The following is a 57143-nucleotide window of genomic DNA, read 5'->3' as shown; positions in this document are numbered from 1 at the left end:
ACCTGGTGGCGCTGCCCCCGGTCACCACCCCCTGCCGGGTGGTCGCCCAGATGGTCAACTACCGCAGCCACGCCAAGGACTCGGGCTTCACGGGCGACATACCGCCCACCTTCTTCCGCAAGGCGTCCGGCTCGGTCAGCGGCCCGCACGACACGATCGTCCGCCCGGCACACGTGAACTTCCTCGACTACGAAGTCGAACTGGGCCTCGTCATGGGCGCGACGCTCCCGGTGGGCACGGTTGTGGAGGAGCAGGACCTTCCTTCGTACGTCGCCGGGCTCGTCCTCACCAACGACGTCAGCGCCCGCGACGTCCAGCTGACCAAGACCCAGTTCTACGAGAGCAAGTCCTACCCGACCTTCACGCCGACGGGTCCGTACCTGGCCCTGCTGGAGCCGGAGGACTTCGACTGTCTGATCGACCTGCGACTGCGGCTGTCGGTGAACGGTGTAACGCGTCAGGACCGCACCCTGGCCGACATGATCGTGCGGCCCGCGCAGGCGCTCACCCTGCTCGCCCGTTTCCAGACCCTCGACCCGGGCGACGTGCTGCTGACCGGTACGCCCGGCGGCACGGCCCTGAAGGCCCCGCCCAAGCCGGTCGAGAAGATCGCCGCGCTGCTGCCGCCCGCGCTGAAGTGGAAGGCGTTCTTCAACGGCCAGGCCAGGAACCCCCTGTACCTGCGCGACGGCGACCTCGTCACCGCCACGATCGCCACCCCCGACGGGCGGATCGACCTGGGCGAGCAGCGGACCGCTGTGGCGGACGCGACATGAGCGCCGCATCCCGGAGACCGGTAGTGATCATCGGCGCGGGACCCGTAGGAGTCACGGCCGCGCTCCTGCTCGCCCGGCACGGAGTGCCCAGCCTGCTCCTCGAACGCCACCGGGATATTTACCCCCTGCCGCGCGCCGTCGTCGTGGACGACGAGGTTCGCCGGATCCTGCAGAGCGTCGGCGTCCACGAGGAGTTCGCCAACCTCGCCAGGCCGGCGCCCGGGTTGCGGCTGCTGGACGCCCGGCGCCGCGTGATCGCCGAGTTCCCACGATCCCTGCACGGCCACCACGGCTTCCCGCAGACCAGCATGTTCGACCAGCCAGAGCTGGAACGGCTGCTGCGCGACGCCCTGGCCCGTCGCCCCGAGTGCGAGCTGCGGGGCGGGGTGGAGGTCGTGTCCGTCAGCCAGGACACCGACGGAACGGCTCCGGTCCGGGTCACCTTCCGCCGCGACGGCAGCAACGAGGACGAGCACGTGTGGGCCGATGCGGTCCTCGGCTGCGACGGCGCCGGCAGCCTCACCCGCGACGCCATCGGCGCCGTGTGGGAGGACCTGCACTTCGAGGAGAGCTGGCGGGTCATCGACGTACGCACCAGCCTCCCGGTGCGCACCTGGGAAGGCGCCGAGCAGATTTGCTGCCCCACCCGGCCGGCCACCTTCATGCGAGTCGGCGAGGACCGCTACCGCTGGGAGTTCCGGCTGACCGAGGGCGAGTCCACGGACGGCCCGGAGGGGCTGGAACAGCTGCACGAGCTGGTCGCCCCCTGGGTCGACCTGCCGTCCGCCGCCCACGGGGGCGACGACTTCGAGGTGATCCGGCAGGCGCGGTACACCTTCCGGGCCCGCCTGGCCAACCGGTGGCGCCGAGGACGCGTCTTCCTGCTGGGCGACGCCGCCCACCTCACCCCGCCTTTCATCGGGCAGGGCCTGTGCGCGGGCCTGCGCGACGCCCGCAACCTCACCTGGAAACTCGCCCGCGTCCTTCAGCAGGGCGCGGACGACCGTCTGCTGGACACCTACCAGCAGGAGCGCAAGCCGCACGCCCGCCATGTGATCCGTGTAGCGGTCGCCGTCGGGTGGGCCATGACCGGGGGACAGGACCGCGGTGCGGCCCTCCGCCGGGCCGTGGTGGGCGCGGCATGCCGCATCCCCGGCGTGACCGCGGCGGTGAGCCGCGACCTCAGCCCCGCACTGACCGCCAATCCGCTGGTACGACGCCGCCCCCGGCTGACCGGCCGCTCACTGGCCGGCACCTTCTGCCCACAACCCTGGGTGATCGTCGACGGCAGGCGAGAGCGCCTCGACGACATCCTCGGGGACTCCTTCGCCGTACTGACCGCCGTGCCGCCCGCAGCACGGATGACGGACGTGGCCACGGCCCTGGGTGCATCCGTGATCCATGTCGGCGACCTGGACGACGACGGCACGCTGGCCGCCTGGCTGGCACGCGGCCGGGCGGACGCCGCCCTGCTGCGCCCCGACCGCGTCGTACTGGACACCGTCCCCACTGGCACCGGCGAATTCACCGACGCCGCCGCCTGGGCTCCCCTGCTGCACACGGCCCGCCGCCCCGCCGAAGCCCCGCCCGCACCCTGACGAGGAACACCAGACCATGACCACCCCGCACGCCACGCCTTGTCCGGAGCCCTTCCTTCCGCCCGACCCCCAAGCGGCCGCCGACAGCCGCATCGCGGACTTCGCCCGCTGGGCCGCCCGTCACCAGGGCGCCGACGGCATCCAGGACCCCACCGACTACCAGGCCCTGCACCACTGGTCCGTCACCGACCTGGAAGGCTTCTGGGCCGCGGTGTGGGAGTACTTCGACATCGACGCCGCCACACCGTACGAGCGGGCGCTGGCCGAGGAGACCATGCCCGGCGCCCGCTGGTTCCCCGGCGCCACCCTCAACTACGCCCACCACGCCCTGCGCACCCTGCACCCGGACGCACCCGCGATCACCGCGCTGGACGAGACGGGAGCCGCCTACGAGATCACGGGACGACAGCTGCGCGCCCAGGTCGCCTCCGTCGCCGCCACCCTGCGCGACCTGGGCGTCGGACAGGGCGACAGGGTGGTCGGCTACCTGCCCAACACGCCCCACGCCGTCATCGCCTTCCTCGCCGCGGCCAGCCTGGGCGCGGTGTGGTCGGTGTGCGGCCAGGACTACGCGCCCAAGGCCGCCGCCGACCGCTTCGCCCAGCTCGAACCCACGGTGCTCATCACGGCGGACGGCTACCTCTTCAACGGCACCCGCCACGATCGCCGCGCCGCTTCCCTCGACCTGGCCGACGCCCTTCCCACGCTCAAGGCCACGGTTGTCGTGGATCACCTGGGCCTTGCGTGGTCCGAGACCCGGGCCGCGGGCCTGACGGTTCCCTGGGAGGACGCGGCCGGCCGCACCGAGTACCTCGGGATCACTCCGGTGCCGTTCGACCACCCGCTGTGGATCGTCTTCTCCTCCGGCACCACCGGCCTGCCCAAGGGCATTGTCCATGGCCACGGCGGCGTCCTGCTGGAGCACCTCAAGACCCTGGGCCTGCACAGCGACCTGGGCGTCGGCGACCGCCTGCTGTGGTACACCACCACCCACTGGATGATGTGGAACCTCGTCGTCTCCACCCTGCTGACCGGCGCCACCACCTGCACCTACGACGGGAGCCCCGCGCCGGTGGCGCGCCCGGACGTCCTGTGGGAGCTGGCAGCCCGCCACAGGGTCACCGTCTTCGGCACCAGCCCCCAGTACCTGCTGGCCATGGCCAAGCTGGGCATCGAACCCTCCGTGCACGACCTGGCGGCCGTCCGCGCCATCGGCAGCACCGGCTCCACCCTGCCCGCATCCGCCTACCACTGGGTCCGCGACCACGTCGGCGCAGGCATCCAGTTGGCCTCCACCAGCGGCGGTACCGACGTCGTCTCCGCCTTCGCCGGCAGCGCCCCCACCACCCCGGTGTGGGCGGGTGAGCTGTCGGCTCCCAACCTCGGCGTGGCGCTCGCGGCGTACGACGGCGCGGGACGGCCGGTCGTCGACCAGGTCGGCGAACTGGTCGTTACCCGCCCGATGCCCTCCATGCCGCTGTACTTCTGGAACGACCCTGACGGCAGCCGCTACCGCGACGCCTACTTCACCGCCTACCCGGGTGTGTGGCGGCACGGCGACTGGATCACGCTCACCGGTCACGGCTCGGTGATCGTCCACGGCCGCTCCGACGCCACCCTCAACCGCAACGGCGTACGCCTGGGCAGCGCCGACATCCACGACATCGTCGAACGCCTCCCCGAGATCACCGAGGCTCTCGTCATCGGCGCGGAGGAACCCGACGGCGGCTACTGGATGCCGCTCTTCCTCGTCCTCGCGGACGGGAACGTCCTGGACGATGCCCTGCACGAGAAGATCCGCGACGCGATTCGCACCGGCGCCTCACCCCGCCACGTTCCCGACGAGATCCTCGCCGTACCAGCCATCCCGCACACCAGAACCGGCAAGAAACTCGAGGTACCGGTCAAGCGCCTGCTGCAGGGCGCCCCCGCCGAGCAGGTCCTCAACCCTTCGGCGGTCGACGACCCGGACCTCGTCGCCTACTTCGCCGGCCTGGGAGCCGAACGCCGCCAGGCCCGTCACCCGCACACCGTCAAGGACGTTTCATGAGCCTCTCCGCCGCCCTGGCCTGTCTGATCGTGCTGATCTTCGCCCTGCTGGGCGTGGCCAAGATCATGGGCCTCGGCCCGATGCCCGAGCTGGCCGCCCACGCCGGCTTCACCACCTCGGCCTACCGGCTGATCGGTGCGCTGGAGCTGGCGGGCGCCATCGGCGTGGCGACCGGCCCGGTCCTGCCGCTGCTCGGAGAGCTGGCCGGCCTCGGCCTCCTTCTGCTCCTCGCCGGTGCCGTGACCACGCACGTGCGCAAAGGAGACGGGTCCCCGAAACTCGTCCCCGCCGTGGCGTGCGCGGCACTGGTCGCCTGGTATCTCGTGCTCCTTGCCGGTGGCGGCTCGTGACGTTGGATGGCCGTAGCAGCCACCCGTGACAGGCATGAGCGTCGTGCTAGCCGTCTGCTGCGCGCAGGCGGCACAGAACCCTGGCCCTGTTAGCGAGCCCACGTTGGCGCTGGCACACTGAATCTGTGGTTCCGCTGATGACCGCGACCGATCAGGCCGCGTCCTCATCACTCACAGGCGCCGGCGTGGTGTCGGTCTGCGCCCTGCTCTTCACCGTCGCGTCGTTCTGGTGGCTCAACGCCAGGCAAGGGCGACTGAAGACCTGGGAGCCTCACGCCTTCGCAGCGATCATTCACTCGTCCACGGCCCGTCTGCGGCTCCCGCTCGTCCTTCACAACACCGGCCCCAAGCCGATCGTCGTACAAGACCTCATCCTGACCTTCCCCGACGAGCCCCCTTCTCACCTGCCGCTGCTGTGGGTGTCCTCACCGTCCCGCCTTCAGCCGGGGCCGGACGAGGATGCGAAACTGCCGGCCGGCTTCGTAGTGCCCGGAAGAGAAGCGCAACAACTCTTCATCGAGTTCGAGGCACCCTTTTCCGGGTTCATGCCGGAAGCCCGTGACTACAAGGTCCAGCTGCAAGCAAGAGTCGGCCACCGCAAGGGGTGGCGCCGCCTGCTGACGTTCACCCTGCGGGCCGCCAACATCATCGATCCGGATCGCTACACCGTCTACAACAACGCACCGGTCGAGCTGACGAAGGAAGATCAGAGAAGAGCAGATGCCGCACTCCTTGAGTTGTTGCAAGAGCAAGGGGACGACTCCGCGCCGGGCGGCAGGAGACCGCGGCGTTCTTCCCATGACGACGGCGACGCCGACACGAGCCGCTGACGCATCACCTGCCGGCCGAGCACCGCTCCTGCTGCGATCAGGAGATCGCGGTTCCTGCGGTCACGCCGACAGGTCGGCCCGCGGGAGGAGCGCCCGGAACAACGCCCGACAGCCCTGCGACAGCTGGGACGGTTCGCGCAGCAGATTGAATGCCTCCGCTCAGTTCGGCGACAGCGTCCCTGCTTTGGGTGCTGCAGAGCATTCGCCAGCCACTGCTGGGAAGTGGCGAGGTCCTGCATCCGGGAGCCGATGGATGCACGGACCAGGTGGCACGGCCAAAGTCGCTACGTCGACCGCTCGGCACCGTGCACCACGAGGGACGGCGGGTCAGTCGTCACCCAGCGGCGGAGACTTGCCCTGATCAAGCCCGGCCGGCATCCACAATGCTTGTGACCTGCCGCACATGACCTTGCATGCCCATATATGTCCGTTTTAATTGATGGAACCATCAGAACCGACGATATGATCCAGATGGAGAGCACATGGCATTCACGTTGCGCGACCCTGCGTGTACGGCTCCAGGTTGCGTGCAGGAGCCACACCTGATGCATCACCGAGCTAGGCCGTCACTCGTTCACTCGCGCACCTTGCCGCAACCACGATCCGTGCTGACAGTCGCCTTGCTGTTCATTCTGGCGATCACGCTCATCGATCTGCAGGTGCCTGGCGCAGTGCATCTCGGCGACTTGCTGATCATGGTGCCTGTACTCACTTGCTGGTACGCGAGCTCCCGGGTGACCTCACTTGTCGCAATCATGGCTGTGTCGGCTTTGCTGGCCGTCTTCCTGGTCCGCCAATCGGTGAACCCGCCACAGGCGGCTGCCCTCATTGCGACCTCGGTGGCCGTCGTGATCGCCCGGTACCTGACGGAACACGGACAGCGAAAGCTGGTCCAGCTGCGCGCAGTCGCCGAGGCCGCGCAACGCGCCATACTGCCTCCCCTCCCCCACCGACTCGGCCCCCTTCGCCTGGCCTCGACGTACCTGGCGGCAGAGGATGAAGCACGCATCGGCGGAGATCTCTACGCCGCCGTGCGCACGCCCACTGGGACACGGTTGATCATCGGCGATGTTCGGGGCAAGGGCCTGGCGGCGGTCGGCATCGCCGCCCACACCATCAGCACGTTCCGCGACGCCGCCCGCCGGCTGACCACGCTGCCGGAACTCGCCGCCTACCTGGATTCAAGTGTCCGCAGCAACGCATCCGAAGCAGTGAGCCCCGAACAGACCGAAGAGGCGTTCGTCACCGCCACTCTCCTCGAAATCCCCGACGCCGAGCCCCTCGTGCGGAGCGTCACCTGCGGACACCCCCCACCGCTACTCCTACGAGCGCACGACGTCGTGACCCTGGAAGCCGGCCAACCCGCGCCCCCGCTGGGACTGGGCGCATTGGTGCAAACCACCTTTCACCTCGACACTTTCGCCCTACGCGCCGAAGACATCCTCCTCCTCTACACCGACGGTGCCATCGAAGCCCGCAATACCGACGGCGAGTTCTACCCGCTCGCCAAACGACTCACCCACCAGAACCACCGCCATCCCACGGCACTCCTCAACCACCTCCGCGGCGACCTTCTCAACCACGTCGGCGGCCGACTCGACGACGACGCCGCCTTGATCTCAATCAAACGTCAACCCGCTGACGGCACAGCGGCATCGGCTGACCAATCGACCTGTGATGAGTGAGGCGTCTCGATGTCCTTCGATATGCGGTCACGCAGCACTTCTGGCCTAGGGGAACGATCCAGTGCAGTACAGCAGTGAAGTACAACAACCACCACCACCGCCACCGACCGCCAACGATCCTTGACGAGCGCGCACGTCACCCACCGGACCCGGTCGGGGACTGGTGGAACAGAGCTTCCAGTACTGCCGCACCCTCGACGGGCGAAATGGTCTCGTTGTGCGGCAACCCACCTCGACCATCCAGACTGCGCCTGGCTCGCGCGCCGCGCCCGCGCATCGCGCGACGTCCCCGGACATGCCGCCTGATCTCCGCCGCGATCGGCGTCACCGTCCTGGTCGCGGTGGTCGGCTCCCACGTCGGTGCCACCTCACGTTGAGGATCGACCTGTTCCACCAGCATCGCGTCGACCCGGAGGTACCGGTCGAAGACGTCGCCGGCACGGTGGGAGAGCTGGTCCAAGAGGGCAAGGTGCGCTGCTTCGGGCTCTCGGAGGCCAGTGCGCAGACCATCCGCCGCGCCCACTCGGTGCACCCGGTGACCGCGGTGCAGAGCGAGTACTCGCTGTGGACCCGGGACCCCGAACCGGAGGTTCTGCCGACCTGCGCGGCACTCGGCATCGGGTTCGTGCCGTTCAGTCCGCTCGGCAAGGGTTTCCTGAACGGGACGGTGGACGCGTCCACGGCGTTCACGGACGGCGACGTCCGCACGTCCATCCCCCGGTTCACCGCGGAGAACCGGGCGGCGAACCAGGCTCTCGTGGAGCATGTCGCCGCACTTGCCCAGAACAAGGGCGCCACACCCGGACAGGTCGCCCTCGCCTGGCTCCTCGCCCAGCACCCGTCGATCGTGTCGATCCCCGGAACACGCCGCCTGTCCCGCATCGAGGAGAACACCGGCGCCACGCGACTGCCCCTCTCCGCCGACGACCTGGCCGACCTGAACGCACTCGCCGACCGGATCGGTGTTAAGGGCGACCGCTACAACGAGCACCACATTTCCCTGGTCGACAAGTAGGCATTCCAAGCCGAGGCCGTGTGGCGGTTCAGGCAGTGCTGTCCGATCCGCCACACGGCCTCGGCGAGCAGCAGCGTCACGCCGAAGCCCAGCACGTCCCGCAGCGCCGGCAGGGGCGGGGTTCGTGAAGAGTGTTACCGCCCGCTGGGTGCCCCGGGGCTACGACTTCGGGTCGTCGACCTTGAGCTTTGCTCCGGTGTTGGAGACGTAGACCACCAGGAGCCTGGCCCGTTCGGTCGGGCTGGTGTTCTCGGTGAGGACGTGGTGGGCGCCCGGCTGCTCGACCCAGTTCTCGCCCTGGTGGTAGGTGCTGACGGGCTTGCCGTCGAGCTGGCTGCGCAGGGTGCCTTCGAGGACGTAGGCGTAGACGAACGCCTGGCCGTGCCGGTGCGGCATCGCGCGTGCGTTGGGCGGGAAGTCGACGATCATCGAGGTGAACGTCTTGCCCTTCACATTCGGAAGTGCTTGCTGGAGCAGCGGCTCGAGGGTTTCGGTGGGGGGCGTCGATGCCATGGCCGCAGGCGATGCCGCGGCCGCGGTCGGCCTCTTGGCGCGGGCAGGCTGGTTCGAGGTCGAGCACGCCGTGGCCGCGGCCAGCGTGGCCACGGCCAGCAAGCCGCCGGCGATCCGCATTCCGATCATGATCGGTCTCCTGTTCGGTCTTCCGTGACGCGGACGATCGTCTTGCCCGGGGTGTGCTTGCCGGGGGCGAACGCGGAGGGTGCTTCGGCGAGCGGCCGCACGGCACCGACGACCGGCTTGAGCCGGCCGTCCCTCAGCCGCGCGGCGAGATCGGTGAGCCGGGCGCGGTCGGGTTCGACGACGAAGAAGACCGCCCGTCCGTCCTTGGGCTGGACCTTGGGCGGCATGGTGATGGTGACGAGCGTGCCACCGCGGCGGACCAGGGCGGCCGAGCGGTCGAGGATGTCGCCGCCGATCACGTCGAACACGACGTCGGCCTCGCCGGCGTCCTCCAGCTTCTCGGTCTGCAGGTCGATGAAGGTGTCGACGCCCAGGGCGAGCGCCCTGTCCCGGTCGGAGGCCCGGCCGGTGCCGATGACGCGGGCGCCGGCCTCGCGGGCGAGCTGCACCGCGATCGAGCCGACGCCGCCCGCGGCACCATGGATCAGGACGGTCTGACCCGTGGTCAGACGGCCGTGGTCGAACAGGCCCTGCCAGGCGGTGAGCCCGGAGATCGGCAGCGCGGCTGCCACGGTGTGGTCGATGTCGGCCGGCAGCGGGGCCAGGTTGCGGGCCTCCACCGCGGTGTACTCGGCGAGGCTGCCGTTGCGGGCCCAGTCGGCCAGGCCGAACACCCGCTGTCCGACGCTCAGGCCGGTGGTGCCGTACCCCAGCTCCACGACGACACCCGACAGCTCGTGCCCGGGCACGCTCGGCGTCCGGTCGTGGCCGGCGCGATCGGTCCACGTGGCTGGCCAGTCCAGCTCGCCACGGGTGAAGCCGGCGGCGTGCACCCGCACGATGACGTCGTTCTCGGCCGCATGGGGGTAGGGCATGTCCGTCAAGGACATCCCGCCAAGACCGGCGTCACGGTCTCGCACAGTGATGGCTTGCATACAGGTCCTTACTGGGAGGGGCGACTCGAGCGCGCAGCCCTCACACACAGGGCTGGCAGCGGCTCGTCATCGGGAAGACGCAGCAGGTACATGTATGCCGTTTCGCATGATCGACTTCACCTGCCCGCGCATTCATCCGTCGCCCGTCTGCGTATTCATCAGGGAGGCGAGGTAGCCCGTCCGGGTGTAGTGGCCCGTCCAGGTGTAGTGGCCCGTCCAGGTGTAGTGGCCCGTCCGGGTGTAGTGGCCCGTCCGGGTGTGGACGACGCCCGTCGCAAGGGCGACTCACGCGTTTCTCGCGTCGTCTTTTACGCCCTCTTGATCAACTCGGCCTTGAAGTCGCCCCGCGGATGGACGGCGGTGATCTCGTCCACCTGGCTGCGATCCAGCTCGTCCAGACCCAGACCCAGCACGTCGGTCAGGACGCCGAAATTCGTGATGGCGATCTCCGGGCCCATCCGCCCGGGAATTTCGGGGGTCGTGTGCAGCGCGATCGCCGTCCACACCACGTCGGCGGCCGTGCTGGGGAAACCGTGGTCGAGCATGAACTTACGTGCGTGGTCGGCTCCATCGACCTCGAAGCGCTGCTCCAGGCCGGAGAACGGCGTCATGAGGCCGGTGTCATGAAACATGGCGGACAGGTGGAGAAGCTCCGGGTCGGGCTCCGGACCGAGCCTGCGCGCATGAATGACACCGAAGACGAAAACGCGCCGGGAGTGGTGGTAGATGAGGTGCTGGTCATCTTCTGCACGAGGCGGGTGGCTTCGGCGACCGCCGCCGTTTCAGCGGGCACCGACTGATCCCAGGACGCCCTGTCAGCCCTCCCCCGGCGCCCCGAGTCCGGTCAGGGCGCCGACCGGGTCCGGGTCCGGGGTGCCCCGGGGCCACCAGTCGTCGCGGCCCGGTTCCGACTCGTACGCGTACCACAGGCCGTCCTGGCCGAGACGGAGCTGGACATGGCCGTCGGGGTGGGTGAGGCGGTTGTGCCACGGGCGGAAGGCGGGCAGGTCCGCGGCCAGGAGCAGGGGGCGGGCGCGGTCGAAACGGCCGGCCGGAGGGTCCCAGGGCTCCTCCAGTACGGCGAGGGCTTCCCTTCCGCCCTGCCGCCAGGCGGCGACCGCCCGCGCCAGGTCGGCCGGTGTCCGCCCGGTGGCGGCGGCCAGCGACGCGTACAGCGCCCGGCTTCCGGCGGTGAGCCCCGAGCCGGGGCGGGCGGCGGCGAGCCGTACCGCGTCCTGCCACAGCGTCAGTTCCCCGACCGGGTCGTGCCCGGTGGTCAGCAGGGCGTGCGCGCGGGCGGCGGCGTCCGTGGCGAGTTGATCCAGCGCGAACGAGTCGGGGCCGCCGGGGGCGTCCGGGTAGATCGGTGGCTGCTCGGGATGGGCGGGCGGGGGCAGGAGCGCGGGGAGCGGTGGCCGGGTGCGGCGGGCCAGGGCGTCCCGGGCGCGTATGCCGGGGGCGGGGGCGGGCTTGCGGTCCCGGTCGGCCCGGGCCGCGCGGGCCGCGTTGCGCCGCGACAGGGCGTCGAGCAGGTCGCGCTCGCCGCGGCCGCGCAGCAGGAGCAGGACGAAGGGGTCGCGGTCGAGCAGGTGGGCGGTCTGGTAGCAGACGGCGGCCGCGTGCTTGCAGGGGTGGCCGAAGTCGGGGCAGTTGCAGTGGGGTTCGAGGTCTCCGGCGCCGGGGAGCAGGCGGACTCCGCACTCGGCGAGGGACTGCGGCATCTGCTTGTCCAGCAGCGCGGCGATGTGCGCGGGCCGCTCGGCGGCGGCGTCCAGGAAGAGGTCCCACTCCTCGTCGGAGAACGTCCTGAGCCGCACCTGCACGCGGTACGGCCGGGGCCGGCTGCCTTGCACGTACGCCACCACGAGCCCCGGGGTGACGGTGATGGAGTCCACGTTCCCCCGCCCCGCGTACGCCCTCCCCCGCGCCAGGCGTGCCGCGTCGAGGGCCCCTTCCTCCAGCGCGGACACCCAGGCGTTGCCCCACCACGTCTCGGCGAAGCGGTCGCGGTCACGCACCGGACGGGCGGGGAGCGCCTCGAAGGTGCGCCGCAGCTCGCCGTCACGGCCGGGGGCGGCCATGGAGCGCGGGTAGCGGGGGTGACCGTGGGCTCGGCGGGCGGCGCACCGGGGGCCTCGCGGACGGTTCGGGTGTGCCCTGTCGCGGCCGTGTGGGCGGGTTGGGTGTCGCGCGCGGCGAGGGCGTCCCGCGCCGCTCGCCGGGCTCCCGCGCGGCGGACGCGCTCCCGCTCCGCGGTACCGCAGACGCCGGCAGTTCGAAGGCACCGGCGAGGAGCGCCCGTACGTCCCGCGCCTGGCTGCCGACCGCCGGAGGACGAGTGCTGCGGCGACGCCGAGCACCTGTCGTCCTCGATGCGGCGACGGCTCCTCGGCGGGCGGGGGTCTCCTCGGTGCCGGACGGCTCGGCGGCGCCCTTCTGGGAGCGGGCCGGCCCCGGGTTGCCGGATCGGCGCCCTACCTCGGCCGCCGTGGCGCGGCTCTCCGTGCGTTCCCGTTCCGCCTCCTTCCGTGCCGTCCGCAACGCCTCGCGTGCGATGTCGCCGGGCCGTGTGGCGGACGCGGTGTCCCGCCCGACGGCCGGTGGCGCTGTGGCCGGTAGTGCTGCGGCCTCCGGCGCTGCCGCCGGTTCTCCCTCCTTCGGCTCCTCCCCCGGCTCGTCCGCCCGCCGGGTACTACGACGCTCCGCGTTCGCCCGTCGCAGCGCCGCGCGCGCCGCATCGCCCGGCCGGGGGTCGCCGGCTTCGCCTCCGGCCCGGGGAGGGCGACGTCCGCTCCCCCGACGAAAGGCTCGGCCTCGACAGAAGGCGCGGCCCCAGGGGAAGGCGCGGCCCCGGGGGAAAGCTCGGCCCCGGCAGAAGCCTCCACGCCCTCCGCCTCACCGTCGAGCCGTTCGCGCTCCCGTGCCGCGCGCAGCGCACGGCGGGCCGCGTCGGCGGGACGCGTCGCGCGGTCGCCGCTCGGTTCCCCGCTCGCCCGGGGGCGTTCCTCCGCCGCCCCGTTCATGCCGTCCTCCTCAGGGACACCAGGTCCGCCAGCTCGCGGTCCGTCAGTTCCGTGAGGGCCGACTCGCCCGAGCCCAGGATGGCGTCCGCCAGCGCGCGCTTGGCCTGGAGCATCTCCGCGATGCGGTCCTCGACCGTGCCCTCCGTGATCAGACGGTGCACCTGGACCGGCTGGGTCTGGCCGATGCGGTAGGCGCGGTCCGTGGCCTGTTCCTCCACCGCCGGGTTCCACCAGCGGTCGAAGTGGACGACATGGCCCGCGCGGGTGAGGTTCAGGCCGGTGCCCGCCGCCTTGAGGGAGAGCACCAGGACCGGGGTCGCGCCGCTCTGGAAGCGGTCCACCATCCGCTCGCGGTCGGGCACCGGCGTGCCTCCGTGCAGCAGGTCGACGGGCACCGCGCGGGAGGCCAGGTGCGTGGTGATCAGGCGGGCCATGCCGACGTACTGCGTGAAGACCAGCGCCGAGCCGTCCTCGGACAGCAGGGTGTCCACCAGTTCGTCCAGCAGGGCGAGTTTGCCGGACCTGGCGATGAGGCCCGTGGCGGTCCCCGCGTCCTCCTTCAAGTAGAGGGCAGGGTGGTTGCAGATCTGCTTGAGCGCGCTCAGGAGCTTCAGGACCAGGCCCCGCCGTGCGATGCCCTCCGCGGTCTCGATCGCCAGCATCGACTCCCGTACGACCGCCTCGTAGAGCGCGGCCTGCTCGCGGGTGAGCGGGACGGGGTGGTCCGTCTCGGTCTTCGGCGGGAGCTCGGGAACGATGCCCGGGTCGGACTTCTTGCGCCGCAGCAGGAAGGGACGGACCAGGCGGGCCAGCCGCTCCACCGCCTGAGGGTCCTCACCGGTCTCCACCGCCCGCGCGTGCCGGGCGCGGAAGGACTTCAGGGGGCCGAGCAGTCCGGGGGTCGTCCAGTCCAGTAGGGCCCACAGTTCGGAGAGGTTGTTCTCCACGGGTGTGCCGGTGAGGGCGACGCGGGCCGGGGACGGGATGGTGCGCAGTGCCTTCGCCGTCGCGGAGTAGGGGTTCTTGACGTGCTGTGCCTCGTCGGCGACGACCAGGCCCCAGGTCTGTTCGGCCAGCCGGGGTGCCGCAGTCCGCATCGTGCCGTACGTGGTCAGGACGAATCCGCCGTCCATGTCGTCCAGGGTCCGCTCCGGGCCGTGGAAGCGGCGGACCGGGACTCCGGGCGCGAACCGGGTGATCTCCCGCTGCCAGTTGCCGAGCAGGGACGCCGGGCAGACCACCAGCGTGGGTTCGCGGCGCGCCCGGCGCAGATGCAGCGCGATGACGGTGACCGTCTTGCCGAGCCCCATGTCGTCGGCGAGGCAGCCGCCGAGGCCGAGGGAGGTCATGAGGTCCAGCCAGGCCAGGCCGCGCAGTTGGTAGTCCCGGAGCCGGGCGGTGAGGCCCGGGGGCGGATCCACCGGGCCGATGCCGGCCGTGAGCCGGTCCCGGAGTGCGGCCAGCGCGCCGGCCGGCACGGCCTGAACCGTCTCGCCGTCGACGTCCGCGGTGCCGGTGAGGGCGACGGCGAGCGCGTCCACCGGGTCGAGCAGACCCAACTCCCGCTTGCGGGCCTTGCGGACGAGCGCCGGGTCGACCAGCACCCACCGGTCGCGCAGCCGGACGACCGGACGGTGGGCCTCCGCGAGAGCGTCCATCTCGGCCTCGCTGAGCGGATCACCGCCGAGCGCCAACTGCCAGCGGAACCGCAGCAGTTCCTCGCTCTCCATGAAGCCGGTGCCGTCGGTCGCCGAGCCGGGCGCCGGGCGTACGACCGCCGTCGCGGTCAGGTCGTGTGCCAGGTCCCGGGGCCAGTGCACCGCGACGCCGGCCGCGCCCAGCCGGGTGGCGGCGACGCCCAGCAGGTCGCTCAACTCGTCCTCGGACAACGCCAGGACGCTCGGCACGTCCTGTTCGGCGAGCCGGTCCAGCGGGGCCAGACCCGGGCCGCGCGGCGGACCGCGAGGGCCGCGTCGACGCGCGCGCGGGGGCCGAAGGCCGCGTCCGCCTCACCGGCCCACAGTGCGGCGGCGTCCACGACCAGCGTCGGGTCGGCGAGGCTGTGCACCTGCACGACCGCCGCCCCGGCGCGGCCCGCTCCTCGCCGCCGTCGAACAGGTCGTACGCCGACAGGTCCAGGCGCAGCGAGATCCGCACGCCCGCGTCCATGCCCGCGGCGACCTCGGCGGCCCACTCGTGCGCATCGGGCAGCGGCTGCGGCTCCTGGGCGGCGAACGGCCTGCCCGCGGTGTGGGCGGCGGCCGGGGTGCGCGGCAGGGTGTCCGCGACCGCGTCCAGGAAGGACCGGACGAGGGCCTCGGGCTCGGGCAGCAGCAGGGGGCCCTTGGCGGGGAGCGGGACGGCATGGCCTTCGTACGGCAGGGCGGCGGCGATGGCCCTGAGGTGGGTGATGTCGTCCGGCTCCAGGGGCCCCGCCCGCCACGCGTCGTGTCCGTCCGGGGTGAGCCCGGGGAGCAGCCGCCCGCGAGCGACGAGCCGCAGGGCGTGCAGGGCGGCCGCGCCCCAGCAGGCGGTCGCGGGGTGGGCGGCGGGGGCGCGGCGGGCTCGCGCGAGCAGCGGCAGGGCCTCGGTGAGGGGCAGGGTCACGGCCGGCACGGTGCTTCTGCGTGCTCCGGATCCGTGCGGCCGGACGACCGTCAGGTCCTCGGTGCCGTCCGACGGCAGCGGGCCGCCGTCCGGGTCCCAGAATGCCACCCGGCTCCGGCGGGGCAGCGGCGCGGGCAGGAAGACCGCGGCCAGACTCTCCCATGCGGGCGCCCGTCCGGGCGCTGCCGCCTCGGCCACCTGCTCCGCCATACGTCCGGTCACCTCCCGCCGCTCGTTCGTATCAGTCGTCTTCGACTCTACGGGCGGGGTCTGACAATCGGGTCCGGCCGCCGGCCGGACCCTGCGGGGGCGGGCCCGTCAGGGGCCGTCGGTCCGGGACCGGTCGGGGATCATCCGTCAGGGGATGGTCCGCGACACCACGTACACCGTCGGGTGCTGCGGCTGGGACGTGTTCACGACGACGTCCAACGTGGGGGCCGGGTTCTTCTGCGCATGGGTCAGGCCGTACCAGGGGCCCTGTCCGGTGAAGGACCAGCTGACGACGTGCTGGTCGCGCGTGCTGATGGCGATGTCGTTCGCCTTCAGCGAGGACCGGGCGGCCTTGAGGGTCGACAGGAACCGGTTCAGTCCGTCGTCGCTGGTGGTGAACTGCACGTACAGCCGGCTGGTCTTCCAGTTGTTCGTCTCGTACGACGCGACCTTCGTCGCGTCCCGCGGGATCCACACCTGGTAGAGGCGGCGCTGCACCTGCGAGGGCCAGCCGGGGACGAGGCCGGTCGCCGCGTACTTCGCCTCCTTGTCCTTGCCGCTGTTGCGGGACTGGTTGGCGGAGATGATCAGGTACCCGGCGGGCACGCCGATGAGCAGCACGATGATCAGGAGGGTCAGCGCCCGGCGGCGGATCGTGCGCCGACGGTCCTCCGGCGGGCGCGGCGGCTCACCCGGGGGTGACGACTGGCGCGGCAGTGAGGCGGCGGCCGTCACAGCAGTCCCTTGGTGGTGCGGCGGGACTCCGCGTACCGCTCGTAGCGCTCGTACCGCTCCACCCGGCGCCGGTTGGCGCGCCGGAAGCGGCGGGCCACCAGCCGGGCGAGGTCCGCGGCGCCGACCATGCCGGCCTCGGGGCCCAGTTGCGCGCGGGCGATACGCGCCTCGGGGCGGTAGCCGCGGCCGGTGAGGTGGCGCTTGAAGGCGTCCCGGGCCGGGCCGATCAGCAGGTCGTCGGCTGCGCTGACGCCGCCGCCGATCACGAAGCAGGACGGGTCCAGGGCGGCCGCCAGGTTCGCGATGCCGACGCCGAGCCACTGGCCGATGTCCTGGAGCAGCTCGACGCACATGGCGTCGCCCTCGCGGGCCAGCTCGGTGATCATCGGGCCGGTGATGTCGGAGATGTTGCCCTTGACGTGCTCGATGATCCCGTACGCCACCGGGGAGTCGGCGGCGGCCAGCTCCCGGGCCTCGCGGACCAGGGCGTTGCCGGAGCTGTACTGCTCCCAGCAGCCGCGGTTGCCGCACGGGCAGCGGTGACCGCCGGGCACGACCTGCATATGGCCGAATTCGCCCGCGACCCCGTACTTGCCGCGCTTGACCTGGCCGTCCTCCAGGATGGCGCCGCCGATGCCGGTGCCGAGGGTGATCATGACGAGGTGGTCCTCGCCGCGGCCTGCGCCGAAGCGCCACTCGGCCCAGGCGGCGGCGTTCGCGTCGTTGTCGACCAGGACCGGGACGGCGAGCCGCTCGGCGAGACGGTCGCGCAGGGGCTCGTTGCGCCAGGACAGGTGCGGGGCGAACAGGACGCGGTTGCGGTCCGCGTCCACCCAGCCGGCCGCGCCGATGCCGACGGCGTGCACGTCGTGCCGGTCGGAGAGGTCCAGGACGAGCTCGACGATGGTGTCCTCGACGACCTTGGGACTCTTGGACTTGTCGGGCGTCTCGGTGCGGAGCTTCTCCAGGATGTTGCCGTCGGCGTCGACGACGCCGGCCATCACCTTCGTGCCGCCGATGTCGATGCCGACCGTGGGGACGCGCGGCGCCGACAGATGGGAACGGCGCTCGCGCGTGCCGACGGTCCGCAGGACGGTGGCCCGGGCGGAGCCGCGGTGGGTGAAGTCGCGGTAGGTGCTCACCGGCCCGATTCTGCCGCACGCACGCGTTGGCCTGCACCGTGGGCCCCTTCGCCGCGCTGGGGCCTTGGACGGTGTTCTGCGGGGGCGCCCCCTACCGGGCGCGTTCCAGTTCGTGGCGCAGATCGTCCAGCTCCTCACCGCCCGCCATCTGGCGTGTCAGCTCCTCCAGGGTGATCTCCTCGCGGACGTGATGCGCGATCATCGTGCCGCGCTTGAGGAGGAGGAACCAGCCGACCGCTGATCGACGTCGCAGGTCAGGGCTCGGTAGGGACCGGGGGCGGGCATGGGGACGGACGGGGAGGGATGGGGACGGGTGGCATGGCGGGCCACCGTGCGCCCCCGGCGGCTCAGGAGCGTACGAGCAGCTGGAACTCGAACGAGTAGCGCGAGGCGCGGTAGGTGTGGGTGCCGAACTCCACGGCGCGGCCCGTGTCGTCGAACGTGGTGCGCTGCATGGTGAGCAGCGGGGCGCCCTCCGGCTCGCCGAGTCGTTCGCCCTCGATTCGGTCGGCGATTCGGGCTCCGATGGACTGCCGGGCGCTGTGCAGGGTGATGCCGGCGGCGCGCATCAGCCGGTAGAGGCCGGTGGCCTCCAGCTGGTCGCTGTCGAGGTCGAGCAGGCCGGTCGGCAGGTAGTTGCACAGATACGCCATCGGTTCGCCGTGCGCGAGGCGCAGCCGTTCGACCTGGTGCACCTCCATGCCCTCGGGGAGGCCGAGCGCGGCGGCGACCTCGGCGGAGGCGGGCGCGAAGGTGTTGAGGAGGACCCGGGTCGCGGGGCGCTGCCCGGCCGCCTCCAGGTCGTCGTAGAGGCTGCTCAGCTCCAGGCCGCGCTTGACCTGGCTGTGCACGACCTGGGTGCCGACGCCACGGCGGCGCACGAGCAGGCCCTTGTCGACCAGGGACTGGATGGCCTGCCGGACCGTGGGGCGGGACAGGCCGAGCCGCCCGGCCAGTTCGATCTCGTTCCCCAGCAGGCTGCCCGGCGTCAGCTCGCCGTGCTCGATCGCGGCCTCCAGCTGCTGGGCCAGCTGGAAGTAGAGCGGCACCGGACTGCTCCGGTCGACGCTGAGCTGGAGCGGGACGGTGGGGTCCACATCTGGTTTCGGCACGGGGCGAGCGTAGCTCCGGCGCTTGTTGACGGGAAGTTGTGTAGTCCGGTTGTCCGGACAAAGCATTGACATAGTGGGGGGTACACCCCCACGTTGGTCACATGCGCATCGGACTGATCGGAGCGGGGCGTATCGGGACATACCATGCGGCTTCCCTCAGCCGTCACCATGAGGTGGGCTCGCTCATCATCACGGACGTCGACACCGCGCGGGCCCGCCACCTGGCGGACCGGCTGGGCTCGACGGCGGCGCCCGGCGTGGACGAGATCTTCACCTGGGGCGTGGACGCGGTGGTCATCACCGCGGCGACCGCGGCGCACGCCGAACTGATCGGCCGGGCGGCGCGCTCCGGGCTCCCAGTGTTCTGCGAGAAGCCCATCGCGGTGGACCTGGCGGGCACGCTGGCCGCGCTCGCCGAGGTCGACGCCGCCGGGACGGTGTTGCAGATGGGCTTCCAGCGGCGGTTCGACGCGGGCCACACGGCGGCGCGGGAGGCCGTGCGCACGGGGCGGCTCGGACGGCTGCACACGGTCCGCGCGCTGACGGCCGACCAGGCACCGCCGCCGGCCCCGTATCTGCCGGTCTCCGGCGGCATCTTCCGGGACTGCCTCATCCACGACTTCGACATCCTGCGCTGGGTGACCGGCCGGGAGGTGGCCGAGGTGTACGCGACCGGGTCCGACGCGGGCGGGGCGATGTACCGGGAGGCGAACGACGTCGACACGGCGGCGGTCGTGCTCACACTGGCGGACGGCACACTCGCCACGGCCACGGCGACGCGTACGAACGGTGCGGGCTACGACGTGCGCATGGAGCTGGCGGGCGAGCTGGACACGATCGCGGTGGGCCTGGACGACCGTACGCCGATCGCGTCCACGGAGCCCGCCGGTCCGCCGGCCGCGGACAAGCCGTGGACGGGGTTCCTGGAGCGGTTCGCGCCCGCGTACGAGGCCGAGATCGCGGCGTTCGTCGAGGTGGTGCGCGGCGAGCGAGCCAACCCCTGCGACGGCGGCGAGGCACTCCAGGCCCTGCGCATCGCGGAGGCCTGCGAGCTCTCCCGCCGGGAGCGCCGCCCGGTGAATCTCGGGGAGATCCCGGGCGCCCGCGACTGACCGGCGGCCGGATCGGGTCCCGTCCGCGTGCGGTTCGCGCCGGGTGTCGGGCCGGGCGGGCGGCGTGCGCCTTCGACCGGCGGCTGACGGCGGACGAAGAGACCAGGGCGCGGGCCGCGACGCGCCGCACCGTGTCGACCGCGGCCGGGCATCAGGGCCTGCTCCCGGCCCCCTGCTGCACTGATACCCGTAGGGCATCACAGTCGGCCGAACAGGTCTTGGACGCCTTCCTCGGGTCCGCCGCACGCTGAATGCGACGTTCTGGACCGTACGAAGGGCAAGGCGATGAAGGTTTTCCTCACCGGTGGTTCCGGTTACCTCGGCAAGGCGACGATCACCGCGCTGATCCGGCGCGGACACGCCGTCGAGGCACTGGCCCGCAGCGAACGCTCCGCGGACGCGGTCCGCGCACTGGGTGCCCTCCCGGTGATCGGCGGGCTGGACGACCTGGAGGTGCTCAACGCCGCCGCGTCTCGGGCCGAGGCCGTCGTGCACCTGGCCCAGGCGGACAGCGGGGAGGCCGATCTGGCCGCCGCCGACGCCATGCAGGACGGCATCGGCACGGGGACGTACGTGCACACGGGCGGCACGTGGGTCTACGGCGACACCGACGGGGTGGCCGACGAGACCGCGCCCTGGAACCCGCCCGCCCTGGTCGCGTGGCGGCGCCCCGTGGAGGAGGCCGTCCTCCAGCGGGCGGCGCGCGGCGGACGGCCCGTGGTCGTCCGGCCCGGGCTGCTCTACGGCGGAGAGAACCGGCTGATCGACATGTTCTTCACCGCACCCGGCAAGCAGGCGGGCGCCATCCCCTACATCGGCGACGGCGCCAACCACTGGGCGCTGGTCCACGTCGACGACATCGCGGAGCTCTACGTCGCCGCCCTGAAGGCGAAGGCCGGTTCCGTCTACGTCGGCGTGGGCGGAGTGAACCCCACGGCCAAGGACGTGGCGCTGGCCATCAGCCGGTCGGCCGGCATCGACGGGAAGACGGAGTCGATCTCTCTGAAGCAGGCACGGGAGCAGATGGGCCCCATCGCGGACGCCTTCGCCCTCGACCAGCAGTTCACCCCGTCCCGCGCTCGCGCGGAGCTGGAGTGGACGCCCGGCCACACCGACCCGCTGGCGGTCCTTGCCCGCGGCTGACAACCCGCGGTCGATCCTCAGCGCCGGGTCGGCGGGCCTCGCTCTCGGCGGCGCGGCCGGCACGGTCGGAGGTAGATTCATCTGAAAGCAGACGGGCGGTGCGGAGCTGTGGACGTCGACCTGCGGAAGCTCAGGTACTTCGTGGCGGTGGCCGAGGAACTCCACTTCGGCCGCGCCGCCGAACGCCTGCACATCGCCCAGCCGGTTCTGTCCCGGCAGATCCGGGCGCTCGAGGAGGAGCTGCGGGCAGAGCTGTTCGTCCGTGACCGCCGCGGCACGATGCTCACCCCGGCGGGCGAGCAGTTGCGGGAGGACGCACCCCCGCTCCTCGCCGCGTCCGAGGCACTGCTCCGGCGGGTCACCTCCGCGGCCAGGGGCACGCCCACCTTCACGATCGGCTTCATGCCCGGCATCACCGTGACGTCCGCGGTGCGCGCCCTGACCTCGCGCCGCCCGGGGCTCGAAGTGCGGCTGCTGCGCACGAGCTGGGTCGACCAGGTGGAAGTGCTCCACGACGGCCGGGCGGACGTCAGCATCGTCCGTCTGCCGATCGACCGACAAGGTCTCCAGGTGGTGCCGTTGTTCCAGGAGCCCAGGGTCGTCGTCCTGCCCCTGGACCACCCCCTGGCCGGCAAGCAGTCGGTGGCCATCGCGGACCTGGCCGCCGATCACCTGTTGCAGGACCCGGACGCCGTGCCGGAGTGGCGCGACGTGGCCCTCGAGATGCGCGAGCGCGACCGGCCCGAGGTGCCCCGGATCCATCAGGTCGAGGAGAAGCTGGAGCTCGTGGCCTCCGGAGCCGGAGTCTGTGTGATCCCGCTGTCCACGGCAGGCTTCTACACGCGCCCGGACGTCGTTCCCGTACCGGTCGAGGACATCGGCCCCAACCACGTGTGCCTGGCGTGGATGGCCACCCGGCGTTCCCCGCTCATCCGCGAGTTCGCCGAGGCGGCTTCGAGCATCGCGCCTCCACGGTCCGACGCGATGACGTAGCGATGACACAGTGACCGGGCCGCGTTAACGCCGTCACCCGGCGACCTCCTCCTGGAGCCTGACCGCCGGACACCTCGCCGGCACGCGATCGCCATCGAGGCCCTGGACGCCGTCCGGACGTCCCAGGAGGTGCGTGAGCCCTGACGGCCCCGCTCGTCCCGGACGTCTTCTCCGGCGCCCCCGAGAGCCGGGGTCCGGCCGAGTGCGGACGGGACCCCCGGCTCATGGCGACCGCTCGGTCAGCAGCCGAAGTCGATCAGGTCGAACGTCGCGTAGTGGTCCGAGGTGTAGTAGTCCTCCTGGTACTCCTCGCCCGTGACGATGCGGCGGGCGCCACGCGTGGAGGAGCCGGGGGTGATGACGGTGTACTCGTGGTAGTAGCCGTAGGACTGGCCGGGGAGTACGCCTTCGCGGTTGGAGAAGACGGTGCCGTCCTGCGAGTACGGGAAGGGGCCGCCCTGGTCGATCAGGTCGAGGGTGTCGTGTGCCTGGGACGGCAGGTCGCTGTAGCAGATGCTGCCGACCGAGGTGGCGGCGGCGTCCGCCGTGGTGGCGGAGACGGTGCCGCCCATGAGGAGGGCGGACAGGAGCGCGGCTGCGGCGCCGATCCGGGTGGCGCGTGTGGGGGTTCTCATGGCGGCATGATGACGCGCGTAGACGGTGGCATGTCAATGACAATCTGCGAGATTTTCACGGCAAGTGCCATGTGTTTTCAGCGAGTTAACCTGCCGCCCGCCGCGGGCCCCGGGCGGCCGGGCGGGCGGTTGCGGACGCGGCGGTCGGCCGCCCGCCGGGAGCTCGGTGGCCGGGCTCACCCCGCGTGGGTCGAGAACAGTCCGCCGGTCGGCCCCTGCTTGTCGCCCCCTTGCGCCTTCTTCAACGCGTTGGCGAGGCTCTCGATGGTCAGGGACTGAAGGATCACGCGGCCGTTGCCCTCCAGGGTGGCCAGGGAGAGGCCCTCGCCGCCGAAGACCATGTTCATGATTCCCTGGCGGTTGAGGCCGCCGACGCGCTGGACGCCGTACTGGATGCCCTCCTCGAAGGCGACGACGCACCCGGTGTCCACCTCGATGCGACCGCCGAAGTCGGCGGGGTTGAGGTCGATGAAGTTGCCCGCGCCGGCGATGATCACGGTGCCGTGTCCGGTGAACTTCTCCAGGATGAAGCCCTCGCCGCCGCTCATGCCGGTGCGGCCGCCGGCGAAGGCGATGCCGAAGTCGACGGTCGACTCGGCGGCCACGAAGGCGTCCTTCTCCGCGAACCACGCACGCGTGCCGTCGAGTTCCAGCGCCCGCATCTCGCCGGGCAGCACGCCCGCGAAGCCGACGGTGCCCTCGCCGCCCTGCGCGGTGAAGTACTGGAACGCCAGCGACTCGCCCGCCAGCGCACGCTGGCCGACCTGCATGGCAGTGCCCATGGCCTGGCGGAGGAGGCCGCCCATGCCGCCGCCACCGGCTCCGCCCTGGGGCTGGCCGCCGCCGTTCGACGGGCCGGACAGCCGGGTCTCCATGGTGACGTTCGTGGTCTTGAAGAGGAACTTGCCCGCCTCGCAGTACACGGTCTGGCCCGGGTGCAGGTTGACGACCGCCATCTGCATGGCGTTGCCGACGATTTCTTGCTGAAGAGTCACGCGAGGAGAACGCGACGGACGGGGTGAAGAGTTCCAGCCGTCCGAGGACGGTTCCCGTTCGCCGCCGTCCTGCCGACGCCCCGGCCGGGATCGCACAGGTGCACGCGGCGTAGGACGCGGGCGCGCACCGGCCCGGTCGGCCCGGCCGCGCCCCCGTCGCCCCGCCGGGCCCTGTCGCCCCGCCGGGCCCCCGTCGGACCGATGCGCCCCACGCGCGCGTGGCGTGTGTCAGCCGCCCAGTTCCTGGTGGCGTGCCGCCAGCCGGTTCGCCCCGTCCTGCGTCAGGGAGCCGTGCAGGCGCAGGCGGGAGATGCCGCCGTCCGGGTAGATGTCCACGCGCGCGTGGGTGCCGATCGCCGGGGCCGGGAGGGCGAAGCGGTGGTCGGTGTCGGGCTGGAGGCGGGTGCGCGGGAGGATCTCGCGCCAGTCGCCGTCCTCACCGTCCTTGACCGAGACCGACGCCCAGCCCGCCGCATTGCCCTTCAGGTAGGCGGTGTCGATCTCGATCGCCCGGATCTGTGCCTGCGCCGCCAGGCGGTAGCGGATCCAGTCGTGACCCCGGTCGCGACGGCGCCGTGTCTCCCAGCCGTCGTCCATCTTCCGGGAGCGGCCCGGCTGGATGGTGTTGGTGGCGGGCGAGTAGAAGAGGTCGGAGGCGTCCTCCACCCGGCCCCCGTTCTCCAGGGCCACCACGTCGAAGGTGCCGAGCACCTCCAGCCACGCCGGGTCCGGCACGACCTCGCCGTGGACGCGCAGGCGTGCGATGCCCCCGTCGGGGTGCTGGTTCAGCCTGAGGTGGGTGAAGCGCTGCTCCACGTCCACCTCGAAGCCGTTGGCGGCGTGGCCGCCGACCGGGGTGCGCGGCACCAGCGTCGTCCACTTCACGTCGTCCCCGAGCAGTTCCTCCGGTGACGGGGAACCGGCGACCGACGTGCCCTCGACGGAGACCGCCTGCGGGTAGTTGCCCCGGAAGTGGGCCGTGTCGACGACGACGCCCCGTACGACGCCGGGCGCGCCGAGGCGTACCAGCGCCCAGTCGTGGTCGTCCTGAGCGGGCCACGGGTGCCCGGCCGAGGCGCCCCGGCGGCGGCGCGTCTCCCAGCCGTCCATGACCTTGCCCTTGTGCCCGAAGTGCTCTGGGTCGAACTCGGCGCGCCCGGGCACCAGAAGGTTCTCGCGCTCGGCGAAGAACTCGTCGTTGGCGGCGATGACGCCGGCGCCGAGCCGGCGGTCGGCGAGGTCGGCGTACCGGGTGAAGGGGAAGTCGGCGGTGCGGTAGTCCGCGTAGGGGTCGCCGCCCCGGTAGGGGTTCGCGTCGCCCGTGAAACTCGGAATCGCCGTCACGGTGATCAGTTCTTCCTTTCGGTATCGCCCGCTGCGGGCGCGGGAGTCGATGCGGGCGGATCAGTCGGTCCTGCCGAGCAGGCGTCCCTTCGGTCCGGTGAACTCGCCGTTCGCCACGATCCGTTCGCCGCGCAGCCAGGTGGACCTGACGACGCCGTGCAGGGTCCTGCCCGCGTACGCGGTGACCGGGTTGCGGTGCTGGAGGGCCGCCGGGTCCACGGTGAAGGTCTCCTCGGGCGCGAGCACGGCGAAGTCCGCGTCGTGGCCCGCCGCGATGGCGCCCTTGCGGTCCTGGAGTCCCACGAGCCGGGCCGTGCGCTCGGACATCCAGCGGACCACGTCCTGCAGGCCGTGCCCCCGCCTGCGCGCCTCGGTCCACACCGCGGCCAGGCTCAGCTGCAGGCCCGAGATGCCGCCCCAGGCGGTGCCGAAGTCGCCGGTCTTCAGATCGGCGGTCGACGGGGAGTGGTCGGTGACTACGCAGTCGATCGTGCCGTCCGCCAGCGCCTGCCACAGCAGATCCTGGTTGGCGGCCTCGCGGATGGGCGGGCAGCACTTGAACTCGCTGGCCCCGTCGGGCACTTCCTCGGCGGTCAGGGTGAGGTAGTGCGGACAGGTCTCCACCGTGATCCGTACGCCCTCCGCCTTGGCGGCGGCGATCAGCGGCAGCGCGTCGCTGGAGGAGAGGTGCAGCACGTGCACACGCGCGTTGAACCGTTTCGCCTGGTCGATGAGGTGCGCGATGGCCGTGTCCTCCGCGTGCCGGGGCCGGGAGGCGAGGAAGTCCGCGTATCGGGGACCGCCCTGCTGCGGGGCGGCGGCGAGGTGGCGCGGGTCTTCCGCGTGCACGATCAGCAGCCCGTCGAAACCGGCGATCTCGGCCAGGGAGCGGGCCAGTTGCTCCTTGTCGAGGTGCGGGAACTCGTCCACGCCCGAGGGTGACAGGAACGCCTTGAAGCCGAAGACGCCCGCGTCGTGCAGCGGCCTGAGGTCCTTGACGTTGTCGGGCAGCGCGCCGCCCCAGAACCCGACGTCGACGTGGGCCTTGCCGGCCGCGACCTCCTGCTTGGTGCGGAGGTGGGCGACCGTCGTGGTCGGGGGCACCGAGTTGAGCGGCATGTCGATCAACGTGGTGATGCCGCCTGCCGCCGCCGCGCGGGTGGCGGTCCAGAAGCCCTCCCACTCGGTGCGGCCCGGGTCGTTGACGTGCACGTGCGTGTCGACGAGGCCGGGCAGCAGGACGTCGTCGCCCAGGTCCTCCAGGTGGGCCCCGGCCGGTACGGCGGCGTCGTACGGCAGGACGGCCGTGATCGTGCCCCCGGCGACCGCGACCGACGCGGCGCGCGTGCCTTCGGGGGTGATCACGCGCGTGGAGCGCAGCACCAGTTCAGCGTCGGACACCCGGGCCCCTCTCTGCCGCCGTCCCGTTCCGGTCGACTTCCGGATGACGGGATTTACATCCGCGTAACGGAATTCAACGTTCTGTTGAAGGAGTCTTCCCTCCCGCACCCGCGCCGTCAAGGGCACAATTCCTCCTGACACCCCGGCTGTACAGGCTCCGGCGAACCCTGGACGTTTCCGTGTAGCGGAATTAGCATTCCGAGTAGCAGAACACAGTCGAAAGGAACGCGCCGTGCCGCCGTCGACGTCCAGCGCCAGCGACACCCCCGCCAAGTCCGCCGCGAGCGGTGGTGTCCAGTCCCTCGAGCGCGCCTTCGACCTGCTGGAGCGGATGGCGGACGCGGGCGGCGAGGTCGGCCTGAGCGAGCTGTCCGCGAGCAGCGGCCTGCCGCTGCCCACGATCCACCGCCTGATGCGCACCCTGGTGGCCTGCGGGTACGTACGCCAGCAGCCCAACCGCCGCTATGCGCTCGGCCCCCGGCTGATCCGGCTCGGCGAGTCGGCGTCCCGGCTGCTGGGCACCTGGGCCCGGCCGCATCTGGCCCGCCTGGTGGAGGAGACCGGCGAGACGGCGAACATGGCGCTGCTCGACGGGGACGAGATCGTGTACGTGGCGCAGGTGCCCTCCAAGCACTCGATGCGGATGTTCACCGAGGTGGGCCGGAGGGTGCTGCCGCACTCCACCGGCGTGGGCAAGGCCCTGCTGGCGAGCACACCGGACGACGAGGTGCGCGCCCTGCTCGCCCGAACCGGCATGCCGGCCGCGACGGAGAAGACGATCACCACGCCGGACGCCTTCCTCGCCGCACTGGAGGAGGTGCGCCGGCTCGGGTACGCGGTCGACGACAACGAGCAGGAGATAGGGGTCCGGTGCCTCGCGGTGTCCGTGCCCGACTCCCCCACGGCCGCCGCGATCTCCATCTCGGGCCCGGCGGGGCGCGTCACCGAGGCGGCGACGGAACGGATCGTGCCGGTGCTCCAGCAGGTGGCGGCGGAACTGTCCCGGACTCTGGCGGCCTCGGGCGGCCCGGCCGCGTGAGGCGACCCGCACCAGCCACAGCCCTCGACCGGCCCGCCCCGAAGGGCGACTCCCTAGGCCCTGTCGTCTGATACCCGCCTGCCGCGCGGCGGCTCCCCGAAGAGTTCGACCGCCTTGCGGACCTCCGTCAAACCCCTGGTCAGTGCGCTGACCGAGCCGATCGCTCCCGCGATCAGCAGCAGGGAGCGGCGCAGGCGGGGGATCTCGGGAACGCCTCCCGCGGCCATCGCGGCGAGTGCGGCCAGTTCGTCCTCGGCTATCGCCCGGTCGGGGAACTCGGCCGGATGTGCGGCGAGTTCACGGCGCAGCCGGGACACGGCGATGCGCAGTTCCGCCACTCTCGGATCCTCTTCGCTGCCGGTCACTGGCCTCTGTCCCAAGCTCCGCACCACAGCCGATCCCCCTCGAAACGCCGTTGTGCTCGTACACCCCCGGTGCCCCCGGGCGTGGTCGGGCGCCGGGGATGCGGGCCAGTAAACGCCATCGGGCGCGCCGGGCGCCACCGCGTGGACGGAAATTCAGCCCCTGGAAACCGTGCGGTCGGCACCGGGTCAGGTAAGCAGGACGTATGACAGGCAACGAAGTGCGGATCGCCGGGCTGCTGCTCGCGGCAGGCGGGGGGCGGCGGCTCGGCGGACAACCCAAGGCCCTGCTCGAACACCGGGGGCGCCCGCTGGTGGAGCATGCGGCGGGAGTACTGCGCGCGGCCGGATGCAGCCGTGTCCACGTGGTGCTGGGAGCGGGGGCCGCCGCCGTACGGGAGCGTGCCGACCTCACCGGCTGCGTGCTGGTGGACAACCCGGACTGGGAGGAGGGCATGGGCTCCTCACTGCGGGCCGGGCTCGCCTCGCTCGCCGGGACGGGCGCGCGGGCGGCCCTGGTGCTGCTCGTCGACCAGCCCGGCATCGGGCCGGAGGCGGTGGCTCGGGTGCTCTGCGCGTTCCGGGACGAGGAGTCGCTGGCCTCGGCCGCGTACGAGGGGGTGCGCGGGCATCCGGTCCTGCTCGGCTCGGCCCACTGGACCGGTGTCGCCCGGACGGCGACCGGAGACCGTGGGGCACGCGCCTATCTGAAGGCGCACGACGACGCCATCACGTTCGTCGAGTGCGGGGACGTCGCGCAGGCGTACGACATCGACACGGTGACGGACCTGACCCACCTCGAGTGAGCGGAGTGGCACCGAGCGCCACCTTGCCTCGACCCGGAGAATCTCGACATCAACAAACCATTGAACTTCCACCATGAGGAAACTAGTATCCACTGATCAGAAGCGCTCGACCGCTCCCCAGGCGCCGCCGACCGCGTACGGGGCCCCTGGCACGCGGTGCCGCAACGCCTTCATGCCAGCTCGCCGAAGGAAGTGACAGCCTCATGTCCGCACCAGCGCCGTCCCCGGCGGCCATCGTCGACGCCGAGCCCCTGCCCCGGCAGGAGGAGGTCCTCACCGACGCGGCGCTCGCCTTCGTGGCCGAGCTGCACCGGCGGTTCACGCCGCGCCGCGACGAGCTGCTGGCCCGTCGCGCGGAGCGCCGCGCCGAGATCGCCCGCACCTCCACGCTGGACTTCCTGCCCGAGACCGCCGCGATCCGCGCGGACGACAGCTGGAGGGTGGCGCCCGCGCCCGAAGCCCTCGACGACCGCCGGGTCGAGATCACCGGCCCCACCGACCGCAAGATGACCATCAACGCCCTCAACTCGGGCGCCAGGGTGTGGCTCGCGGACTTCGAGGACGCTTCCGCGCCCACCTGGGAGAACGTGGTCCTCGGCCAGCTCAACCTGATCGACGCCTACACCCGCAGCATCGACTTCACCGACCCGGCGACCGGCAAGTCGTACGCCCTGCGCCCGAACGAGGAGCTGGCGACGGTCGTCATGCGCCCGCGCGGCTGGCACCTGAACGAGCGTCACCTCCAGGTCGACGGACAGCCGGTCCCGGGCGCCTTCGTCGACTTCGGCCTGTACTTCTTCCACAACGCCCAGCGGCTGCTCGACCTCGGCAAGGGCCCGTACTTCTACCTCCCGAAGACCGAGTCGCACCTGGAGGCCCGCCTCTGGAACGACGTCTTCGTCTTCGCCCAGGACCACGTCGGCATCCCGCAGGGCACCATCCGCGCCACGGTCCTGATCGAGACGATCACGGCGGCGTACGAGATGGAGGAGATCCTCTACGAACTCCGCGACCACGCCTCCGGGTTGAACGCGGGCCGCTGGGACTACCTGTTCTCCATCGTGAAGAACTTCCGTGACGGCGGAGCGAAGTTCGTCCTGCCGGACCGCAACGCCGTCACGATGACGGCCCCGTTCATGCGCGCGTACACCGAACTCCTCGTCCGCACCTGCCACAGGCGCGGCGCGCACGCCATCGGCGGCATGGCCGCGTTCATCCCCTCCCGCAGGGACCCCGAGGTGAACAAGGTGGCCTTCGAGAAGGTCCGCGCCGACAAGGACCGCGAGGCGAACGACGGCTTCGACGGCTCCTGGGTGGCCCACCCCGACCTGGTCCCGATCGCGATGGAGTCCTTCGACAAGGTCCTCGGCGACAGGCCGAACCAGAAGGACCGGCTGCGCGAGGACGTCGACGTCAAGGCGGCCGATCTGATCGCCGTCGACTCCCTCGACGCCAAGCCGACGTACGCGGGCCTGGTCAACGCCGTCCAGGTCGGCATCCGTTACATCGAGGCGTGGCTGCGCGGCCTCGGCGCGGTCGCCATCTTCAACCTGATGGAGGACGCGGCCACCGCGGAGATCTCCCGCTCCCAGATCTGGCAGTGGATCAACGCCGGGGTCGTCCTCGACAACGGCGAGCGGGTCACCGCCGAGCTCGCCCGCGAGGTCGCCGCGCAGGAACTCCGGAACATCGAGGCGGAGCTCGGCGAGGAGGCCTTCACGGCCGGCAAGTGGCAGCAGGCCCACGACCTGCTGCTGAAGGTCGCGCTGGACGAGGACTACGCGGACTTCCTGACGCTTCCGGCCTACGAGCAGCTCGAAGGCTGAGGTCTCACTTCTCCGAGTGGCCCAGGGGCTTGCCCGGGGCCACTCGGTCGCGTACGAGCTGCTTCACGGCCGTGGGCTCCGGGAACCCCTGCTCCCGCCGGTCCCACACCACCTCGTCGTTCACCCGGACGACGAACACACCGCCGGTACCGGGCTTGAGCGACAGCTCGGTCAGTTCCGCCTCGAAAGTGGTCAGCAGTTCCTGCGCCAGCCAGGCCGCCCGGGGCAGCCAGCGGCACCGGGTGCAGTACTCGATCTGGACACGGTGGGTCATCCCAGGTGCACCGACCAATCCTGTTCCGCGGCCGGTTCGCCGTGCAGGTCCGGGACCCACTTGAGCCAGTCGGGCCGGCCTCGCTGTGTCCGCGCCGCACGCTGGGCCTCCTCGGCGGCGCGCTCCTCCTGGGTGGGGAAGTCGGTGGGCAGCCATGCCTCGGACGCCTTGACCCGGGCCGTGAGGTAGTCCACGTAGGCTTCACGGACGTCGCCGGGCGTCGCGAAGCCCGGCTCGTCCGTCAGCCAGGCGTCCGGTACCTCCTCGGTGACCTCGCGCAGCAGCTCCTCGGTCACGAGCGGCGCCAGGGTGTCCTCCGCGGCCCGCATGTCCGGGGCGAAGTGGCCGAGGGCGTGGTGGCGGAAGTCGTAGGCCTTCTCGGGTGCGGAGGCGTCCCAGCGGTGGTGGAAGACGAGCGCGGCACCGTGGTCGATCAGCCACAGCCGCGGGGGTGCGATGCCGAAGGTGGGCCAGACCATGAGGTTGGAGCTGTGCACCGTGCGGTCCACGTTCACGGTCAGCGCGTCGAGCCAGATGATCCTTCCGGCCTCCACCGGGTCGACGGGGAAGACCTGGGCGACCTCGGGCGTGAAGTCCCGGGCGCCCGGCAGGTAGTCCATGCCGAGGTTGAGGCCGGGGCTGGCGTTCAGCAGGTCGCGCACCTCCTGGTGCGGTTCGTGCGCGCCGATCGCGGGATCGAAGTGGGCGAGGACCAGCTCGGGGACGCGCAGCCCGAGCCGACGCGCCAGCTCCCCCACGATGACCTCGGCGACCAGGGCCTTGGTGCCCTGTGCGGAGCCGGTGAACTTCACGACGTACGTCCCCAGGTCGTCGGCCTCGACGACTCCGGGGACGGAGCCACCGGAGCGCAGGGGTTGGATGTAGCGGGTGGCGGCCACCTCTCTCAGCATCTTCAAAGGCCCCACAGCTCGATTGTCTTGTATTTCATGGCACGCTCCAACGCGGTGCACCCGGGAAAACCTCCCCGCTCAGCCCTGGGGAGAATCTGGGAGTTTCGGCCGGCACGTTCGTCTCCCGTTCTCTCCAGCAGTCCGTCAATGACGGTGCGCCGTTGCTTCCGGCCTCCGGCATGAAGTGAGCATAGTAACCAAGCGTGACAGCCGGGGAGGAATGCCCCAGCCATCGTGCCGGCGTGACCACAGACTCCCAGCTTCCGGTATGACTCCCGGCTCGGGAAGTTCGACACCGTGGCGAGCGCCCTCTGGCGCAAGCCTCACTTCGAAACGGACATCCGCTCCCGAATCGCCCACTCGGAGAGAACGACCCTCTCAGGCTGGAACGTGGTGAAGCGAAATATCGGCAGGGCCCAAGGTGAATCGAGTGAATCGCACCCGCGGTCCCTCTCGCTCCGGAGAACAGCAAAACAGTCCGGCCGATGCCGCCGCGTCAGGTGCGAGAGGAGCCAGTCGGACCATCCGCCAGGCTTCCTCCTCGCGGCGCGCCCGGATGGTCACCGCATCTCCGTCACGGCTGGCCCGTACGGTGATCTGGCGCCCGTTCCAGCCGGGGACGGGGGACAGGGACCAGTCCGACTCACCGCGGGTGACCACGGCCCCCAGGTGCGGCTCTTCGGTGCCGCCGAGGTCATCCTCCCCTGCCCGTCATCGGGTTCAGCAAGAGGGCGTCGGCGGGAAGGCAGGGGAAGTGCCGACTCGATGCCCGGCATTCGGGCAGACCAGGCCGAGTTGCCGCACGTCGCGCCGGGTCCCCGGGCCGCGGGCCAGGTGCACGCCGCTCCGGGCGGTGTCGGACAGAGGTCCGAGACATTGTCGATCAGCGCCACCGTGCCGCCGGGACGGACCGGCATCAGTTGCCCCGGATCAGGGAGCGGCGTCGATAGGGTGCCGCCATGCGGTATTCACCGATGCCCCTCCAACTGGCGACCGCTCGACTGAGCTTGCGTCCGTGGACCGAGGCCGACATCGACGCCCATCGCGTGCTCGTCGCCGAACGGGGTGGTGATATGCCGTCGATCGAGGACAACCGGCGGATGATCGAGGATCAGCGCGCTGCGTCGGCACTGACCGGGATTGCTCTGCTGCCCGTCATACGCCGCGATGTGGGTGACTTCATCGGGTATTGCGGCCTCACGGTCGGTCGGGGTTCCGTTGACGAGCCAGAGATCGCCTACGAGCTGTTTCGGCGCGTGCACGGACAGGGCTATGCCACCGAGGCGGCGTCCGCGGTGCTCGACGCGGCGATCGCGACTGGACGGAAACGGCTCTGGTCGACAGTGCGTCCCTGGAATGCGCCATCGCTACGCGTCCTCGAAAAGCTCGGGTTCCAGCGCGACCACGTCTCGACCGACGACAGCGGCGAACTGGTGTGGCTCACCCGCTCCCTGCCGTAGGAGACGCGCTGCGGTCAGTTCGAAGTGGCTCCGCCACATCGGAGGCACCACCGCCGAGCCGGTTCTCCTCGGATCCGGTCCTCTCGGATCGTCGGACCCCTGCCACAAGAGCGATCGTCACCCAGTCGTCACCGGCTCCGCCGACCAGGTGTGCGAGCGCCTGGGGCAGTACGTCGCCGCCGGCGTCCGAATGGTCGTACGCCTCGGCGCCTTGGACCTGCACTCCCAGCGTGACCAACTCGAACGGGCCGCAGACCTGATCCCCGCCATCCAGGCGGCAGAGGATCGCACCTCCCTCTCTGAAGGCTCCTGAGCCTGGCCGAGCCGCTCAGCGGGAGGCCAGCGGGTTCGGCAGCGGCAGATAGCGCGCGTCCGCGCCGTCCGCGCCCGTCCAGCGCAGCAGGAGGTTGGTCTTGCCGGGCAGGGTGGGCGAGGCGAGCAGGGCGGGAATCTCGGGGACGGGGTGGCGGGACAGCTCGGCCCGGGCGGCGGGCCAGGGGTTCCAGCCGGGGTGGCGTTCGGACAGCAGGGCGGCCACCTCGACGAGGTTGTTGACGACCAGGCAGTACACCAGCCGCTCCCAGCCCTTCTCGCGGGACACGTCCGCCAGGAGCTTCACGCCCTCCGCGTCCCGGAACAGGGCCTGCACGGGCAGTCGCGTGGCGTCCACCGCGACCAGCGTGTTCTGCAGGTGCGCTTCGAGGACGACGCCGTGCCGTTCGAACGCCTCGAGGGCCGGGGGGACGACCTGGCGCAGGTACGCCGTCCACCAGGCGGTGGGATCGGTGAGCGCGTCGAGCGGGCTGCCGTCGAACCCCTCCACCAGGGCGGCGGCGAGCAGCGGGGTGGCGCCGGGCAGCAGGTGCGCGCGCAGCCCGTCGCGGACCAGTACCGCCAGTTCCTCGAAGGCGAAGGCGGCCGTGCGCCAGCCGCGGTCGCTCAGCCAGGCCGCCGGACCCCGGTGCGCCGCGAACGCGGCGGCCGCCGCCGTGTCGGTGCGGCGCAGCTTGAGCAGGTCGTGGCGCCACAGCCGGCGGATGTCGTTGGTGATCCGCACATCCAGGCTGAACTTGACGAAAAGGTCGTTCTCGGGGGCGTACACCGTGCGGATGGCGGCCGTGGGCCACACGGGCCGAGTGGTCTCGCCGAGCCGGATCAGACGCCCGTCCTCGAACGCCTCTGCGATGTCCGGGCGGGCGCCGATCAGGGCGAGCTGCCAGGGATGGGCGGGCAGCAGCCGGTAGCCGGGCGGGGCGGTGCCGAGCGCGTCCAGTGCCGTCGTGTCGCCCTCCTCGACGACCGCGTCCTCGCGTACACCCAGAAGGGTGAGCGGGAAGCGGGCGTACGCCTCGGGGGCGTACGGCAGCCAGCTTGCGACGGGTCCGCCGCCTCGCGCCTTCGGGGCCGGGTGGTGGGGGTGCCCGGTGACCAGGGACTGTTCGGAGCGTACGTACGGGTCGTCCGGGGCCGTCAGACGGCCGCGTGCGGCCAGGATCGCGGCCACCGCGTCCCGGCTGTCGAGCATCTCGCCGGGCAGTTCCGGGTTGGACAGGCCGGTGGCGCGGCGCAGCTCGTCGGCGGTGAGTTTGACCAGCTCGGCGTGGGTGAGCGGATGCCAGGAGCCGCCCGTGTACACCTCGGGGTCGCGCGGGCGGCGTGTGCCGCGCACGCGCAGCAGCCGCCGCCGGCCCGCAGGCGGTGGACGCCCAGCTCGCCGGCGGGCTCGGCCGCCTCCCGGAGCAGGCAGTTCAGCAGCGGCGCCGCCGCGTGGGCGTCGGCGCGCGCGGGGACGTCGTCCCTGGGGTGCATGGGGTCCACGCGATCCATTCGTTCCGTACGGTGCACTGGCGATCAGTATGTCTGTCGTGGACCCGTGCCACGACGCATCGCCCCGTCCCCGAGGAGCTCCGACCGTGCCCCCTATCCCTCCCGCCGAGGTTTCCGCAGAGGCCGCGCTCGCCGCCGAGCTGGACGACGTGCGGCCCGATCTGTCGGCCTCCTACGCGGCGGCGCTGCCCGGCGCCCGGGCCTCCGTCCTCACGCGTCTGTGGCGGGCGCTGGCCCATGAGCCGCTGCCGTGGATCACGCGCCGGGAGCGGACGGCCGACGGGCTCACCCTGTGCCTGGGCGACGGGCGGCGGCTGCACGGCCCGGCCGCGGACCCGTACGCGACCGCCGCGTACGTCACCGAGGTACGGCTCGACGGGCGGCCCCACGACAGCGCGGCGGCGCTGGTCACGGCACTCGGCGTGCCGCACGGGGACGCCTTCGCCGCCGAACTCGGCCACAGCACCGCCTCGCTGGCACTGTCGCGGGCCGGCCAGCCGCATGAGGCGCCCGTACCGGTGACGAGCTGGGCGTGGGAGCAGCGGGTGGTCGACGGGCACCCCTATCACCCGAACTGCCGTTCACGCCCCGGCTTTTCGGTGGTCGAGCAGCTGGCGTACGGGCCCGAGCACCGGCCGCTGGTACGGCTCGGGCTCGCCCCCGTGGGTGACGCCCTCGTACGGGGCGAGTGGCCCGCGTGGCTGCGGGACGGCGAGCGTGCGCTGATCCCGGTCCATCCCTGGCAGACGGCGCACGTGCTCGGTGTGGCGGCCGAGGACGGTCCGGTCGCTCGTCCGTTGATGTCCCTGCGGACCCTCGCGCTGTCCGACGGCGGTCCGCACGTGAAGACCGCGGTCAGCACGCGGCTGACGTCCTCCGTGCGGGACATCTCGGTCTCCTCGATCGAGACGGCGCTCGCGGTGTCCGGCTTCCTGGAGTCGACGGCCGTGCGCACGGACGGTCTGCTGCACGTCACCCGCACCCTGGGCGCGGCCGGCGCCCACTCCCCCGATCTCGCCGCCGTGCTGCGGGAGCCGCCGGAGACGTACGCGGACACGGCCGCCGGTGAGCGGGTCGTCCCGGTGGCCGCCCTGCCGCTCACCGGGCTGCCCTCCTCCCCCGCCTGGCTCGCCGGGTTCACGCGGCTCGCCCTCACCGTCGGCCTGCGGATGCTCGACCTGGGGGTGGCCCTCGAGGCGCACGGACAGAACCTCCTGGTGGTGCTCTCGCCCACGGGTGAGCCGGTGCGGCTCGTCTACCGGGACCTGGCCGACATCCGGGTGAGCCCGGCCCGGCTGGCCCGGCACGGCGTCAAGGCCCCCGAGGTGGCCGACCGGATCGTCACGGACGACGAGACGACGCTGCGCCGCAAGCTCTTCGGCTCGCTCGTGGCGGGGGCGCTGGCCTCCACGGCGGGTTCGGCGCCCGCACTGGGGGCCGCGCTGGAGGCCGTCGTACGGGATCTGCCGGACACCGCCGATCTACCGGACACCGCCGATCTGGCGGTTCTGCGCGAAGAGCCGCTGCCCACCAAGGCGTTGACGCTGATGCGGCTGTCCCCCGAACGGCCCGGGGACCTGTGGACACGGCTCCCGAACCCGCTCTCCACACAGCCCGATCCGCTCGGTCCTTGATCGTTTTGAAGCGCGGCCCCATTGATCAATAAGATCCGCCGATGATCACAAGACAACGGCTGGCGGCGGGAGTCTGCGCCCTGCTCGCCGCCCTGGCGGCCGGGATCACGGTCCCGGCCGATGCCGTCGCCGACGAGACGACAGCCCAGGACGCGCCCAAGGTCGATCTCGTCCTCGACGTCAGCGGTTCGATGCGGGCGCGGGACATCGACGGCGGTTCGCGGATGGCCGCGGCGAAGCAGGCCTTCAACGAGGTCCTGGAGGCGACGCCAGAGGAGGTGCAGCTCGGCATCCGGACGCTGGGCGCCAACTACCCGGGCGACGACCGCAAGACGGGCTGCAAGGACACCGCGCAGCTCTACCCGGTCGGCCCGCTGAACCGGACCGAGGCCAAGACCGCCGTGGCGACGCTGCAGCCCACCGGCTGGACGCCGATCGGCCCCGCCCTGCTGAAGGCGGCGGACGACCTGGACGGCGGCAACGGCTCCAAGCGCATCGTCCTCATCAGCGACGGCGAGGACACCTGCGCGCCGCTGGACCCGTGCGAGGTGGCCCGGGAGATCGCCGCCAAGGGCATCGGGCTCACCATCGACACCCTGGGGCTGGTGCCGAACGCCAAGCTGAACCAGCAGCTCAGCTGTATCGCGGAGGCGACCGGCGGGACGTACACGTCGGTGCAGCACAAGGAGCAGCTGTCCGACAAGGTCAACCAGTTGGTGGACCGCACGGCGGACCGTACGGTCACCCCGGTAGCCGTCGACGGCACCGGCCAGTGCGCGACGGCGCCCTCGCTGAAGTCCGGCCTCTACACCGACCGTGAGGAGTTCGGGCAGCACCGCTTCTACCGTGTGGACGTGAAGCCGGGCCAGGAGCTGCGCGCCTCCGTCAGCGTGTCCGACGACCGGCAGGTCGACCCCGACTACGGCGTGACGCTGCGGGCCCTCACGGTGCACGGGCGGGAGATCGTGCGCGGCGAGGCCACCGGGTCGGGACGCACGGACGTGCTGTCGACCGGTCTGCGCTATCCGAAAGCCGAGAGCGACGACGAGGACGCGCCCGCCGAGACGGTGTGCCTCCAGGTGGCCAACTCCTTCTCCCCGGCGGCCGGTGTGAAGACCACGCCCGGGCTGCCGCTGGAGCTGACGGTCGACGTGGTCGACGGCCCCGGCACGGCGAGCGACGTGGCCGCCTTCGGCCTGGGGCGCGGCTGGTGGCTGCTCGGCGCCCTCGTCCTGACCGGCTTCCTGGCTGGTCTGCTGTGGGGCTGGCTGTCGCGCTGGCGGATCGCCGTCTGGAGGACCAACTGATGCGTATCGCACGAGTGCTGACCTCGGCGGCCCTGCTGCTGGGCGCCGCCGCCTCCCCGGCCGTGGCCGACTCCTCGCCCTCCGCGAGCCCGTCCGGCGACGGCGCCGCGCCCACCTCGGCCGGCACGTCGTTCCGTACGGCCACGGAGATCCAGCAGGGGCAGCAGGCCACGGCGAACGCCTCCACGGGTGACTACCTGTACTGGCAGTTCCCGGCGGAGGAGCAGCAGCGGCCCACCGTGCGGGCGACCGTCAAGCTGCCTTCGTCGCCGCGGAGTTCGGCGCAGACGTGGCAGCTCGATGTGTACGACGGGCTGCGGCGCCGCCAGGCGTGCCAGTACGGGGCGCAGACCCGGACCGCCGCCCAGGACGCGTCGTCGGTGAACCTGTCCTGCACGCTGCGCACGGTCCGCGCCTGGGCGGAGCCGTGGGCCGACGACCCGCTGCCGGGCACGTACTACATACGGCTCACCGTCGTGGGGGTCGGCACCGCCGACCTCGGGCAGCCGGTGAACGCCGAGGTCCGGGTGGATTCCAAGGACATCGGCGGCTCGGCGGCGGTGGACGGTTCGCTGGCGGAGCCGCTGGTGCCGGGGATAGCGACGCGGTCCGAGAAGCCCTCGGACTCGGACACGGACACGGCCGCACTCTCGAAGCTGAGGCCCGACGCCTCCGGCTGGTGGTCCGACCGCTGGGTGTGGACCGGCGTCGGCGGCATCCTCGCCGCACTCGCGGGCATCGGCGGCTATGCGCTGACCCGCGGCTCGGGCCGCCCGTCCCGGGTCCCGCCGGGCGCCTGAGAACCGGGTCCGGTCACCGGGTCCGTCACCGGTCCCCGTCAAGGCGAAGGCCCGCCGCGTCCCCTGGCGCGGCGGGCCCTTGTCTTGTCACCCCCGGCCGCTCCGGCGTCAGTCCCCACGCAGGAGCTTGGCGAGGGTGCCGTCCCCCCACACCTCCGCGCGCCCTTCAGTGACCGCTTGATGGATCGTCAAGTACCCCTCACCGAGCAGAGTGCACGTCTCCGCGTCGAGGACCAGCCGGGCATCGGGTTCCTCCGGGGCGGCCCCTTCCCCGTATACGGGGCCGTCCTCGGCCCCGAGCCACAGATGGAACTCCCCCTCCTCCAACCGGACTTCCACCAGCCCCTCCCCCGCACTCTCGTTCTCCAGCGTGCGCAGCAGCGGCAGCGCGAACCAGTGGGCGCGCACCGCGTCCGTCGGCCGGCGCTCCCCCAGCGCGGGCCCGCCCCAGGCGCCGAGCGCCTGGAGCACGGGCAGCAACTCGCGTCCGCGAGACGTCAGTTCGTACACGTAGGCGGCACCGGGCGGTGGCAGCCGGCGCCGTGTTGTCAGCCCGTCGCGCTCCATGTCCCTCAGCCGGGAGGCCAGCACGTCCGTGCTCACGCCCGGCAGGTCCGCGTGCAGATCGGTGTAGCGGCGGGGACCGGCGAGCAGCTCGCGGACGATCAGGAGGGTCCAGCGGTCGCCGACGACGTCGAGCGCGCGGGCCGTGGAGCAGTACTGGTCGTAGCTTCGGCGAGGTGACATGCGACGCAGTCTAGACGTGTTGTTGGACTTTCCAAGCTGCCACTTGGTAAAACCAAGCAACACAAGTCACCGGAGGGGAAGCGGCCATGGAGTTCCGGCAGTCGAGCAAGCTCAGCGAGGTCTGTTACGAGATCCGCGGCCCGGTGATCGAGCACGCCGACGCGCTGGAGGCGGCGGGACACAGCGTGCTGCGCCTGAACACCGGCAACCCCGCGCTGTTCGGATTCGAGGCGCCGGAGGAGATCCTCCAGGACATGATCCGGATGCTGCCGCAGGCGCACGGCTACACGGACTCGCGCGGCGTCCTCTCCGCGCGCCGTGCGGTGGCGCAGCGCTACCAGGAGCGGGGCCTGGAGGTCGGTGTCGACGACGTCTTCCTCGGCAACGGCGTGTCCGAGCTGGTCTCGATGGCCGTACAGGCGCTGGTGGAGGACGGCGACGAAATCCTCATCCCCGCCCCCGACTTCCCGCTCTGGACGGCCGTCACCACCCTGGCGGGCGGCAAGGCGGTCCACTACCTGTGCGACGAACAGTCCGACTGGTACCCGGACCTGGACGACATGGCGTCGAAGATCACGGACCGCACCAAGGCCGTGGTCGTCATCAACCCCAACAACCCGACGGGCGCGGTCTACCCGGAGGAGGTCCTGCGGGGCATCCTCGACCTGGCCCGCCGCCACGGCCTGATGGTCTTCGCGGACGAGATCTACGACCAGATCCTGTACGACGACGCGGTCCACCACTCGACCGCCGCGCTCGCCCCCGACCTGGTGGTCCTCACCTTCTGCGGCCTGTCGAAGACCTACCGTGTGGCGGGCTTCCGCTCCGGCTGGCTGGTCGTGACGGGGCCCAAGCAGCACGCGAAGGACTACCTGGAGGGCCTGACGATGCTGGCCTCCATGCGCCTGTGCGCCAACGCGCCCGCGCAGTACGCCATCCAGGCCGCGCTCGGCGGCCGCCAGTCCATCGACGAGCTGACCGCCCCGGGCGGCCGCCTGCGCGAACAGCGGGACCGCGCCTGGGAGAAGCTGAACGAGATCCCCGGCGTCACATGCGTCAAGCCGAAGGGCGCGCTGTACGCGTTCCCGCGCATCGACCCCAAGGTGCACAAGATCCACGACGACGAGAAGTTCGTCCTGGACCTGCTGTTGCGCGAGAAGATCCAGGTGGTCCAGGGCACGGGCTTCAACTGGCCGGCCCCGGACCACTTCCGCATCCTGACCCTGCCGCACGCCGATGTCCTGGACACGGCGATCAGCAGGATCGGGCGGTTCCTCAGCGGCTATCGGCAGTAGCGCGGCCGGTCCTCCGGGCAAAGGGCTCCGGCTCTCGTGCCGGACGATCGTCAGCCGCGGAGGGTGACCTCGCTCGGGCCGTTGAACGGGGCGAGGGAGGTCACCGTCTGCGGCGTCCGCAGCCCGTCGTTCTCCGCGAACAGCTCCCGCACCGCGGTGAAGGACCCGTCCTCGGCTGTCACCTGTGCGGCTCCGTCGTACAGCTCGCGGATGGCGTCCGTCATCTCCCCGTCGCTGCCGGCCCCGACACCCCAGACGTCCCAGAGGAGCATCTCGACCTTGTTGAGCGCCGCCAGGTCGAGTCGGATGTTGCCCGCCACGAACCACTCTCCGACCAGCGGACCCTCCGGCAGCGGAAGCCCGTACGACTCGGGGTCGGCACCGCCCGCGCGGATCCGCCGCCAGGCGTCGCCGGCGACCTGGAAGCGGTCACGCGGGACGTCCATGTGGTCGAAGCTCACCGGATGAGCCTTGAGGACGAGCGGGTCCGCCAACTCCGGATCGGCGAGCAGCCAGCCCCGCGCGGGGTCCCAGTACTCGGTGACCACATGGTCGAAGTGAAAGCCGTCCTCACCGAAGTAGTCGGCGAAGCCAGACCGTATCCGGGCGGGAATGCCGACGTGCCGCAGGAACGAGCAGTGCAGCAGCGCGAAGTCGCGGCAGATGCCGACGAAGCGCTCGCCGGGCTCGCGGCGCTGGGACAGCGGGGCGTCGTTGCGCGCGATGACGATGCGCAGGATGTCGTCGACATAGCGCGTCTCGGCGTCGTTGTGCAGACGGTCTCGAGGGATGGCGTACTCGAAGAGGTCGCCCTCCAGGCGGTGGACCATCAGGTCCCGGGCGACCCGGGCCAGCTCGCGCGGATCGGCGGGCAGGGCAGCGTAGAGCGGTGCGAGGTCTCCGGGGTCGGAGAACGGGCTGTGGGAGGTGTAGAAGGCGGCGGCGTCCGGGGGGAGGCTGAGGTTGGGCATGCGCGCTACCGTCCCAAAATTCGCCGGCGAATGTCCATGGGTCGGAACGGTCGCGCCCCGCGTCCAGTTCCTCACCGGACGCGGGGCATCGGTCACTCCGTCGGCGTCTCAGCTGCCGAGGGCCTGGCGCAGGGCCATGGTGGCCTGCGCGACGGCGGACTTGGCGGCCTCCGTGTTCGCGAGGCCGTTGAGCATCACGAAGTCGTGGATCATCCGCGGGTAGTGGGTGGCGGTGACGGGGACGCCGGCGGCGCTCAGCTTGGCGGCGTACTGGCGGCCCTCGTCGGACAGCACGTCGCTGTCGGTGATGACCAGCGCCTTGGGCAGGCCGCTCAGCTCGGTGGCGGTGGCGCGCAGCGGGGAGGCGGTGGGTTGGCTGCGGACCGAGGTGTCGGGGGCGTACTGGTCCCAGAACCACTTCATGCCCGCGGCGGTCAGCCAGCACCCGGTGGCGTAGCGCCGGTAGGACTCGGTGCTGAAGTCGGCGTTGGTGACCGGGTAGAACAGCACCTGCTGGGCCAGCTTGGGGCCGCCGCGCTGCTTGGCCATCAGGGTGACGGCGGCGGTCATGTTGCCCCCGACGCTGTCGCCGGCCACGGCGAGCCGGGAGCCGTCGACGTTGATGTCGTTGCCGTGCTGGGCGACCCACTGGGTGGCGGCGTAGGCCTGCTCGTTCGCGACGGAGTACTTGGCCTCCGGCGACCGGGTGTAGTCGACGAAGACCACCGCGGCCTTGGCACCGTCGGCGATCTGCCGTACCAGCCGGTCGTGGGTGGAGAAGTCACCGAGGACCCAGCCACCGCCGTGGAAGTACATGACGGCCGGCAGCCTGCCGGTCATCCCGTGCGGCCGCACGATGTGCAGGGAGACGGAACCGGTGGGGCCGCCGGGGATGGTCATCGTGGTGATGTCGGCGGGCAGCTTGGACACCGGGTAGGCGGCCTGGAGGTTCAGGAGCGACTGGCGGGCGGCGGCGGGCGTCTGGTTCTGGATCGGCGGGCCGTCCGCCGCGGCGAGCTTGTCGAGAAAGGCCTGGGCGCCGGGTTCGAGGGTCACCTGGGGGTCGCCGCAGGGCGTTTTGGGTGTGGCGGCGGCTGCCGGGGCGGCCAGGGCCGGGACGACCGCGAGAGCTGCGGTGGTGAGCAGCGCCGTGAGACCGGACAGGGGCTTCAGCGGGGACCGGGAGCGTCGGATGGCGCTCATGGGCGTCCTCCTTCCGAGGGTCACTTCGTCAGCGAGCCTTCCTGCGCCCCCCGCCGTTCGGCCCGCCGGGGTGGGCCGATGGGGTGGCGTCGTGCGGCCGCCCGGGTGACCGGCGGACCGGTGCGGTTTGCGGGCCGGCCGTTGTCGGACGAGGGCTGCCGGCGCAGTCGGTTGTGCGGGCGCCGCCCGCAGGTGTCACCGTACGAGGGGACGAAAGAGGGAGGGAAAGGGGACGGCGATGGGTGACCTCCTTCTGGTGCGGCACGGCGAGACCGAGTGGTCCCTGTCCGGCCGGCACACCGGGCGGACCGATGTCCCGCTGACGGAGCGCGGCCGGGAGCAGGCGCGCCGGCTGGCTCCGCTGATCGCGCGGCATCATGTGGCCGCCGCGTTCGTCAGCCCGATGCAGCGCGCCCGCGAGACGGCACGGCTGGCCGGGATCAGCGGGGCGCGGGTCGACACGGACCTGTCGGAGTGGGACTACGGCGGGTACGAGGGGGTCACGACCGTCGAGATCCACCGGACGCGGCCGGAGTGGTTCCTGTTCACGGACGGTGTCGCGCCCGGGCCGCCCGAGCGCCCCGGAGAGAGCCCGGAGGAGGTCGGGGCGCGGGCGGAGCGGATGCTCGCCAAGATCGACGCGGCGCTCGCGGAGTCGGAGGGCAGCGTGGCCGTCGTCTCGCACGGGCACTTCCTGCGGGTGCTGACGGCGCGGCGGCTCGGGCTGCCGGCCTCGGCGGGGGCGCTGTTCCAGCTCTCGACGGGGACGGTGAGCCGGTTGAGCACGGAGCACCGCCGCCATGTCGTTGCCGGGTGGAATGTCAGACCCGACGCGTACTGTTCCCACGGATCCCTCTCCGCAGGGGAGGCGGGGCCGTCCGAGCAGCACTGAGACGCCGAGGGAGGGGCCGTGATCCGACCGCCGACCGCCGCGCAGCGGCGCCTGATCGAGGCCGCCGATCCCGTGACCGGGCGGCTGACGGGCACACAGGCCCAGCTCGCGGCGCTGGTGAAGCGGGGGCTGGCCTTCCGGCATCCGCGTCCGCCGCACGACCACTTCCTGACCCCGGCGGGGCACCGCATACGGGAGACGCCCGCCGGGGAACCGGCGCCGGGCGCCCCGGCCGCGGCCGAGTCGGGCGTGTTCGCGGCGCGGGTCGGCGGCGAGGAGGCCGAGGATGCCGGGTCCGCCCGGATGCGCGAGGTGCACAGCGCCTGGCAGGGGCTTCTGGAGCTGCGACGGATGACCAATCCGGGCGGCGCCACGGACCGCCCGTGCGGCTGGGAGCGGACGCATCTGGTGCGGGCCGCCGCGCTCGCCCTGGAGGCGGCAGGGCACCGGCCCGCCACCGGCGACCAGGGAAGCGGCTACCGGGTGCGCGCGACCCCGCAGCCGGAGGCGATCGCGGTGCACGAGCCGGACCTCACGGCGCTGCGCGCCTGCGCGGCCACGCTGGAGCAGGCCGGCTGGCAGGTGAGCGAGCACACCGAGCCGCGGACGCGGGAGCGGTACGTGCTGGCGTCACCGAGACGCGTGTGACTTAGAGCCCCGAACAAAATGGGAGTCCGATCAGCTCGCGGCGTCATGGGGGTCCCCCTGCTCGAGCGAAGTCGAGAGCTTGGGGGAGCGTGCGATCGCAAGGCGCCGGAAGGTCCTCGATGGGGGCCCCTGCTCGAAGAGCTTGGGGGAGTGCGTGCCAGGCGTCGCGAGCCGGGCGCCCATTTTGTTCGGGGCTCTTAGGCCGGATCTTCCGTCAGTGGCCGCCGCTCGGGGGTTGGCAGTCGGTGCCGTCGGGATAGCCGGCGAAGGCGTCTGCCCGGGTGGCCTCGCGGCTCATCGTGCCCTCCACACACAGCGGGTCGGCGTCGATGAGAAAGCCGACCCCCGTTGCCCCGTCGCCGTATGACTGCACGTTCCGGTAGCCGAGCCCGATGAGCGCTGTGCGGGTGTCCTCCGGGTGGAAGTCGCCGCGCTCGCGCAGCGGTTCGAGCGCGTGCTCGACGCGCGCGACGGCCGCGAGCCCTTGGCAGCGGCTGCGGCCGTGCAGCGGGATGGGAACCCTGAAACCGTGGTTCTCGGCGTAGTGGTCGGTCGGCGGCGCCGTCGGGCTCGACGTGTGCGAGGTCGTCGGTGGCGCCGTGGGACTCTCACCGGGGCACGGTAAGTCCACCGGCGCGCTCGGCGTCGCCGCTGCGGATCGGGAGGGACCGCCCGCCGCGGCGTCGTCCCCGGGCCGCTCGGTTCCGCATCCCGCCGCCAGCATGGCGAGGAGCGCCATGGACAGCATCCCGAGTCCGCCCCCCGACTTCCTGATCATCGTCATGCCCCGATCGTCACCCGACGTCACGGCAGGCGTCATGAGTTGTTCTACTCATAAGGTCCCGCGCCCCGGCGCGAGTTGACGACGATCGTGAGCCGGCCACTGCCGTACATTCGTACATCTGTATGTCATCCGATGCCGTCACCTGCGTCGCTGTGGAGGAAACACCGTGGCCGAGCACGTCACCGAACCGTTCTCCGTCCGCGTCACCGTCCGGGGCTATGAGACGGACGCCCTGGGACACCTGAACCAGAGCGTCTACCTGCAGTACGCGGAGCACGCCCGGTGGTGCGTGCTCCAGGAGGCCGGGGTGGGCCAGTCCGAGTTGCTGTCCAAGGGGGTCGGTCCCGTCGTCCTGGAGACGACCATCCGCTATCAGCGGGAACTGCGCGCGGGCGAGGAGGTGGACGTGACGTGCGCCTTCGAGTGGGGCGCGGGCAAGACGTTCCGGGTGGTACAGACGATACGGAAGGCGGACGGCACGGTCTCCGCCGACATCGCCTCGGTCGGCGGCCTGCTGGACCTCAGGGAGCGCAGGCTGGTGGCCGACCCGCAGGGTTACTTCCGGGCACTGGCGGGCAGGCCGGAGCTCTTCGGTCTGTGAGTACCGGGACTACACGTCGAGCAACTCCGGTGCGTGCTCGGCGTCGTAGGCCGCGCGCGCCTCGGCGATCGTCACGCGGTGCCGCTCCGCCCATTCGGTGAGGGACAGCAGCGTCGCGTATAACTCCCGTGCCATGGACGTCAGTTCGTACTCCACCCTCGGCGGCACGGTCGGGTGCACGGTACGCGTGACGAGCCCGTCGCGTTCCAGATTGCGCAGGGTCAGGGTGAGCATGCGGCGGCTGATGCCGTCGATGCTGCGCTCCAACTCGGTGAAGCGGATCGGTCCGTGCGCGGCGGCCACGAGGATCTGCACGCTCCATTTGCCGGCCACCCTGTCAAGAACTTCGCGGACCGGACACGCGTGCGCGTTCACGACCTGTGAGGTAACACCGGTGTTCCTCTGGGACATCGAACTGCCTCCTTACGCCGCCCTCCATGGTCACTGACGATGTACCCCGTTACAAGTCGTGCACTTGAGGTTGCCATGGAGAATGCGGAGGCCACGGCCATGTCGACGCAAGTCGCGTCCCCGACCCACCCGCCACTGCGGCGGACGTACTCCCGTTGGACGTCCCTGGCCGTGCTGTGCGCGGGGACGCTGATGACGATCCTGGACGGGAACGTCGTCACCGTGGCGATGCCCGCGATCCAGAGCGACCTGGGCTTCAGCGGTCCGGGGCTCGCCTGGGTCGTCAACGCCTACCTGATCCCGTTCGGCGGCCTGCTCCTGCTGGTCGGCCGCCTCGGGGACCTGATGGGTCGCAGACGGATGTTCGCGGCGGGGCTGGCGGTGTTCACCGCGGCGTCCGTGCTGTGCGGACTGGCCACCGGTCAGGGCGTGCTGATCGCTGCGCGGGCCGTTCAGGGGGCGGGTGGGGCGATGGTGTCGGCCGTGGTGCTCGGCATGCTGGTGGCACTGTTTCCCGATCCGCGTGAACAGGCCCGCGCCATCGCGGTGTTCAGCGCGGTCGGGGCGGCGGGCGGTGCCCTCGGCACCTTCCTCGGCGGGGCGTTGACGCAGGCCCTGGGCTGGCACTGGATCTTCCTGATCAATCTGCCGATCGGGCTGGCCGCGTGGTTCGCCGCGGTCCGCGTCCTGGCACCGGACGGCGGTGCCGGCCTCGGGAGGGGCGCGGACTATCCCGGGACGGCTCTCGTCACCGGCGCGCTGATGCTCACGGTGTATGTGATCGTCGGCTCGGGTGACCGCGGCCTCACCGCCACGCTGCTGCTCGCCGCACTCGCCCTGGCCCTCTTCGTGGCGTTCACCGTCCGGCAGGCGCGGGTCGCACGTCCGCTGCTGCGGCTGCGCCTGTTCCGCTCGCGGCTGCTGACCGGTGCGAACGCCGTGCAGGTGCTGATGATCGGAACCATGTACGGCTTCCAGTTCATCGGCGCGCTGTACCTGCAACGTGTCCTCGGCTACGACGCGTTGCTCACCGGTACGGCGTTCCTGCCGGCTCCGATCGCGATCGGCGTGCTGATGCTGGGACTGTCGGCGCGGACCATCGGCCGGTTCGGCCCGTACCGGGTCCTGACGGCGGGGCTCGTGCTGATCGTCGCCGGGATGGCGCTGCTGAGCCGCGCGCCGGTCGACGGGTCCTACGTCACCGACGTGCTGCCGCCGCTGCTGCTGCTCTCCGCCGGGTTCGCTGCGGCGATGCCCGCGCTGACCGGGCTCGCGATGTCCGGGGCGCGGGAGGAGGACGCGGGCCTGGCCTCCGGTCTGTTCAACACCACACAGGTGGTGGGTGGTTCGCTGGCGCTCGCGGTGCTGTCCACGCTGGCGGCGAGTCGGACCGAGGGGCTGCTCGGACGGGGCGTGGACCCCGTCGTGGCCACCGCCGACGGCTACCGGCTGGCCTTCCGGGTGGCGGTGGTGTTCGCGGTGGGGGCGCTCGCGCTGGCGGCGGGAGTGCTGCGGCCGCGCGGGAAGTGAGTGGCCGGCATCCGCGACGGGTCATCCTGCTTCTGCGCGGCCCTCGACGAATGCGTCATCGAACCTCGTCGCGCATTCCACACGGGCGAAGGCCGGCCACCTGTGTGCCGTTGCGGCCGGCACCTGGCAGGGCGCGCATGCTGCTCGGACGGGGACCGCCCGGGGCGCGCACGTCCCTGCGCGCCCCGGGGACGGTCGCCGTGGGCCCCGTTCGGGGTCACGGCCACCGGACGGGAGCCGTCCCTCCCGGCCGGAGTCTTCGACGGACGGTCAGTCCTGCTCGGCGATCCGCGCGAGGCGCCGGGCCTCGTCCCGCGTGGAGCGGGCGATGGCGTCCTCGTCGGCGGTCAGCAGCCTGCCGTGTTCCACGATCTGGCGGCCGTTCACGAAGGACGCGGTGACCGGTGCCGCCGCCCCGAGGACCAGCGCCGTCACCGGGTCGGCGATCGAGGAGTGGGCGAGCGTGTCCATCCGCCACAGCACCAGGTCGGCCAGCTTGCCCGGCTCCAGGGAGCCGATCTCCCGTGCGCGGCCCAGCACTTGGGCGCCGCCGTAGGTGCCGAGGCGCAGCGCCTGGCGGGCGTTCAGGGCGGCCTCCCGGTGGGAGCCCAGACGGTTGATGAGGAGCGCGTTGCGCAGTTCGGTGTGGAGTTCGCCGGACTCGTTGGACGCGGTGCCGTCCACGCCGAGGCCCACCGGGACGCCGGCGGAGAGCATGTCGGGCACGCGGGCGATACCGGCGGCCAGACGGGCGTTGGAGGACGGGCAGTGGGCGACCCCCGTCCTGGTACGGGCGAAGGCGGCGATGTCGGAGTCGTTCATGTGGACGCAGTGCGCCATCCACACGTCCTCGCCGAGCCAGCCGGTGGACTCGAAGTAGTCGGTCGGGCCCATGCCGAACAGCTCGTGGCAGAACTTCTCCTCCTCCACCGTCTCCGAGCCGTGGGTGTGCAGCCGTACGCCCTTCCTGCGCGCCAGCTCCGCTCCCTGCCGCAGGAGTTCGGTCGACACCGAGAAGGGCGAGCAGGGGGCCACGGCCACCTGCGTCATGGCGTCGAAGGAGGCGTCGTGGTGCTCGTCGACGGTCGCCTCGGTGGCGGCCAGGGCGCCTTCCAGGGTCTCGACGGCGAAGTCCGGCGGCAGACCGCCGTCGGACTCGCCCCGGTCCATCGAGCCTCGGGCGAGGGTGAAGCGGACTCCCATCTCGCGGGCGGCGCGGATGATCGCGCCGGACAGGTCGCCGGAGCCCCTCGGGAAGACGTAGTGGTGGTCCATGGCGGTGGTGACGCCGCCGCGGGCCATCATCGCGAGCGATCCCCGGGCCGCCGCGTACACCATCGGCTCGTCGATGCGCGCCCACGTCGGGTACAGCGCGACGAGCCAGTCGAACAGGTTGTGGTCGGTGGCCAGGCCCCGGGTGATCCACTGGTAGAAGTGGTGATGGGTGTTGACCAGGCCCGGGGTGACGAGGTGGCCGGTCGCGTCGATGCGGCGCACGACGTTCTCCAGCCCCTCGGGGGCCGCACCCGGGCCGACCGCCTCGATGCGGTTGCCGGCGACGACGAGGTGTCCGCTCGCGTACTCGGTGTCGTGCGCGTCTACGGTCGCGAGGGCGCAGTTCTCGATGACGATGCGCTGGGCTGTCATGGTTCGTGGTTCTCGCTTCCGTCACAGGTTGGTGAGGTCCACCGGGATCCGTGCCTCGCACCCTTCCCGCAGGACGGTGGCCTCGATCAGGCCGTAGGGGCGGTCGGCGGCGAAGTACACCTCGTTGTCGTTCTTCAGCCCGAACGGCTCCAGATCCACCAGGAAGTGGTGCTTGTTCGGGAGCGAGAAGCGGACCTCGTCGATCTCGGAGCGATGCTCGATGATGCGGGCGCCCATCTGGTACAGCGTCTGCTGCAGGGAGAGGGAGTAGGTCTCGGCGAAGGCCCGGAGCAGGTGCTTCTTCGCATCCTCGTAGGACGTCTCCCAGTCCGGCGCCTCCTGGGCGTCGTCGGTCCAGTTGAAGCGCCAGCGGCCGGTGACGGAGGTGGCCAGGATGCGGTCGTGGGCCTCGGGCAGCGTCGTGTACTTGTCCTTGACGTAGCCCCAGAACTCGGAGTCGGTGGAGTTCATCACCGTCAGGTCCTTCAGTCCGGAGACCACCTCCCAGGACGAGCCGTCGTAGGTGATCTGCGTCAGGCGGGTCTCCTGGCCTGTGCGGAGGAAGGAGTGCGCGCCCTCCCCGGAGTGCTCGATCCGGTCCCAGGCGTACTCCTCGATGCGGATGCGGGCCCGGTGGATCGGCTCCTGCGAGGTCACGAAGTGGCGGGCGAGATGGATGCCGAACTGCTCGGCGGAGTCGATGCCGTGCTCCTTGGCGAACGCGTACACCGTGTTCTTGGTGGTGTCGGTCGGCAGCACGTTGGCGTTGGAACCCGAGTAGTGGACCTCGTCCATGTCTCCGCTCAGCGACACCGAGACGTTGAGGTCCTTGATGTGGTGGGTGGCGCCGTCCCGCGTGATCCTGACGACCCGGTTCTCGGCCTTGCCGTACTGGTTCTGTCCCAGTACGGGGCGGGCCGGGCGGGAATTGACTGCTGCCATGTGTGCTAGCTCCCTCGGTAAACGGAGTAGCCGAACGGGGTGAGCAGCAGCGGTACGTGGTAGTGCTCCCCGGGCACGACGGCGAACGTGACCGTCACCTCCGGGAAGAACACTCCTCGCGCACCGCTGTCCCGATTCGCGGGGGCGTCCTGCTGCGCATCGGCTTGCTTCTTGTCGGACCTCTCGAAGTACGCCTCGACCGCGAAGTCGAGCCGTACGTGGGTCGTCCCCTCCGGCAGGGCCGGAAGGTCCTTGCACCGGCCGTCCGCATCGGTCGTGGAGCCGCCGAGCGCCTGCCAGTCCGCGTCCCGGCCGGGACGGGCGGCGAGGCGGACGGCGACGCCCGTGGCGGGGCGGCCGATGCTGGTGTCCAGGATGTGCGTGGACACGGAGGCGGTGGTGCGATTGCTCATGCGTGGTCGCCCTCTTCGACGATGCGTGCCAGCCGGATGCGGTTGATCTTGCCCAGCTCGGTGCGGACGATCTCCCGTTCCTGCTCCGGCGCGTTGCCGATCCGCTCCTTGACCGCGTCCCTCATCTGCTCGCCGGTCTTCCCGGTCGCGCAGATCAGGAAGACATGGCCGAACCTCTCCTGGTACGCCAGGTTCAGCTCGAGCATCTCCGCCTTGAGCTCGTCGGAGGCGCCGGCCATGCCCCGCTGCTCACGTGCCGAGGCGGGATCGCCCGGCTTGGGCCGTCCGATCGGCGGGTGCCCGGCCATGGCCTCCTCGAGATCCGCGGTGGTCATCCCCGCCATGGCGGCGTCGTTCGCGGCGTAGAGGTCTTCGGCGGTGGCGTAGGGGCGCCCGGCGAGCAGCCGTCCGGCCCAGGCCGTGGACGCGCACACCTCGTGGAGGGCGGCGCGGGCCGCGGGTTCTTCCGCGGCGTTGAAGCGGGCGAGACCCGGCGGCGTGGGAGTGGACGTCACGGGTGCCTCCGTGGCCTTGGTCCTTGAGCGGGCTGCGAACAGCTAACGCCCTCCGCCCACACGCGGTCAACAGTTTGTTGAAAATTCGGGGTAACAAGCCGGGGTGAGTCGCTCACCTGCGCGAGGGCCGAGCCGCTCACCTGCGCGAGGGCCCGTCAGGACTCCTTCTCACGATTGAGGTAGTTGTAGACGGTGAATCTGCTGACGCCGAGCGCGCTCGCGACGGTCTCCACTCCGTGGCGCACGGAGAACGCGCCGCGCGCCTCAAGGGTCCGTACGACCTCCTGCTTGGCCTTGCGGTCCAGTTCGGAGAGGGGCTTGCCGCGCTTGCGCTCCATCGCGGCCAGGATGTGATCCAGCGAGTCGGCGAGCTGCGGCAGGCGTACGGCGACGACGTCGGCGCCCTCCCAGACGAGCACCACGTCGTCGGGACCGGCCTGGTCGGGGGGCAGCATCTCGCCCCCCATGGCGTCGACCAGTGGTTTCACGGCCGTGATGAACGGCTCGTCCCCGGTGCCGGTCACTTGTCCTCCCCGATCACGTTGACCTGCAGCGAGATCCGGGTGGCACCGGCCTGGAGGGCCTTGCGCAGCAGTGCGTCGACGGCGGTGAGCACGGCGTCGGCGCGGCCCTCCGCGGTGTTGCCGAACGGGCCGACGTCCACGGCGTCCAGATCGGCGGAGCCGATGACATCGCGGGCCACCAGCGCGTGCGCGGGCGCCTCATCGAGGTCGAAGGGCTCGGTCGTGAACTCCACCCTCAAACGCATACTGCCCCCAACCACCGACTGACCTGCGCCCTGACCTGCGCCTTCACAGGACCGCCCGTTGCGGGGCACGCCCGGCAGCGACTCTAACGGAAGCGGCGCCCCCGTGAACGGCGGTCGGGGAGGGCGGTCAGGACAGGGGCTGTTCCAGGGACTGTTCGGTCCAGATGATCTTGCCGTCGGTGGTGTAGCGGGTTCCCCAGCGCTCGGTGAGCTGCGCGACGAGGAACAGTCCGCGCCCGCCCTCGTCCTCGTTCCGGGCGCGCCGCAGCCGGGGCGAGGTGCTGCTGCCGTCGGAGACCTCGCAGATCAGCGCGCGGTCCCGAAGGAGGCGCAGCTGGACGGGGCCGGTGGCGTGCCGGATGGCGTTGGTGACCAGCTCGCTGGCGACCAGCTCGGTGGTGTAGCCGAGTTCGTCCAGGCCCCAGGCGGACATCTGGCCGAGGACCGCCTCCCGCGCGCGGGAGACGACGGCCGGATCGCTCGGGAACTCCCACTCGGCGACCCGCTTCGGGCCGAGCGCATGCGTCCGGGCCACGAGCAGGGCCACGTCGTCGCTCGGCCGGGTCGGGAGCAGGGCGTCGAGGACGGCCTCGCAGGTGTCCTCCGGCGCCCGGCCGGGGCAGGCCAGGACGCTGCGGAGCTTGTCCAGGCCGGTGTCGATGTCCCGTACCCGGTCCTCGATCAGACCGTCGGTGTAGAGCACCAGTTGGCTGCCCTCGGCCAGCTCCAGCTCGACCGTCTCGAACGGCGTCCCGCCGAGCCCGAGCGGCGGGCCCGACGGCAGGTCGACGAAGTCCACGCCGCCGTCGGGGCCGACGACCGCGGGGACCGGGTGGCCGGCCCGGGTGAGGGTGCACCGCCGGGACACCGGGTCGTAGACGGCGTACAGACAGGTGGCGCCGACGATCCCGGCGTCCGGGTAGGTGGGCTCCACAGCCCAGCCCTCGCCCCGGTCCAGGCGTCCGACCAGGTCGTCGAGGTGGGTGAGGAGGTCGTCGGGCGGCAGGTCCAGGGAGCAGAAGTTGTGCACGGCGGTGCGCAGCCGGCCCATGGTGGCCGCGGCGTGCAGTCCGTGCCCGACGACGTCGCCGACCACCAGGGCCACCCGGGCGCCGGACAGCGGGATGACGTCGAACCAGTCGCCGCCGACTCCTGCCTGCGCGGGCAGGTAGCGGTAGGCGACCTCGACGGCGTTCTGCTCGGGCCGGCCCCGGGGCAGCAGACTGCGTTGCAGTGCGAGTGCGGTGTTGTGCTCGCGCGTGTAGCGGCGGGCGTTGTCGATGGAGATCGCCGCGCGGCCGGCCAGTTCCTGGGCGAGGGACAGGTCGTCGTCCTCGAAGGGGGTGGGCTTCTCGGAACGGTAGAAGCTCACCACGCCGAGGATCGTGCCGCGGGCCCGCAGGGGCACGGTGATCAGGGAGTGGATGCCCTCGGTCAGTGCCCGTCCGAACCGCGCCGGATCCTGGGCGATCCAGCCCTCGGCCTCGGACAGGACGGGTTCGAGTGCGGACTGCCCGGTCTCCAGGCAGCGGACCTGCGGGGTGGACGGCACGTACTGGACGAGGTCGCCGATGCCGTACACGGGCAGTTCCTCGCGCACGCTGCCGAGCGCGACCCGGCGCAGCGGGCTGTGACCGCCGAGCGGCCCCGGCTCCTCTCCGAGCAGAACGGAGTCGGGAAGGTCGACGACCGCCAGGTCGGCGAACCGGGGGACGGTCACCTCCGCCAGTTCCTCCGCGGTGCGGGTGACGTCCAGAGTCGTGCCGATGCGCACGCTGGCGTCGTGCAGCAGCTCCAGGCGCTTGCGGGCCAGGACCGCCAGGCGGCCGACGCCGGGCTCACCGACGAGCAGCAGCCAGCCCTCGGCACCGGTACCGCTCTCGCCCTCGTCCGCACGGGGCTGCGGGCCCGCCTCGGTGGGGGCGGGCGGCGGTGGAGCGGTTTCCGTCGGCGACGGGACGGTCGCCGTGGCCGCGGGCGCCGGGGCGACGGCGCGCAGGAGGACCGGAGGTGCCGCGCTCGTGTCCCCGGCGACGGACGGGGTGAACGCGGTCGGCGCGGGCGGGGTGAACGCGGCGGGGGCGGGCGGGGTGAACGTGGTCGCGGGCGGGGTGAACGCGGACGGGGCGGTGAGCGGTGCCGGCTCCGAAGGTGCGGCGAGTTCGACGTGGCGCAGGTGCGGGCCGCCGTGGACCCTGGCCTCGACGACCACTCCGCTCTCACCGGCCGCTCCCATGACCTGGCGGCGCAGCAGCGTGGCTACGCGTCCGCCGGAGAGGGCCACCTCGTCGAGGGTGCGCTGAGGCGAAGCGATGAGCTCCTCGGCCTTCTCCCGCAGCACCGCCATGTCGATCCGGCTGAGGGTGCCGCCGTCGGGAAACCCGTTCCCCACGCCCTGCGGTTGCCGTGGCCAGCCGACGGTGCCGCCCATGTCGCGGCAGGCACGCCGGTAGGCGGCGAGCAGGGCCTGTTCGCGTTCCGTGGCCTGCTCCAGCAGCCGTCCCTCGATGTCGCGGGCGGCCTGACGCACCAGCCGCAGCATCGCGGGGTCGCCGTCCTCCCGCAGGCAGGTGAGGTCGAGCACGGCCTCGATGCGCCCGCTGAGCGGGTCGCGGATCGGTGCGCCCGCACAGGCGAAGGGCTGCAGGCAGTCGGCGAAGTGTTCGCGGCCGACCACGTAGATCGGGCCCCGCCCGGCCAGCGCGGTGCCGACGCCGTTGGTGCCGGCGGCCCGCTCCGAGGCGTCGAATCCCGGGGCGAAGTTCACCGCGTCGAGGCGCTCGCGCAACTGCCGGTCACCGCCGTGCCGCTGGATCATGCGGGCCCGCGCGTCGCTGAACGCGATCGCCATGCTCACGTTGGCGAGCGACGTGGTGAGGTCCTTCAGGACGGGGTCGGCCGCGCGCAGGAGACGGTCGTCCAGCGCCAGGTCCGCGGCGTAGGGCACCAGGAGGCGATGCGGCTGCACCCCCTGGAACCTGCAACGCTGCCAGGATTCGAGCACCGAACCCCGTACGTCCGTGTCGACTCGCGCGCCGGCAAGAAAACGCTCATGGGCATCGACGAGACCGCCGATGTCGTCCCAGGCGACGGACACCGCGCTCACTTCCCTCACGGAGGGCATGCTCCCAGCCCTTTACCGTAGCCCTATTATGCCGCGAATCACAACATCGAAAACGCGGGAAGGAAAGGGGGCACACGCAGGGGATATCGGCTGCAGCACGGGCGGGGACCCTCCCGGGAGGCATTGATCACCTCTCCGGGCCTGCCATGAACCAACCCCAGCAGTGCCACCCGGACTCGAAATCGCCGTTGCATATGATGCGCCTCCCGGCGGGAATCTGCAAGAATTCTCCGAAATTCCGCGAATTACGCTGGGGGTGTTTTGTGCCATGCGCCGACGGTTACCACAACAGTGAGCTCGAATCCGACGCAAACAGGAGGTCGGGCCGATGACGACCAGAGCCGAGCAGGAACTGCCCGAGCTGTACGGGCAGAACAAGGCGACGCTGGGTCGGCTCCTCGCCCACGGAGGCCTCGGCCGGGCCGAGGAAGGTTCCGACGGCCGTCTGCACGCCCATGTGCGGATTCCGCCCGACGAGCTGATGTGGGAGCCCTCCATCGTCGTCATGCCCCATGGGGGCGATCTGGAGATCGAACTCCTCAACGACGACACGAACACACACTGCGCGCTCCTGCCGAGCAACGGCGACAGCAAATGGATGTGGCTTCCGGTGTACTCACGGGGAAAGACCGTGCTCAACCTGGACGGCCCCGGCTATTACTGGTTCGGCTCCAACGTCGGCAACGACGAGGGGCGCGGCCTCGTCGGCGTGATCGCGGTGATGGGGGACGTTCCACAGGAGGCCCGCCTCGACCGCCCGGAACAGCCACGGCCGTAGAGGCCGCCCGGGAAAAGGCCACCCGGTGGCCGCCGGGTCGGCAAGGAGGATCCCATGGAGTACATTGACGCGCCGCCTGCCGTCAATTTCGCCGCATTGAGCACCATGGTCGGCACTGCGCCGCCGGTGGCACAGGACGTGACCTACGAACGCATTCTCCGGGCGCGCTCCGAGCCGCAGAACTGGCTGACCTACTACGGTGCCTACGACGGGCAGCGGTACAGTCCGCTGGACCAGATCAACACCGAGAACGTCCAGCGCCTCACTCCCGCCTGGGTGTTCCAGTTCGGCTCGTCCGGCTTCCACGCGGGCCAGTCGACCTACGCCTTCGAGGCCGCGCCGATCGTCGTGGACGGGGTCATGTACCTCTCCGGCTGGGACGGCTGGGTCTGGGCCGTCGACGCCCGGACGGGGCGGCAACTGTGGCAGTACAAGCACGCGATCCCCTTCGACGTCTCCCTCTGCTGCGGCAACGTCAACCGCGGGGTCGCGGTCGCACACGGGAAGGTCCTCGCCACCACGCTGAACGCCCATGTGATCGCCCTCGACGCCGTCTCGGGCGAGCTCGTCTGGGATACGACGAACGGTGACGTACGGGCGGCCGAGAGCGCCACGGTCGCACCCCTCGTCGTGAAGGACAAGATCATCGTGGGCAGCTCGGGCGGGGAGTTCGGAGTGCGGGGTCACCTCGACGCCTACTACATCGAGACGGGGGAGCGCGCCTGGCGCACCTACACGGTGCCCAAGCCCGGCGAGCCGGGATCGGACACCTGGCCGGACGGCCCGGCCTGGGCGCGCGGCGGCGGCAACGCCTGGGTCACCGGCACCTACGACCCGGAGCTGAACCTCGTCTACTGGGGGACCGGCAATCCGGCACCCGACTTCGACGGGGCCGTGCGTGAGGGCGACAACCTCTACACCGACAGCATCATCGCCCTGAATCCCGACAACGGCGAGATCCGCTGGCACTACCAGTGCACCCCGCACGACGTGTGGGACTACGACAGCAACATGGAGTGCATCCTCTACGACCTGGACGGGCAGAAGCTGCTGGCCCACTTCGACAAGAACGGATACCTCTTCACGCTGGACCGCAGGAACGGTGAGCGGGTGCGGATCACGCCCTTCGGCGAACGCATCACCTGGGGTGAGATCGACGGTGACGGCCGGGTGACGCCCAAGGTGGTCCCGGATAAGGAGGGCGAGCCGGTCCACTTCTGGCCGGGTCCCGCCGGGGCCAAGGAGTGGACGCACGCGGCCTACAGCCCGCGCACGGAGATGTTCTACGTGCCGG

General features: G+C 71.5%; 50 protein-coding genes and 4 pseudogenes (2 of these 54 running past the window's edge). 24 read left to right on the top strand and 30 right to left on the bottom strand.

Translation table 11 applies throughout. From position 1 onward, the window contains the following. The 7 genes from N8I84_RS31735 to N8I84_RS31705 all read left to right on the top strand — a co-directional run. Positions 1–776 carry the 3' portion of a fumarylacetoacetate hydrolase family protein gene (locus tag N8I84_RS31735; RefSeq protein ID WP_263232834.1) on the top strand. 202 nt of this gene lie to the left of the window's left edge, so only the last 776 of its 978 coding nucleotides appear in the window; its start codon lies off the left edge, out of view; it ends in the stop codon at positions 774–776. Continuing rightward, positions 773–2374 carry a bifunctional 3-(3-hydroxy-phenyl)propionate/3-hydroxycinnamic acid hydroxylase MhpA gene (mhpA, locus tag N8I84_RS31730; RefSeq protein WP_263232833.1) on the top strand — a complete coding sequence of 534 codons (1602 nt, stop codon included), beginning with the start codon at positions 773–775 and terminating at the stop codon, positions 2372–2374. The genes N8I84_RS31735 and mhpA overlap by 4 nt, the downstream gene beginning before the upstream one ends. A gap of 16 nt (positions 2375–2390) precedes the next feature. Continuing rightward, positions 2391–4424: an acetoacetate--CoA ligase gene (locus N8I84_RS31725; protein ID WP_263232832.1), complete on the top strand. Its 2034-nt coding sequence runs from the start codon at positions 2391–2393 to the stop codon at positions 4422–4424. Continuing rightward, on the top strand, positions 4421–4774 hold the full coding sequence (locus tag N8I84_RS31720) for a DoxX family protein (RefSeq protein WP_263232831.1): 354 nt from the start codon (positions 4421–4423) through the stop codon (positions 4772–4774). Before N8I84_RS31725 ends, N8I84_RS31720 begins: the two co-directional genes overlap by 4 nt. Before the next feature lie 137 nt (positions 4775–4911). Next, entirely contained in the window at positions 4912–5604 is a 693-nt protein-coding gene (locus N8I84_RS31715) for a hypothetical protein (RefSeq protein ID WP_263232830.1), read from the top strand. 605 nt (positions 5605–6209) lie between these two features. Beyond that, on the top strand, positions 6210–7289 hold the full coding sequence (locus N8I84_RS31710; RefSeq protein ID WP_263232829.1) for a PP2C family protein-serine/threonine phosphatase: 1080 nt from the start codon (positions 6210–6212) through the stop codon (positions 7287–7289). A 373-nt stretch (positions 7290–7662) separates the two neighbouring features. After that, positions 7663–8304: an aldo/keto reductase gene (locus N8I84_RS31705; RefSeq protein ID WP_263232828.1), complete on the top strand. Its 642-nt coding sequence runs from the start codon at positions 7663–7665 to the stop codon at positions 8302–8304. 159 nt (positions 8305–8463) lie between these two features. Here N8I84_RS31705 and N8I84_RS31700 read toward each other — a convergent pair whose 3' ends face one another. The 9 genes and pseudogenes from N8I84_RS31700 to N8I84_RS31660 form a co-directional block, all read right to left on the bottom strand. Beyond that, the gene (locus tag N8I84_RS31700) at positions 8464–8946 is read right to left on the bottom strand and encodes a cupin domain-containing protein (RefSeq protein ID WP_263232827.1); all 483 of its coding nucleotides are present in this window, start codon (positions 8944–8946) and stop codon (positions 8464–8466) included. Next, complete coding sequence (locus N8I84_RS31695; RefSeq protein ID WP_263232826.1) at positions 8943–9881, bottom strand: NADP-dependent oxidoreductase; 939 nt, start codon at positions 9879–9881, stop codon at positions 8943–8945. Before N8I84_RS31695 ends, N8I84_RS31700 begins: the two co-directional genes overlap by 4 nt. Positions 9882–10189: 308 nt before the next feature. Then, complete coding sequence (locus N8I84_RS31690) at positions 10190–10570, bottom strand: HD domain-containing protein (protein WP_263234945.1); 381 nt, start codon at positions 10568–10570, stop codon at positions 10190–10192. A 126-nt stretch (positions 10571–10696) separates the two neighbouring features. After that, positions 10697–11962, bottom strand: a complete 1266-nt coding sequence (locus N8I84_RS31685; RefSeq protein ID WP_263232825.1) for an SWIM zinc finger family protein — start codon at positions 11960–11962, stop codon at positions 10697–10699. A 938-nt stretch (positions 11963–12900) separates the two neighbouring features. Next, positions 12901–15721: pseudogene (locus tag N8I84_RS31680) on the bottom strand (DEAD/DEAH box helicase). 147 nt (positions 15722–15868) lie between these two features. Next, positions 15869–16456, bottom strand: a complete 588-nt coding sequence (locus tag N8I84_RS31675) for a sugar kinase (RefSeq protein ID WP_263232824.1) — start codon at positions 16454–16456, stop codon at positions 15869–15871. Continuing rightward, positions 16453–17598 carry an ROK family glucokinase gene (locus N8I84_RS31670; RefSeq protein WP_263232823.1) on the bottom strand — a complete coding sequence of 382 codons (1146 nt, stop codon included), beginning with the start codon at positions 17596–17598 and terminating at the stop codon, positions 16453–16455. The genes N8I84_RS31675 and N8I84_RS31670 overlap by 4 nt, the downstream gene beginning before the upstream one ends. 91 nt (positions 17599–17689) lie before the next feature. Next, positions 17690–17824: pseudogene (locus N8I84_RS31665) on the bottom strand (ATP-binding cassette domain-containing protein); the annotation flags it as partial. Positions 17825–17945: 121 nt separating this feature from the next. Beyond that, positions 17946–18695 carry a GntR family transcriptional regulator gene (locus N8I84_RS31660; protein WP_263234944.1) on the bottom strand — a complete coding sequence of 250 codons (750 nt, stop codon included), beginning with the start codon at positions 18693–18695 and terminating at the stop codon, positions 17946–17948. Positions 18696–18811: 116 nt separating this feature from the next. Here N8I84_RS31660 and N8I84_RS31655 point away from each other — a divergent pair, with 116 nt between their 5' ends. The 3 genes from N8I84_RS31655 to N8I84_RS31645 all read left to right on the top strand — a co-directional run bounded on the left by N8I84_RS31655 (position 18812) and on the right by N8I84_RS31645 (position 21958). Beyond that, positions 18812–19822, top strand: coding sequence for a Gfo/Idh/MocA family protein (locus tag N8I84_RS31655; RefSeq protein WP_263232822.1), 1011 nt, complete (start codon positions 18812–18814; stop codon positions 19820–19822). A gap of 285 nt (positions 19823–20107) precedes the next feature. After that, positions 20108–20965 (top strand): NAD-dependent epimerase/dehydratase family protein, encoded by an 858-nt coding sequence (locus N8I84_RS31650; protein WP_263232821.1) that lies wholly within the window; start codon positions 20108–20110, stop codon positions 20963–20965. A gap of 108 nt (positions 20966–21073) precedes the next feature. Next, positions 21074–21958 carry a LysR family transcriptional regulator gene (locus N8I84_RS31645; RefSeq protein WP_263232820.1) on the top strand — a complete coding sequence of 295 codons (885 nt, stop codon included), beginning with the start codon at positions 21074–21076 and terminating at the stop codon, positions 21956–21958. Between the two features lie 239 nt (positions 21959–22197). On the opposite strand, the gene N8I84_RS31640 is transcribed toward N8I84_RS31645, so the two are convergent. The 4 genes from N8I84_RS31640 to allB form a co-directional block, all read right to left on the bottom strand. After that, positions 22198–22593 (bottom strand): ribonuclease domain-containing protein, encoded by a 396-nt coding sequence (locus N8I84_RS31640; RefSeq protein ID WP_263232819.1) that lies wholly within the window; start codon positions 22591–22593, stop codon positions 22198–22200. A gap of 176 nt (positions 22594–22769) precedes the next feature. Then, positions 22770–23588, bottom strand: a complete 819-nt coding sequence (locus N8I84_RS31635) for an AIM24 family protein (protein ID WP_263232818.1) — start codon at positions 23586–23588, stop codon at positions 22770–22772. A gap of 228 nt (positions 23589–23816) precedes the next feature. Next, positions 23817–24932, bottom strand: a complete 1116-nt coding sequence (gene alc, locus N8I84_RS31630) for an allantoicase (protein WP_263232817.1) — start codon at positions 24930–24932, stop codon at positions 23817–23819. 60 nt (positions 24933–24992) lie between these two features. Next, a complete protein-coding gene (gene allB, locus N8I84_RS31625; protein ID WP_263232816.1) occupies positions 24993–26333 on the bottom strand; it encodes an allantoinase AllB in 1341 nt (446 codons plus the stop codon). A gap of 232 nt (positions 26334–26565) precedes the next feature. Here allB and N8I84_RS31620 point away from each other — a divergent pair, with 232 nt between their 5' ends. Further along, a complete protein-coding gene (locus N8I84_RS31620) occupies positions 26566–27372 on the top strand; it encodes an IclR family transcriptional regulator (protein WP_200418109.1) in 807 nt (268 codons plus the stop codon). 53 nt (positions 27373–27425) lie between these two features. On the opposite strand, the gene N8I84_RS31615 is transcribed toward N8I84_RS31620, so the two are convergent. Next, complete coding sequence (locus tag N8I84_RS31615; RefSeq protein ID WP_263232815.1) at positions 27426–27764, bottom strand: DUF5955 family protein; 339 nt, start codon at positions 27762–27764, stop codon at positions 27426–27428. A 176-nt stretch (positions 27765–27940) separates the two neighbouring features. On the opposite strand from N8I84_RS31615, the gene N8I84_RS31610 reads away from it, so the two are divergent. Continuing rightward, positions 27941–28540, top strand: coding sequence for a nucleotidyltransferase family protein (locus tag N8I84_RS31610; protein ID WP_263232814.1), 600 nt, complete (start codon positions 27941–27943; stop codon positions 28538–28540). Between the two features lie 203 nt (positions 28541–28743). After that, positions 28744–30366 (top strand): malate synthase A, encoded by a 1623-nt coding sequence (aceB, locus tag N8I84_RS31605; protein WP_263232813.1) that lies wholly within the window; start codon positions 28744–28746, stop codon positions 30364–30366. A 4-nt stretch (positions 30367–30370) separates the two neighbouring features. Here aceB and N8I84_RS31600 read toward each other — a convergent pair whose 3' ends face one another. The 3 genes and pseudogenes from N8I84_RS31600 to N8I84_RS31590 form a co-directional block, all read right to left on the bottom strand. Next, positions 30371–30640 (bottom strand): SelT/SelW/SelH family protein, encoded by a 270-nt coding sequence (locus tag N8I84_RS31600; protein WP_103841272.1) that lies wholly within the window; start codon positions 30638–30640, stop codon positions 30371–30373. After that, complete coding sequence (locus N8I84_RS31595; protein ID WP_263234943.1) at positions 30637–31551, bottom strand: HipA family kinase; 915 nt, start codon at positions 31549–31551, stop codon at positions 30637–30639. The genes N8I84_RS31600 and N8I84_RS31595 overlap by 4 nt, the downstream gene beginning before the upstream one ends. 378 nt (positions 31552–31929) lie before the next feature. Then, a pseudogene (locus tag N8I84_RS31590) lies at positions 31930–32226 on the bottom strand (DUF1349 domain-containing protein); the annotation flags it as partial. Positions 32227–32510: 284 nt separating this feature from the next. Here N8I84_RS31590 and N8I84_RS31585 point away from each other — a divergent pair. Then, positions 32511–33011 carry a GNAT family N-acetyltransferase gene (locus N8I84_RS31585; protein ID WP_263232812.1) on the top strand — a complete coding sequence of 167 codons (501 nt, stop codon included), beginning with the start codon at positions 32511–32513 and terminating at the stop codon, positions 33009–33011. A gap of 328 nt (positions 33012–33339) precedes the next feature. Here the strand turns inward: N8I84_RS31585 and N8I84_RS31580 are convergent. After that, positions 33340–34838, bottom strand: a pseudogene (locus N8I84_RS31580) (IucA/IucC family protein). Between the two features lie 29 nt (positions 34839–34867). Between N8I84_RS31580 and N8I84_RS31575 the strand changes: the two are divergent. From N8I84_RS31575 to N8I84_RS31565, 3 genes are read left to right on the top strand one after another with little or no spacing between them, the layout of a single operon-like run. Then, entirely contained in the window at positions 34868–36472 is a 1605-nt protein-coding gene (locus N8I84_RS31575) for an IucA/IucC family protein (RefSeq protein WP_263232811.1), read from the top strand. 41 nt (positions 36473–36513) lie between these two features. Continuing rightward, positions 36514–37779 (top strand): VWA domain-containing protein, encoded by a 1266-nt coding sequence (locus N8I84_RS31570; RefSeq protein WP_263232810.1) that lies wholly within the window; start codon positions 36514–36516, stop codon positions 37777–37779. After that, a complete protein-coding gene (locus N8I84_RS31565) occupies positions 37779–38579 on the top strand; it encodes a hypothetical protein (RefSeq protein ID WP_263232809.1) in 801 nt (266 codons plus the stop codon). The genes N8I84_RS31570 and N8I84_RS31565 overlap by 1 nt, the downstream gene beginning before the upstream one ends. 108 nt (positions 38580–38687) lie before the next feature. Here the strand turns inward: N8I84_RS31565 and N8I84_RS31560 are convergent, their stop codons facing one another. Next, on the bottom strand, positions 38688–39326 hold the full coding sequence (locus N8I84_RS31560) for a winged helix-turn-helix transcriptional regulator (RefSeq protein WP_263232808.1): 639 nt from the start codon (positions 39324–39326) through the stop codon (positions 38688–38690). Positions 39327–39412: 86 nt separating this feature from the next. Between N8I84_RS31560 and N8I84_RS31555 the strand changes: the two genes are divergently transcribed. Then, positions 39413–40621, top strand: a complete 1209-nt coding sequence (locus tag N8I84_RS31555) for a pyridoxal phosphate-dependent aminotransferase (RefSeq protein ID WP_263232807.1) — start codon at positions 39413–39415, stop codon at positions 40619–40621. 50 nt (positions 40622–40671) lie between these two features. Here the strand turns inward: N8I84_RS31555 and N8I84_RS31550 are convergent, their stop codons facing one another. Continuing rightward, positions 40672–41592: a transglutaminase-like domain-containing protein gene (locus tag N8I84_RS31550; RefSeq protein ID WP_263232806.1), complete on the bottom strand. Its 921-nt coding sequence runs from the start codon at positions 41590–41592 to the stop codon at positions 40672–40674. Between the two features lie 108 nt (positions 41593–41700). Continuing rightward, the gene (locus N8I84_RS31545; RefSeq protein WP_263232805.1) at positions 41701–42795 is read right to left on the bottom strand and encodes an alpha/beta hydrolase; all 1095 of its coding nucleotides are present in this window, start codon (positions 42793–42795) and stop codon (positions 41701–41703) included. A 238-nt stretch (positions 42796–43033) separates the two neighbouring features. Here N8I84_RS31545 and N8I84_RS31540 point away from each other — a divergent pair, with 238 nt between their 5' ends. Further along, positions 43034–43687, top strand: coding sequence for a histidine phosphatase family protein (locus N8I84_RS31540; protein ID WP_263232804.1), 654 nt, complete (start codon positions 43034–43036; stop codon positions 43685–43687). 18 nt (positions 43688–43705) lie between these two features. Continuing rightward, positions 43706–44335 (top strand): hypothetical protein, encoded by a 630-nt coding sequence (locus N8I84_RS31535; protein WP_263232803.1) that lies wholly within the window; start codon positions 43706–43708, stop codon positions 44333–44335. A 214-nt stretch (positions 44336–44549) separates the two neighbouring features. Here N8I84_RS31535 and N8I84_RS31530 read toward each other — a convergent pair whose 3' ends face one another. Continuing rightward, positions 44550–45119 carry a hypothetical protein gene (locus tag N8I84_RS31530; protein ID WP_263232802.1) on the bottom strand — a complete coding sequence of 190 codons (570 nt, stop codon included), beginning with the start codon at positions 45117–45119 and terminating at the stop codon, positions 44550–44552. Between the two features lie 166 nt (positions 45120–45285). Here N8I84_RS31530 and N8I84_RS31525 point away from each other — a divergent pair, with 166 nt between their 5' ends. Beyond that, positions 45286–45720: an acyl-CoA thioesterase gene (locus tag N8I84_RS31525; protein WP_200418130.1), complete on the top strand. Its 435-nt coding sequence runs from the start codon at positions 45286–45288 to the stop codon at positions 45718–45720. Between the two features lie 9 nt (positions 45721–45729). Here the strand turns inward: N8I84_RS31525 and N8I84_RS31520 are convergent, their stop codons facing one another. Beyond that, positions 45730–46131, bottom strand: coding sequence for a winged helix-turn-helix transcriptional regulator (locus tag N8I84_RS31520; RefSeq protein WP_263232801.1), 402 nt, complete (start codon positions 46129–46131; stop codon positions 45730–45732). 99 nt (positions 46132–46230) lie between these two features. Here N8I84_RS31520 and N8I84_RS31515 point away from each other — a divergent pair, with 99 nt between their 5' ends. Continuing rightward, complete coding sequence (locus tag N8I84_RS31515; RefSeq protein ID WP_263232800.1) at positions 46231–47661, top strand: MFS transporter; 1431 nt, start codon at positions 46231–46233, stop codon at positions 47659–47661. 270 nt (positions 47662–47931) lie between these two features. Here N8I84_RS31515 and N8I84_RS31510 read toward each other — a convergent pair whose 3' ends face one another. From N8I84_RS31510 to N8I84_RS31480, 7 genes are all read right to left on the bottom strand, one after another. After that, positions 47932–49308 carry an 8-oxoguanine deaminase gene (locus tag N8I84_RS31510; protein WP_263232799.1) on the bottom strand — a complete coding sequence of 459 codons (1377 nt, stop codon included), beginning with the start codon at positions 49306–49308 and terminating at the stop codon, positions 47932–47934. A 21-nt stretch (positions 49309–49329) separates the two neighbouring features. Continuing rightward, complete coding sequence (gene pucL / locus N8I84_RS31505) at positions 49330–50250, bottom strand: factor-independent urate hydroxylase (protein WP_263232798.1); 921 nt, start codon at positions 50248–50250, stop codon at positions 49330–49332. Between the two features lie 5 nt (positions 50251–50255). Beyond that, complete coding sequence (uraH, locus tag N8I84_RS31500; protein ID WP_263232797.1) at positions 50256–50663, bottom strand: hydroxyisourate hydrolase; 408 nt, start codon at positions 50661–50663, stop codon at positions 50256–50258. After that, a complete protein-coding gene (uraD, locus tag N8I84_RS31495; RefSeq protein ID WP_263232796.1) occupies positions 50660–51178 on the bottom strand; it encodes a 2-oxo-4-hydroxy-4-carboxy-5-ureidoimidazoline decarboxylase in 519 nt (172 codons plus the stop codon). The genes uraH and uraD overlap by 4 nt, the downstream gene beginning before the upstream one ends. Before the next feature lie 155 nt (positions 51179–51333). After that, positions 51334–51702: a helix-turn-helix domain-containing protein gene (locus tag N8I84_RS31490; RefSeq protein ID WP_200418135.1), complete on the bottom strand. Its 369-nt coding sequence runs from the start codon at positions 51700–51702 to the stop codon at positions 51334–51336. Next, positions 51699–51947 carry a thiamine-binding protein gene (locus N8I84_RS31485; protein WP_263232795.1) on the bottom strand — a complete coding sequence of 83 codons (249 nt, stop codon included), beginning with the start codon at positions 51945–51947 and terminating at the stop codon, positions 51699–51701. Before N8I84_RS31485 ends, N8I84_RS31490 begins: the two co-directional genes overlap by 4 nt. 127 nt (positions 51948–52074) lie before the next feature. Further along, on the bottom strand, positions 52075–55071 hold the full coding sequence (locus tag N8I84_RS31480; RefSeq protein ID WP_390898967.1) for a SpoIIE family protein phosphatase: 2997 nt from the start codon (positions 55069–55071) through the stop codon (positions 52075–52077). 328 nt (positions 55072–55399) lie between these two features. Between N8I84_RS31480 and N8I84_RS31475 the strand changes: the two genes are divergently transcribed. Together N8I84_RS31475 and N8I84_RS31470 are read left to right on the top strand one after the other, a co-directional pair. After that, positions 55400–55849, top strand: coding sequence for an MSMEG_3727 family PQQ-associated protein (locus tag N8I84_RS31475; protein WP_263232794.1), 450 nt, complete (start codon positions 55400–55402; stop codon positions 55847–55849). Between the two features lie 54 nt (positions 55850–55903). Next, positions 55904–57143 carry the 5' portion of a PQQ-dependent dehydrogenase, methanol/ethanol family gene (locus N8I84_RS31470; RefSeq protein WP_263232793.1) on the top strand. The gene runs 440 nt beyond the window's last position, so only the first 1240 of its 1680 coding nucleotides appear in the window; the start codon lies at positions 55904–55906; the stop codon falls past the right edge of the window.

This window comes from Streptomyces cynarae (genome assembly GCF_025642135.1).
Taxonomy (GTDB): Bacteria; Actinomycetota; Actinomycetes; order Streptomycetales; family Streptomycetaceae; genus Streptomyces; species Streptomyces cynarae.
The sequence above is the reverse complement of the archived record's forward strand: the minus strand, read 5'-3'. Positions and strand labels throughout refer to the sequence as shown.

Bases quoted from the DNA above. Each gene is read 5' to 3' on its own strand.
- N8I84_RS31515 (WP_263232800.1), top strand. From the start codon at position 46,231: ATGTCGACGCAAGTCGCGTCCCCGACCCACCCGCCACTGCGGCGGACG.
- N8I84_RS31485 (WP_263232795.1), bottom strand. From the start codon at position 51,947: ATGCGTTTGAGGGTGGAGTTCACGACCGAGCCCTTCGACCTCGATGAG.
- N8I84_RS31545 (WP_263232805.1), bottom strand. From the start codon at position 42,795: ATGAGCGCCATCCGACGCTCCCGGTCCCCGCTGAAGCCCCTGTCCGGT.
- pucL (WP_263232798.1), bottom strand. From the start codon at position 50,250: ATGGCAGCAGTCAATTCCCGCCCGGCCCGCCCCGTACTGGGACAGAAC.
- N8I84_RS31725 (WP_263232832.1), top strand. From the start codon at position 2,391: ATGACCACCCCGCACGCCACGCCTTGTCCGGAGCCCTTCCTTCCGCCC.
- N8I84_RS31520 (WP_263232801.1), bottom strand. From the start codon at position 46,131: ATGTCCCAGAGGAACACCGGTGTTACCTCACAGGTCGTGAACGCGCAC.
- mhpA (WP_263232833.1), top strand. From the start codon at position 773: ATGAGCGCCGCATCCCGGAGACCGGTAGTGATCATCGGCGCGGGACCC.
- N8I84_RS31550 (WP_263232806.1), bottom strand. From the start codon at position 41,592: ATGCCCAACCTCAGCCTCCCCCCGGACGCCGCCGCCTTCTACACCTCC.
- N8I84_RS31560 (WP_263232808.1), bottom strand. From the start codon at position 39,326: ATGTCACCTCGCCGAAGCTACGACCAGTACTGCTCCACGGCCCGCGCG.
- N8I84_RS31715 (WP_263232830.1), top strand. From the start codon at position 4,912: ATGACCGCGACCGATCAGGCCGCGTCCTCATCACTCACAGGCGCCGGC.
- N8I84_RS31685 (WP_263232825.1), bottom strand. From the start codon at position 11,962: ATGGCCGCCCCCGGCCGTGACGGCGAGCTGCGGCGCACCTTCGAGGCG.
- N8I84_RS31600 (WP_103841272.1), bottom strand. From the start codon at position 30,640: ATGACCCACCGTGTCCAGATCGAGTACTGCACCCGGTGCCGCTGGCTG.
- N8I84_RS31595 (WP_263234943.1), bottom strand. From the start codon at position 31,551: ATGCTGAGAGAGGTGGCCGCCACCCGCTACATCCAACCCCTGCGCTCC.
- N8I84_RS31610 (WP_263232814.1), top strand. From the start codon at position 27,941: ATGACAGGCAACGAAGTGCGGATCGCCGGGCTGCTGCTCGCGGCAGGC.
- N8I84_RS31510 (WP_263232799.1), bottom strand. From the start codon at position 49,308: ATGACAGCCCAGCGCATCGTCATCGAGAACTGCGCCCTCGCGACCGTA.
- N8I84_RS31530 (WP_263232802.1), bottom strand. From the start codon at position 45,119: ATGACGATGATCAGGAAGTCGGGGGGCGGACTCGGGATGCTGTCCATG.
- N8I84_RS31695 (WP_263232826.1), bottom strand. From the start codon at position 9,881: ATGCAAGCCATCACTGTGCGAGACCGTGACGCCGGTCTTGGCGGGATG.
- N8I84_RS31655 (WP_263232822.1), top strand. From the start codon at position 18,812: ATGCGCATCGGACTGATCGGAGCGGGGCGTATCGGGACATACCATGCG.
- N8I84_RS31585 (WP_263232812.1), top strand. From the start codon at position 32,511: ATGCGGTATTCACCGATGCCCCTCCAACTGGCGACCGCTCGACTGAGC.
- N8I84_RS31575 (WP_263232811.1), top strand. From the start codon at position 34,868: ATGTCTGTCGTGGACCCGTGCCACGACGCATCGCCCCGTCCCCGAGGA.
- N8I84_RS31565 (WP_263232809.1), top strand. From the start codon at position 37,779: ATGCGTATCGCACGAGTGCTGACCTCGGCGGCCCTGCTGCTGGGCGCC.
- N8I84_RS31570 (WP_263232810.1), top strand. From the start codon at position 36,514: ATGATCACAAGACAACGGCTGGCGGCGGGAGTCTGCGCCCTGCTCGCC.
- uraH (WP_263232797.1), bottom strand. From the start codon at position 50,663: ATGAGCAATCGCACCACCGCCTCCGTGTCCACGCACATCCTGGACACC.
- N8I84_RS31650 (WP_263232821.1), top strand. From the start codon at position 20,108: ATGAAGGTTTTCCTCACCGGTGGTTCCGGTTACCTCGGCAAGGCGACG.
- N8I84_RS31555 (WP_263232807.1), top strand. From the start codon at position 39,413: ATGGAGTTCCGGCAGTCGAGCAAGCTCAGCGAGGTCTGTTACGAGATC.
- N8I84_RS31480 (WP_390898967.1), bottom strand. From the start codon at position 55,071: ATGCCCTCCGTGAGGGAAGTGAGCGCGGTGTCCGTCGCCTGGGACGAC.
- N8I84_RS31720 (WP_263232831.1), top strand. From the start codon at position 4,421: ATGAGCCTCTCCGCCGCCCTGGCCTGTCTGATCGTGCTGATCTTCGCC.
- N8I84_RS31640 (WP_263232819.1), bottom strand. From the start codon at position 22,593: ATGAGAACCCCCACACGCGCCACCCGGATCGGCGCCGCAGCCGCGCTC.
- aceB (WP_263232813.1), top strand. From the start codon at position 28,744: ATGTCCGCACCAGCGCCGTCCCCGGCGGCCATCGTCGACGCCGAGCCC.
- N8I84_RS31540 (WP_263232804.1), top strand. From the start codon at position 43,034: ATGGGTGACCTCCTTCTGGTGCGGCACGGCGAGACCGAGTGGTCCCTG.
- N8I84_RS31475 (WP_263232794.1), top strand. From the start codon at position 55,400: ATGACGACCAGAGCCGAGCAGGAACTGCCCGAGCTGTACGGGCAGAAC.
- N8I84_RS31700 (WP_263232827.1), bottom strand. From the start codon at position 8,946: ATGATCGGAATGCGGATCGCCGGCGGCTTGCTGGCCGTGGCCACGCTG.